Consider the following 56,010-nt stretch of genomic DNA (forward strand, 5'->3'; position numbering starts at 1 on the left):
TATCGCATCAATCTGCAAAAATAGTAAAAAAGCCAGCGTGCGCTGGCTTTTCATTATTATTTTCAGCCGAACGGTGCAAATAATTTAATGGCTACCTTATCAAATAAAAAATACGCTATCTGGTTAACGCACTGGCGGCGCAATTACCAGGCGAGTCCTGGCAGCATTATTTATTGCCGAACAGCTGTTTAATGGCGCTGATCCCATTGTCAACAATGCTGACGACGCCGTTGCCGATATCGGTAATCGCCCCGCCAATATTCAGGCCGAGAAGCTTGCCGATGCCCATTCCCAACAGTGTGCCTGCTTCTGTTGCATTCGTTACCAGGCCGCCCAGCGCGGTACCTTTATCGACAACGCTACCGATAGCGGCACCAATTTCCGCACCGATATTATCAAACAAGCCAAAAAAACCACCAGAAATTTGTTCCATTTCCTTATCATTTAGCTGACGCATAATAGTCCTTTTTTATGGGGGGTTGATTTAATGAGCCATACTATTAAAGCAATCAGAGTATAGTGAAAATCAATTTAATAACGCAACAGGCGGGCAATCAGAATAACGACACATATCAATAAGAAAAAATGAAAAAGAAAATTATTTATAACGAAAACTGTCGCCTGATAAAAAAGGGCAAGGCATTAATTCGCCCTGCCCGGTTATTATTTAAATAAAACGCTTAGATAATATCTAATAATTCTACTTCAAATACCAGCGTACTGAATGGCGGAATCGACGCGCCTGCGCCACGCTCGCCGTAGGCCAAATTATGCGGAATGGTCAGTTCCCATTTGGAACCTACCGGCATCAGCGTCAACGCTTCAATCCAACCGGCAATCACGCCGCTTACCGGGAATTCTGCCGGTTCACCACGCGCAACGGAACTGTCAAATACCGTGCCGTCGATCAGCTTACCGGTATAGTGAACGCGGACGTGATCCTGACGCGAAGGAATCGCACCGGTGCCCTGGTTAATGACGCGGAACTGTAGCCCTGATTCCGTGCTGTTCACCCCTTCACGCTGCGCGTTTTCCTGCAGGTAGGTCTGACCTTCCGCCGCCATCGCCTGCTGACGCTCACGACGCACCGCGTCGGCACGCTCATGCACTTCGCGCAGCGCGCGATGCACCACATCAACCGGCACCGCAGGCGCATTCCCTTCCAGCGCATCACGCAGGCCCGCTACCATCGCTTCCGGCAGTAATCCCTGCAGGCCAGAGTCCAGCAGCTGCTGCCCGACCTGCAAACCAATACCGTAACTCGCCTGCGCTTCAAGACTATCAAAAGAAGGGGTCGTCATATTTTATCCTTTCACCAATAAATCAAAAGAGGAGCAGCATAGCAGCCTGCGTTGCAGGGGTAAAATCTGCATTCTTCCCATGACTTTTTGTAATGAAAAGGAAACAATAACGCTATCGCAATTTTTATAATCCAGACAGGCACTTTGCGTCTTTTTTGCCCATACTGCATCCAGGAGAGCAACCGTGACGCGCACAAGGTGCCGGAGGTAACATTATGCAAAAGGATACTCATTCTGGCATCCGTTTATGGCTGAGCCGTCTTTGGCATCTGCCGGATGGTATTAGCTGGATGCAGCCGCTGCCGCCCGCGCACCGACGCGGCATTATTCTGGCGCTTATCGTGTTGCTGCTGGCGTTTCTCTGGCCCTCCCCGACGCCGCGCAACAGTGAGCCGCGCCCGGCTGGCGTTAATGAGGGTAAAGAGGTGCCGCTGCAGGCAGAGATTTACGATAACCCGCCAGCAACGCAGCCCGTGCAACCTTCATCCCCAACGCAGGATAAAGACCAGTGGCGCAGTTACCAGATCGCCTCTGGCCAAACGCTGGCTCAGCTGTTTCGTGATAACAATTTACAGGTGAACGATGTTTTCGCGATGGCGCGCGTGGAAGGTGATGATAAGCCGCTAAGCAACCTGGAGAGCGGACAACAGGTAAAAATTCGGCAGGATAATAATGGCGTGGTGACAGGGCTTACGGTAGAGGGCGAAAACGGCCCGGTGCTGTTTACCCGCCAGCCGGATGGCTCTTTTTTGCGTGCGCAATAAATAACGCCGCAGCAGAGCAGAAAATAAAAACAAAAATGCCGGCCCAGGGCCGGCATTTTCATGTTACTGAAAAAACTTACTCAGCAACTACGTTCACGTTCAGCTTAGCAAACACTTCGCTGTGAACCTGGAAGCTCACTTCGTGTTCACCAGTGGTACGCAGAACGCCGTTCGGCATGCGAACTTCGCTCTTAGCCACTTCAACGCCAGCTGCAGTTACAGCGTCAGCGATGTCGCGGGTACCGATAGAACCAAACAGTTTGCCTTCGTCACCCGCTTTAGAAGCGATGGTCACGGTGCCCAGTGCGTTGATGCTTTCAGCACGAGCGTTGGCTGCTGCCAGAACGTCAGCCAGTTTGGCTTCCAGTTCAGCACGGCGAGTTTCGAAGAACTCAACGTTTTTCTTGGTTGCCGGGACAGCTTTGCCCTGCGGAACCAGGAAGTTACGAGCATAGCCCGCTTTAACGTTAACCTGATCGCCCAGGCCGCCCAGGTTTGCTACTTTATCAAGCAGAATAACTTGCATTACCTTATCCTCTCAAAGTCGATAATTGGACAGTGGCCGATTACTGATGACGATCAGTATACGGCAGCAAAGACAGGTAGCGCGCGCGCTTGATAGCACGAGCCAGCTGACGCTGGTATTTAGCGCGAGTACCGGTGATACGGCTCGGTACAATCTTACCGCTTTCAGTGATGTAGTTTTTCAGCGTAGCGATATCTTTGTAGTCGATCTCTTGAACGCCTTCCGCGGTGAAACGGCAGAACTTGCGACGACGGAAATAACGTGCCATTTGGCTAGTCTCCAGAATCTATCAATTCAATCTGCTCGGCATGCAGCACAATTTTACTGAGGCCATTGCGCCCTTGATGGCTACAAATAAAGCCCTCAATAGTAAGCTGCGTGCCGACCGTTATATGTTGAGTAATCACCTGATGCGTCTGGCCGCTAATAATCACGGGCATACGGCACCAGGCCTGCCGGAAGAATCCGGCCTCTTCCTGCTGCGAGCGATGCTCAAGCACCAGCTGGCAGTGTGGAATCCCTGACGGACTTATTTTTTGCAACGGAGCCCGACACACAGTGCCAGACAAACGCAGCCGGTTCGCCGTCACGGTCGATTACTCTTCAGAATCCCCGGCATCTGCATCGTCAGAGGTTTCGTTAGCGAAATCTTCACGACGCTCACGGCGCTCGTCTTTCGCTTTAACCATCGGAGATGCTTCGGTTACGGCGTTTTTGGTACGCATAACCATGCTGCGGATAACGGCGTCGTTGAAGCGGAAGTTAGTTTCCAGCTCATCGATCACTTCCTGCGGCGCTTCAACGTTCAGCAGAACGTAATGCGCTTTGTGCAGTTTGTTGATCGGGTAAGCCAGCTGACGGCGACCCCAGTCTTCCAGACGGTGAATCTTACCTTCTGCACCAGTGATGGCACCAGTGTAGCGCTCGATCATGCCCGGAACCTGTTCGCTCTGGTCAGGATGAACCATAAAGACGATTTCGTAATGACGCATCGAATTTGCTCCTTACGGATTATTCAGCCTCCTGTCAGGGTCAGCCGTGGCCCATGGAAGCAAGGAACGTTTTAAGTGTACGGCTGAAAAATTGACGCGTAATCATACTGGCCTGGCGGGGGAAACTCAAGCGGGAATCACAGAAAAAACGCGCCGGGCCGGGGCGGCAATCCATCGCGGCCTCTGCCCTGCGCGCTTCACGTTTAGGATCAACAGGATGCGAAAAAATCCACCAGCGCGCCCACTGCCTGCGGCGTGATTTTATGTCCAACGCCTGGCTCGGTGAGCCAGGTTAGCTGCCGATCGCGCTGTGCGTTGGATAGCGCCTGAACCAAACGCTGCGTTTCAGCGGCCGGAACGACGTCATCCGCTTCGCCATGCCACAAGAGCAGCGGGCGATCCGCCAGTCGGGCCAACTGCTGACTGGGATCGTATGCAGCAAGAGGCGCCAACCGACGCGCCAGCTCCGCCTGCTCAGCGGGCGTTGTCGCCTGTAGCGGCGGAAACAGCGTCTGGCTTAGCGACATAAAGTAGCCCGATCCCATCAAACAGGCGACGCGATTGATCTGCGGATAGCGCGCCATCGCGCCCAGCGCGGTCATGCCGCCCATCGACGCGCCCGCCACGCCGAAGCGCCCTTCGGCAATCAGCCCCTGCGCGCGCAGCGCGGTTTCCAGCTGCGGCAGCTCATCAATATTGCGGCGCAAAATATCCCAGAAATGGGCCAGCCGGTGCGCGCTATCGCCACGATAGCGGGAGCCATGCTCATCGGCATCCGGCATGATCACGCGCCAGCCTGCCTGCGCCAGCGCCACGGCGGCCCAGGCGTAAACCTCTTTGGAAGAGAGATAACCGTGCCAGAACACCACCGTGGGCAAAGCAGCCTTGCGCAGCCCGGCGGGCGCCGCGTGCAGACATTCAATGTTGCTAAACGATTCGGTCACGATATCGATCATGTTGCCCGCAACTTTTTGTTCTGCCATCGCTTTCACCTTCTCCGTGTTTAAAAAATAGCCTTTGATTATAGGGTATTACGCCAGCGCTTTATTGGCTGTGAAAAAAAAGATCCTTTTCCTTGCGGTTTGTAGGGTAAAAATCCGCCGTTTTTGGCCGTTTAACGAGATCCCAGAATATTATCTAAAGGTAAAACTTTATGAAGCGTCTCTCACTCAGCCGCGCCAGTTTGGGCGTTAAGCTGTCTGTCATGACTTCTTTGAGCGTGGCCGTACTTTTTTTCATCCTCACGCTCGCTTTAAGCAATAACGCAGCAAAACAGCTCCAGGATCTCACGCTGGAAAATATGCAAAACCAGGTCGCAGGAATCGGCGATATGGCCGGTATGTTTAACGCTACGCTCAGCGAAGAAGTGGCAAACTATACCAACCTGTTTCAAAGCTTCCTGCCTAAAGCGTTCAGCCGTGATGAAAGCGCGCGCGTTGCCGTCGGCGCGTTTTCCACGCCAACCTTACGCGCTGGATTAAAAACGCTGAACCTGGATGAAAGCACGGTCGATGACTTTTTAACGCGTACCGGCGCTATTTCCACGATTTTCGTGCGCGACGGCGATAACTATGTGCGTATCGCGACTTCTCTGCTGAAAGAAGACGGCACGCGCGCCATGGGCACGCAGCTCGATCCGAAAAGCCCGGCTTTCGCTCAGGTGAGTAAAGGCGAAGCGTATCGCGGCCTCGCGGCGCTGTTTGGCAAACGCTACATCACCCAATACCAGCCGGTGAAAGATGCCAGCGGGACGGTGGTCGGCATTCTGTTTGTTGGCGTGGAGATCGGCAAGCAGGTGGCGCTGATGCGCGATAAAGTGCTGGATAAATCCTTTAGCGATACCGGCCGCTTTATGGTGATGAACGGCGCAGCAGGCAATGCATTCGGCAGCTGGCTGTTCCATCCGCAGGAAGAAGGCAAAAAGGCGAGCTGGTCGCCGGACGTGATGCAACAGCTCACTACAAAGCAAAGCGGCACGCTGGAAACGATCCAGCATGGCGAACCGCGTATTCTTGCCTGGCAGCGTCTGCCTGGCTGGGACTGGATCATTCTTGGCGATGTGGATAAAACCAGCCTGCTGGCACCGATCACCTCTGCGCGTAATACCTTCCTGCTGCTGGGTCTGGGTCTGGTGGTGCTGTTTGCCGTGGGCTTTGTCTGGGTTACCCGCCGCTGGGTCAGCGTACCGCTACAGCAGGTGATTCATCTGGCTGAGCAATATGCGGATGGCAACCTGCAGGCAACGCTGCAAACCGAGCGCAAAGATGAAGTGGGCCAGCTGATTACCGCCATTAACGGCATCGGCGACGGGCTGGAACGTATCGTTTCTCAGGTGCGCAGCGCCGCGCAGGATATCAGCCAGGGCACCGACGCGATTGCCGTCAGCAGTGAAAATATCAGCGAACAGATTACCCGTCAGGCCAGCAGCGTCGAAGAGACCTCCGCCAGTATGGAACAGCTGGGCGCAACCGTTGGACAGAATGCGGAAAACGTCGCGCAGGCGCTGCAATTAGTCGCCGAAGCCGCCAGCGCGGTGCAGCAAGGCGGTGAAACGGTCGCGCATTCGGTTAATACCATGTCGGCGATTAAAGTCTCCTCGCAGAGCATTGCGGATATTACCCATGTGATTGAATCGATCGCTTTCCAGACCAACATCCTGGCGCTTAACGCGGCGGTAGAAGCCGCACGCGCGGGCGAACATGGCAAAGGCTTTGCGGTGGTGGCGGCGGAAGTTCGTGCGCTGGCAAGCCGTAGCGCGCAGGCTGCGAAAGAGATCGATGGGCTGATTACCACCTCCATCGGTAATGTGAATCAGGGTCATACGCTCTCTGAGAAAACGCGCAGCGCGATGGAAAATATCGTCACCCGCATTGAGCAGGTGAAAGCGCTGATGGGTGAAATCAATATCGCGTCTCAGGAGCAGTCCGCCGGTATCGGTCAGGTTAATATTGCCATGACGCAGATTGGCCAGGCGACGCATCAGAATACCGAGCTGGTAGCGCAGTCAGAAGATACCGCCCATGAGCTGAGCAAAAAGGGGCATCACTTAACCGAGCTGGTGAGTGTTTTCACCCTGAAAGGCTAACGGAACAGTGGGGATCGCATACACTTTAGCGATCCCCCAACCGTAAGGAAGTTGCTATGCGTTATTGGCCTTTACTGCTGTTAACCCTGACGCTAAGCGCCTGCAGTATGCTGCGTTCAACGCCGGAAGCGCCACCGCCGCCGACACAGCAGGCGCAGGAAATTAGCCGGGCGCAAACCGCTAATTTGCCCAGACTGGGCAGCATTACCAGCACCACTCGCGGTTCCCCGGACGATGCTCAGCGCGACATCGCGCAAAAGGCTAATCGGTCTGGCGCGGCCTATTATCATATCGTTGCGCTGAGCGAAACGGTGATGCCGGGCATGTGGTATACCTCGGCGGTGCTGTATGGTCCGGCGGGTTCAACCGCCACTGGCACGCAGCAGTAGACGATCGCCGACCGCATCAGCCACAGGCAGCGCGCCGCGCGTATCTAACTGCTGCTGGCACCAGGCATCCGCCAGCGGCGGCTCCAGGGTAGTCAGAAGCTGCTGACCGCTCGCCAGCAGCAGGAGCTGGCTGGCGATGTCACGCGCCTGCGCCTCCTGCGGCTTACGCAGCCGCAGCCTGAGCTGACGCCAGCGGCTATCGAAATGGCGGTTAAGCCCTTTAACGCTATCAAACTGAGCGGCCAGCATCTCCATGATCGCTGGCTGCTTTCTCAGCACCCGCAATACATCCAGGCACATCACATTTCCCGCGCCCTCCCAGATGCTGTTTACCGGCGCTTCACGATACAGACGCGGCAGCTCGCTCTCTTCGCAGTAGCCGATGCCGCCCAGCGCCTCCATCGCCTGCGCGATAAAGGGCATCGCGTTGTGACAGATGACAAACTTCGCGCCGGGCGTAAACAGACGCGCATACATCCGCTGCGCTTCATCCGCCGGTTGCGACCAGGCGTGAGCGATACGCATCAGCAGCGCCGTCTGCCCCTCCAGCTGGAGCGCCTGCTGCACCAGCTGCTGACGCATCAGCGGCTGCTCGACCAGGGTTTTTCCCATCACCTGACGCTGATGCGTATGATAAAGCGCGACCGAAAAGGCGCGGCGCATCAGGCTATGGCTGCCCAGCGCGCAGTCGAAACGGGTATAGCCGCCCATTTTTAAAATCTGCCGCACGCCTTCGCCCTCTTCGCCCAGCAGCCAGCCGATCGCGCCGTCGAACTCGACTTCAACGCTGGCGTTAGAACGGTTACCCAGCTTCTCTTTCAGGCGCTCAATGCGTACCGCGTTACGCGTGCCGTCCGGCAGCAGGCGCGGCAGGAAAAAACAGCTGATGCCGCCCGACGTCTGCGCCAGCACCAGATGTGCGTCGCTCTGCGGCACGGAAAAAAACCATTTATGACCCGTCAGGCGATACGCCTCGCCGTTGCCGCGCGCCGCCAGCGGTTCAGCACGCGTGGTGTTACTCAGCACATCGGTTCCGCCCTGTTTTTCCGTCATGCCCATGCCGATCAGCAGGCCGCGCTTTTGCGGCGCAGGCTGCAGATGCGCATCGTAACGATCGCTCAACAGCGGCGGCAGCCAGTCGGCAAACAGGGACGGCAGGCTGGCCTGCAACAGCGGCGTCGCGCCAAAGGTCATGGTAATCGGGCAGAGCGTGCCCGATTCCACCTGCCCATGCAGCATAAAACGCGCGGCACGAGCAACGAACGCACCGGCGCGCGATTCGGCCTGCCAGGGCAAATTATGGACGCGATTCGCGCACAATCCCTGCATCAGCAGGTGCCAGGCGGGATGAAAGCGCAAATCGTCCAGCCGCTCGCCACGCGCGTCGTAGCGCAGCAGCTCCGGCGGAAAAGCGTTAGCCAGCCTGCCCAGCTCCAGCGACTCGCCGCTGCCGAGCTGCTGCCCTACCGACGCCAACAGATCGAGATCCCACTCCGCGCCAAAGCGCGTCACGGCTTCACGCAGAGGCGTATCGGAAAGGAACAGGTTGCTGTTGCTGAGCGGACGCGGTTGATTAAAAACGGTATGGGTAACGGACATAACCAGGAATCTCCACGCGGAAAGCCCGATTAACCAGCAGCCAGGGCTTGTGAAAGAGCAGTAGAGTAATTATGCAGAGCGCGGCGAAAGATGCCCGCATCAGAGAAGCGTTTCGGGGCGCTCATCACGCCCCGGGGAGATTAGCCGCGACGCTGACGCACCGCTTCGAACAAACAGATACCGGTTGCTACCGATACGTTCAGCGAAGAGACGCTGCCTGCCATCGGCAGTTTAATCAGATCATCGCAATGCTCACGCGTCAGACGGCGCATACCTTCGCCTTCCGCGCCCATCACCAGCGCCAGCGGGCCGGTCATTTTGCTTTCCCAGACTTCATGGGTCGCTTCACCGGCGGTGCCGATAATCCAGACGTGATATTCCTGTAGCAGACGCATGGTGCGCGCCAGGTTAGTCACGCGGATCAGCGGGACGTTTTCCGCCGCGCCGGAGGCGACTTTCTTCGCCGTCGCGTTCAGCTGCGCCGAGCGATCTTTCGGCACGATAACCGCATGAACACCCGCCGCATCCGCGCTGCGCAAACAGGCACCCAGGTTATGCGGATCGGTAACGCCATCCAGGATCAACAGCAGCGGTGACTCGATCGACGCCAGCAGATCCGGCAGATCGCCTTCCTGATAGTGCCTTCCTGGTTTAACCTGCGCCACAATGCCCTGATGCACGGCGCCTTCCACTTTACTGTCGAGCCACTGGCGCGTAGCAACCTGAACCACGATCCCCTGCGCTTCCAGCGCGGTAATCAGCGGCTGCAGACGGCGATCGTCACGGCCTTTCAGGATCCAGACCTGTTGGAAACGTTGCGGATCGCGCTCTAAAAGCGCCTGTACGGCATGAATGCCGAAAACTACTTCACTCATATTTTATCCGATGCTGGTTACGGGCGGCCCTGCCGCCCTTTGGCCTGCGGCGCGACAGGGTTCGCCTGTTACCGCTTATGCCTCTTTTTTCTTCGATGCACGTTTTGCTTTGGTTGCAGCGGCGATTTTACGCGTTTTTTCTGACGGTTTTTTCGCTTTTTTCTCGCCTTTTGGCTTCTCTGCTTTTTTTACGCCGCGGAACGCCGCATCCGGCTCGAAATTAGCGGTTTTACGCATTTCGCGACGGCGCTTGTTATGGCTGCCGGACGCGCCTTTCTTTGCCTTCTCGCGCGCGGTTTTGCCTTCGCCGCGCGGGCTGCGCTGGCTGGAAATCAACGCAAAGTCGATTTTACGCTCATCCATATGCACTGCTTCTACGCGTACTTCGACCGTATCGCCAAGGCGATAGGTACGCCCGCCCGATTCGCCAATCAACCGCTGCCCTACGGCGTCAAAACGGTAATAGTCGTTATCCAGCGTCGAAACATGTACCAGCCCGTCGATAAACAGATCGTTAAGACGCACAAAGAAACCAAAGCCGGTCACGCTGGCAATCACGCCGGTAAAGGTGTTGCCCACCTGATCCTGCATAAAGTCGCACTTCAGCCAGTCGGCAACATCACGCGTGGCTTCATCGGCGCGGCGTTCGGTTAACGAACAGTGCAGACCCAGCTGCAGCATCTGCTGCATTTCGTAGTGGTAGCCGCCGGTCGGCGTGCTGTTGCCCTGTAGCGTGCCCTGCTGTTGCGCCAGCAGATATTTAATCGCGCGGTGCAGCAGCAGATCGGGATAGCGGCGGATCGGCGAGGTAAAGTGCGCGTAGGAGGCGAGCGCCAGACCGAAGTGTCCGCGGTTTTCCGGGTCGTAAACCGCCTGCTTCATGGAGCGCAGCAGCATGGTTTGCAACATTTCGTGATCGGGACGATCGGCAATGGTCTCCAGCAGTTCGGCATAGTCCAGCGGCTGCGGCTTGTTGCCGCCCGGCAGCGACAGGCCGAGTTCCGACAGCACCGAGCGGAAACTTTTAATGCTTTCATCGCTTGGACGATCGTGATCGCGGAACAGCGCAGGCTCGTTATGTTTTTCCACAAAGCGCGCTGAGGCGATATTCGCGAGGATCATGCACTCTTCAATCAGCTTATGCGCTTCGTTGCGCACGGTGCGTTCCACGCGCTCAATGCGACGCTCGGCATTGAAAATAAACTTCGCCTCTTCCGTTTCAAACGAGATGCCGCCGCGCTGTTCACGCGCCTTTTCCAGCACCTGATACATGCGGTGCAGCTCTTCGATATGGCTAACCAGCGGCGCATACTGCTCGCGCAGTTCCGGGTTGCCCTGCAAAATCGACCAGACTTTAGTGTAAGTCAGGCGCGCATGGGAGTTCATTACCGCTTCATAATGCTTATAGCCGGTCAGCTTGCCGCTGGCGGAGATGGTCATTTCGCATACCATGCAAAGACGATCCACCTGCGGATTCAGCGAACAAAGGCCGTTAGACAGCACTTCCGGCAGCATCGGCACCACCTGCGACGGGAAGTAAACCGAGGTGCCGCGATTGTGCGCTTCGTTATCCAGCGGCATGCCGGGACGCACGTAATAGCTGACGTCAGCGATCGCCACCCATAAACGCCAGCCGCCGCCGCGTTTTTTCTCACAGTAAACCGCATCGTCAAAGTCGCGAGCGTCTTCGCCGTCAATGGTCATCAGCGGCAGGTGGCGTAGATCCACGCGGCCCTGCTTCGCTTCTTCCGGCACCTCTTCACGCAGCTTAGCAACCTGCTCTTCCACTTCAGCAGGCCAGACGTGAGGGATTTCGTGCGTGCGCAGCGCCATATCCACTGCCAGACCGGTGCCCATATTATCGCCCAGCACTTCGACAATTTTGCCGATGGCTTTGGTGCGACGCGTCGGGCGCTGAACCAGCTCCACCACCACCACGAAGCCCATACGCGCGTTCATGATCTCTTCCGGCGGGATCAGAATATCGAAGCTCAGGCGGCTGTCGTCCGGCACCACGAAGCCAACGCCCGCTTCGGTAAAGTAGCGACCGACAATCTGGTTATTGCGCGGCTCCAGCACGCGCACCACGCGCGCTTCACGGCGGCCTTTACGATCGGCGCCCAGCGGCTGCGCCAGAATGACGTCGCCGTGCATGCAGAACTTCATCTGCTCAGCGGAGAGGTAGAGATCGTCTTTTTGCCCTTCCACGCGCAGGAAGCCGTAGCCATCGCGGTGACCAATCACTTTACCGCGCAGCAGATCAAGGCGTTCAGGCAGCACATAACATTGACGGCGAGTAAACACCAACTGACCGTCACGCTCCATCGCGCGCAGGCGGCGGCGCAGCGCTTCCAGCTGCTCTTCACCGCTGATGTTCATTTCCGTGGCCAGCTCTTCACGGCTGGCGGGTTTTTCACGTTTTTCTAAATGGGCGAGAATAAACTCGCGACTCGGAATAGGGTTTTCGTATTTTTCAGCTTCTCTTTCCTGAAAAGGATCTTTTGACATAGCGGTTCCTCCGTTGTCAGTAGCCGGTCAGCGTGGGCATGCCAGGCTCCAGCATTAAAATTTTATAAAGCGGATGGTTATCCTTCACCAGATCGGCCAACGTATAGTTGTCCAGCTCGCGCAAGAATTGTTCCGTGGCGGCGTTCAGTGCCTGACGCAGGCGGCAGGCGGGCGTAATCGCGCAAACATCGCAGTTCACCAGCTGTAGCGGCTCCATCTGCCGCACCACTTGCCCAACAATGATTTCTGCTGCGGGTTTACCGAGGCGAATACCACCGTTTTTACCGCGTACGGCGGCCACATAACCCAGACGACTCAGTTGGTTAATGATTTTGACCATATGGTTACGTGATACGCCGTAAGTATCGGTAACCTGAGTAATATTAGTCATCTGTCCGGCCGGTAACGACGCCAGGTAGATCAGCGCCCGCAGGCCAAAATCGGTAAAACTCGTCAGTTGCACAATAACCTCGGTGAATTTCCGGTGAATTTCATCCGTTTAGCATAATTATTATCTAATGATGATAAACCAGCCCATCAGATTCAGGGCAATTTTTTAAGCAAGCCGGATTTCAGGAAAAAGCGGTAAGCAAAAAGGATGGGAATAAAGCGCGGTACATCTGCAAGTAAGCCAGAAGATAAAGGCCGGACAGTGCCGGCCTCTTGCATCATCAGGCGTCAAATGGATGACGCAGGATCATGGTTTCGCTGCGATCCGGACCGGTAGAGATAATATCAACCGGCACGCCCGTCAGCTCTTCAACACGTTTAATATAATCACGTGCCGCCTGCGGCAGCGCGTCGACAGATTTCGCGCCAAAGGTGCTTTCACTCCAGCCCGGCATGGATTCATAGATCGGCTCAATGCCTTCCCAGCCTTCAGCAGCCAGCGGCGTGGTGGTGACTTCACGGCCATCCGGCATACGGTAGCCGGTACAGATTTTAACTTCTTTCAGGCCATCCAGCACGTCCAGTTTGGTCATGCAGAAGCCCGACAGCGAGTTAATCTGCACCGCACGGCGCACGGCGACCACGTCCAGCCAGCCGGTACGACGACGACGACCGGTTGTTGCGCCGAATTCGTTGCCTTTTTCACACAGGAACTCGCCGGTTTCATCAAACAGCTCGGTCGGGAACGGGCCTGCGCCAACGCGAGTAGAATAAGCTTTGATGATACCCAGTACGTAGTCAACATAGCGCGGGCCAATGCCGGAACCTGTCGCTACGCCGCCTGCGGTGGTGTTGGAAGAGGTCACATACGGATAGGTGCCGTGATCGATATCCAGCAGCGTACCCTGTGCGCCTTCAAACATAATCAAGTCGCCACGCTGGCGCGCGTTATCCAGCAGATCGGAAACATCAACCACCATGCTGGTCAGGATATCAGCAACGTCCATCACATCTTTCAGCACGGTTTCATAGTCAACCGCGTCGGTTTTGTAGTAATGAACCAGCTGGAAGTTGTAGAAATCAACAATCTCTTTCAGCTTCGTGGCAAAGGTTTCTTTATTAAACAGATCGCCGACGCGCAGTCCGCGACGGGCGACTTTGTCTTCATAAGCAGGCCCGATACCACGGCCGGTGGTGCCAATCGCCTTCGCGCCGCGCGCTTTTTCACGCGCCAGATCCATGGCAACGTGATATTGCAGGATCAGCGGACAGGCTTCAGAAAGTAACAGACGTTCACGTACCGGGACGCCGCGTTCTTCCAGCCCTTTCATCTCTTTCATCAGCGCAGCCGGAGACAGCACCACACCGTTGCCGATGATGCTGGTGACGTTTTCACGCAGAATGCCAGAGGGGATTAAGTGGAGAACGGTTTTTTCACCGTTGATGACAAGCGTATGACCCGCATTATGGCCGCCTTGATAGCGCACAACGTATTTAGCGCGCTCTGTCAGAAGGTCAACAATCTTACCTTTGCCTTCGTCACCCCATTGGGTGCCCAGTACGACAACGTTCTTACCCATTTTATTGAAACCACCGATTGCTTAAAAAAGGATTCTACCACCATGATTTTCCACTTTCAGCACTTTTAGCACACGATTGCGCAGTTTTTTGCCGGTGATCAACTTAAGAATTCCCGGTGATTTTAACGCGCTGTGGCGCCTCGCCTGGATATGGGATCAACTGCCGCCGTGAACACTCAACATGTAGTAAACCACCGCACCGGCGACCACAATGCCGCCGCCAAAACGGTGCAGCAGACGATCCGGCAATTGCGCCATCGCCAGAATCATACGTCGCCAGAGACGCGGCCACAGCATTGGGCCAAGACCTTCTAATACCAGCACTAAAGCCAGCGCCATCCATATGGTTGTATTCATTATTTCTCAGTAGCAAACGGGCTGAAGCAGGCGATTATGCACACTGGCACAGAATCAGTAAATACAGCGGCGGGCTGAAGCGGAGGTAAAAAGCGTGACGGGATATATCACGCCTTTCGCATAGCGATTTCAGGCGATTATCCAGCGACAAGAACGGGAGAAACAGCGGCGGGAAGCGAAAAAAAGAGCCGACATGATGTCGGCTCTGGTTCAGGCTTAGCGGGTTGTGGTGCCAGCAGGCGATTTCATATAGCGGAAGAAATCGCTGTCCGGGCTTAACACCATCACATCCTGATTGTTGTCAAAGCTCTTCTCGTAGGCGCGCAGGCTACGGATAAAGGCATAGAAGTTCGGATCCTGACTAAACGCATCGGCATACAGCTTAGCCGTTTCGGCATCGCCTTCACCGCGCGTGATCAGCGCTTCACGCTGCGCTTCCGCCAGGGTGCGGGTTACCTGGTAATCCGCCTGAGCGCGCAGTTTTTCTGCCTCTTCCTGACCTTGTGAACGCTGGCTACGCGCTACCGCTTCACGCTCGGCGCGCATACGGTTATAGATAGCGTCAGAAACCTCTGTCGGCAGGTTGATCTGCTTGATACGCACATCAACCACCTCGATACCCAACGCCGCCATGCTGTTCGGGTTAATCGCTGGCTCGCTGCTGTTGGTTTCACGCTCTACGCGCGCTGCGGCATGCGCGATGGCATCATCCGCCGCTGGCGTCTGCACTTCATCGTCACGTCCGGAACTGCCGGTGTTCAGCGCGTCGCGCACATCCGTAGTCAGGCGTCCACGCGAATCGGTCACGATGTCTTTTACATCAAGACGACCCATTTCCGAACGCAGACGGTCGCTGAACTTACGTTTCAGCAGCACTTCGGCCTGCGAAACGTCGCCGCCGCCGGTGGCCAGGTAGTAACGGCTGAAATCGCTGATGCGCCATTTGATATAAGAATCGACGATCAGATCCTTTTTCTCTTTGGTCACAAAGCGGTCGGCCTGGTTTTCCATGGTCTGGATACGTGCGTCGAGCGATTTAACCGATTCCAGGAACGGAATTTTAAAATGCAGGCCCGGCACAAAAATCAACGGCTTGTTGTCGTCATCGCGCAACACTTTACCAAAGCGCAGCACAATACCGCGCTGGCCTTCCTGTACCACAAACAATGACGCGTAAAGCACCACCAGCACAACGATAATTAATACGATTAATGGCTTACGCATCGCTTACTCTCTCCCTTCGCGCTGGGTGTCATTGCGCTGTGCGTTAGCACGGCGGCTTTGCATAATATCGTCCTGCGAAAACGACGAACCGCTACTGGCGCGATCGTTGCTGCCCGCAGCTGGCGGCAGACGCAGCAGGCTGCTGCCTTCCTGACTACTGCGCGCTGAATTGCTCGCCCCTTCGCCGCGCATGAGCTGATCCAGCGGCAACACCATCAGGTTGTTGTTGTTGCTGTTTACCAGAACCTTGCGCGTACCGCTCAGGACACGTTCCATGGTTTCGATATACAAACGTTCTTTGGTGATTTCCGGCGCGGCTTTATATTCCGGCAGAATCTTAGCGAAACGGGCAACTTCACCCTGCGCTTCTAACACGGTACGCGACTTATAGGCGCGCGCCTCTTCCAGAATACGCTGCGCCTGACCGTTAGCGCGCGGCTGAACTTCGTTCGCATAGGCTTCCGCCTCGCGTACGTACTGCTCGCGGTTTTCACGCGCGGCAATCGCATCATCAAACGCGGCTTTCACCTCTTCTGGCGGACGCGCCGCCTGGAAGTTGACGTCCAGTACGGAGATGCCCATGTTGTAAGGCTGAATCGTCTCATCGATTTCGCGCTGCGTTTCACTACGCACCACGGTACGCCCTTCGGTCAGAATACGGTCCATGCTGGAACGGCCAATAACGCCGCGCAGCGCGCTGTCCGTCGCCTGACGCAGGCTGTCATCCGGGCTGGTTACCGCAAACAGATAGCGTTCCGGATCGGTCACGCGATACTGCACGTTCATCTCAACGCGTACGACGTTTTCGTCTGAGGTCAGCATCACGCCGGAGGCCGCCAGTTCACGTACCGCTTCAACGTTAACGGCGCGCACCTGATCGATAAAGGTCGGTTTCCAGTTCAGGCCCGGTTCCACCAGATGGCTGAACTGACCAAAACGCGTCACCACGCCGCGTTCCGCTTCTTTAATGGTATAGAAGCCGCTGGCGGCCCAGATAACCACCGCCGCCACGGCGACGATGCCAAGCAGCTTGCCGCCGTTACCTGAGCTGCGCGCGTTGTCGCCGCCCTTATTACCGCCGCCCAGACCGCCAAGCTTTTTGCTCAGCTTACGGAAGATATCGTCGAGATCGGGAGGTCCCTGATCGCGTCCTCCTTTATTACCCCCAGAGTTGCCGCCTTGATTATTGCTGCTCCCCCACGGGTCGCGGTCTTGTCCGTTATTCCCGGGCTGATTCCACGCCATGTTTATACTCCATTTATTGTGTGTGCGGTGGTATCCCAGTCCGGGATACGCCTCTCAGGCAACATCAGTCAAACAATATAATCCACTAGCGTCGGTTCCTGCTTGCACAGGCGGCGCCAGTCAACAATTGGCATACGTATCAACATACTTACGCTGCCGTCTTCTTCATTCCATTCTCTTTCGATCGCCTGTAGCTGATAAAAACGGCTACGCAGACGACCCAGTTCCGGCGGCAAACGCAGCTGCTGCTGCACGATTTCACCGGAAAGCCGTTCGGTCAGCGCCTGAAACAGCAGCGGCAGCCCTGCGCCCGTTTGCGCCGAGAGCCAAACCCGCACCGGCTGGTTTTCATCGTTGCGATCGATGCGCGGCTCAAAGTCGTCCAGCATATCGATCTTGTTCATCACCTGTAGCATTGGAATGTCGTCGGCGTCGATCTCTTCCAGCACGCTTTCTACTGCTTCGATATTTTCATCAAGGCGCACATCGGCGGCATCAATGACATGCAGCAGCAGCGTGGCTTCGCGCGTTTCCTGTAACGTCGCTTTAAACGCGGCGACCAGGTCATGCGGCAGATGACGAATAAAACCTACCGTATCGGCCAGCACCACCTCGCCCACATCGGCAACGTCAATCCGGCGTAGCGTGGGATCCAGGGTGGCGAAAAGCTGGTCGGCGGCATAGACATTCGCCGAGGTCACGCTGTTAAACAGCGTTGATTTCCCGGCGTTGGTATACCCCACCAACGAAACCGTTGGAATATCGGCTTTGGCTCGCGCCTGACGCCCCTGTTCGCGCTGTTTCTCTACGCGTTCAAGGCGCGACAAAATCTGGCTGATGCGATTACGCAGCAACCGACGGTCAGTTTCTAACTGGGTTTCACCCGGTCCACGCAGGCCTATCCCCCCTTTCTGACGTTCAAGGTGGGTCCAGCCGCGAACCAGACGCGTGGCGAGATGGCGAAGCTGAGCCAGCTCTACCTGTAATTTACCTTCGTGAGTGCGGGCGCGCTGGGCAAAAATATCCAGAATCAATCCCGTGCGGTCTATCACACGGCATTCGCATAGACGCTCAAGGTTACGTTCCTGAGCGGGTGACAAAGCATGATCGAACAGCACCACTGATGCACCAACGGCTTTCACCGCCTCGGCGATCTCGACAGCTTTACCTTCACCGACAAAATATTTGGGATGTGGCGCTTTGCGGCTACCGGTGATCACGCGCAGCGCTTCGACGCCTGAGGAAGAGACCAGCGTTTCAAATTCTTGCAGGTCTTCCGTCTCTTTGTCTTGCGAGAACCAGATGTGTACCAGTACGGCCTGCTCACCGGCATCATAACGGTCAAACAAGCTTAAACCTCTCTAATAGATTGACCAAAACGGGGAAGGTCATTAATGCTCTCCCCGTTTTGGCAGAACGATGACAGGGCTTATTCAGCGCTGTCACCGTCTTGCTGTTGTGGCTGCGATTGTGCTGCCTGATTATTGCCGCCGTGATGATAGTTGCTGCTGCTGCCACCCGCATTGTTGCTATGGTGGGAAACTGCACGGGACGGGACAACGGTGGAGATAGCGTGCTTATACACCATCTGACTTACCGTGTTCTTCAACAAAATAACAAACTGATCGAAAGACTCAATTTGACCTTGCAGTTTGATACCATTCACCAAATAAATTGAAACCGGAACACGCTCGCGACGCAGTGCGTTCAGGAACGGGTCTTGTAATGATTGCCCCTTAGCCATTCTATCTTTTCCTTATATGCTTGTTGTTTATTACTGAGAACCCTACGGCTCTAAATACTGCGTAAAAAAATTTGCGCACGATAACGGTTCAATTGTACACATTCACCCAAGGTTCGCACCAAGAACCTGTAATACCTTGCTGAGAGCCAGCTCTGGATGTTCGCTGTCAAGCCAGTGAACATTCTGCCAGCCTCGAAGCCAGGTAATCTGGCGCTTGGCAAGTTGCCGGGTGGCGCAAATTCCCCGATAAACCATTTCGTCGTAATTAATTTCGCCTTCAAGGTAGGACCACATCTGGCGATAACCAACACAGCGAATGGAAGGCAAATCCGTATGCAAATCTCCTCGTGCAAACAGCGCACGCGCTTCCGCTTCAAAACCTGAAGCCAGCATTTGCTCAAAACGTAACGCAATACGCTGATGCAATAATTCACGGCTCGCCGGAGCGATAGCAAACTGAACTACATCATAAGGCAAGGCCTCACCCGCAGTTTTCGTCAGTTCCGTTAAAGTTTTACCCGAAATGAAAAAAACTTCCAGTGCTCGCGAGAGTCTCTGGGGATCATTCGGATGAATACGAGCACCAGCAACGGGATCGATCTCACATAACTGACGGTGCAGTGTGTCCCAACCCTGTTCACGCGCCGTTTGCTCTATGCGTTCACGCACCAGTGGATCGGCCGAGGGCAGCGGCGACAATCCTTCCAGCAGCGCTTTGAAATAGAGCATGGTTCCACCAACAAGCAACGGAATACGTCCTTTGGCGACGATATCCGCCATTTCTGCCAGCGCATCGCGCCGAAAGTCGGCAGCCGAGTAGGCTTCCAACGGATCGCGAATGTCCAGCAGACGATGAGGCGCCAGCGCCAGCTCTTCCGCGGTCGGCTTGGCGGTGCCAATATCCATACCGCGATAAATCAGAGCCGAATCCACGCTAATCAGCTCAACCGGCAGATGTTGACGTAGCGCGATCGCTAATGCCGTCTTACCGGAAGCCGTTGGCCCCATCAAAAAAATTGCCTTAGGCCGGCCAGCCATTTCACTTTCACTCATGCTTCAGAGCGCTTAACGCCGTTTCTGTGTCGATCGGTTGTAATAAACCTGGAGGCGGCGATTTTAATAACGCCGGACAGAGCCGTTCGACTTCCGCCAGCAGCGCAATCGCCTGCGAGTGATTCCAGGGAGTAAGCGCTACCTCAGCCTGCCGCGCCAGCCATTGTGCGAGCTGGCCTGAAGAAATTTCCTGCTGACGGGCGAGATAGCCTAACAGTTCTGGAATCAAGTTTTGTAAATTTTGTTGGCGCAATGGTAAAGGCACCGCGCGCAGAGTCACATGCTGTCCATCACTTTGCAAATCAATCCCGAACTGCAGCAATAATTGGCTGTGCTGTTGCATCGCCTGGCGCTCCGGCGGCGCCAGTTTTAGCCGTACCGGAATCAGCAGCGGCTGCGGTTTCAGGCCGTCGGTTCCCGGTTCCAGCTGCGCCTGTCGTAGCCAGCGCGCCGCGACCGGCAACGCTACCAGCGCCAGTCCGTTCTGGCGCTCAACCACCGCATAGCAATCATGCAGCACGGTTAACAGCCGTCCCAGGCTTTGGCTATGTCCGGGCAACGGCGGTTGCGTTGCAACGGGCGGTGCGACAGGCGGCGCTTCTTGCGCCTGAGGCGCTGGCGTTTGCATAAGCTGCTGGTAAAGCGCCCCTTCGCGCTTTTGATAACCTGGCTGCTGCTGCGACCACGCGCTACCGCCTGCGGCACGTCCTGTGCCGCCGCTGGCACGATCGGCGGCGTCGGTCGACGGCCTGGAGGCGTGAGACGTGGAGGAATCCGCGTGACGCGACGCTCTGGCCTGGGGCGGCGGGGATATCGCCTCCGGCGCGGCGGGCGGCGGGCTGGAAAAGTGGTTGCCGCCTGCCGCCACGCGGTTTTCCGGCTGCCAGCGCGGCGAGGTTTCCGCTTCTGCCGTTAACGGCAGGCTTTCCGCCCCGCTCTCCTGCAAGGCGCAGATCACGCCCTGATAGATAAAATCATGTACCAGCCGCGACTGATGAAAACGTACCTCGTGCTTCGCGGGATGCACATTCACATCCACCTGATGCGGATCGATATGCAGATAGAGCACATAGGCGGGCTGATGTTCTCCGCTGATCTTTTCCTGATAGGCCTGACGAATCGCATGATTAATCAGCTTATCGCGCATCATGCGGCCGTTAACATAGCAGTATTGCAGTTCGCTGATCTGACGCGCGCCAGCCGGATCGGCTACCCAGCCGCGCAGCAGTAAGTCGCCATGCTGCCACTCGATCTTTAGCGCATGTTCCATAAAGGTTGCGCCGCAAATCGCGCCCAGACGCCGCAATTGCTGGTTCTCTTGCGCTGCCGCGCGATACTGGCGCACCAGCTTGCCGTTATGGGTTAAAGAGATAGCGATATCGAAGCGTGCCAGCGCGATGCGGCGCACCACTTCATCAATATGGGTAAATTCTGTTTTCTCGGTGCGCAGAAACTTGCGGCGAGCGGGCGTATTGTAGAAGAGATCCAGCACTTCCAGCGTGGTGCCGACCGGATGCGCGGCGGGCTTAACCGTGACCGTCATATCCCGCCCTTCCGCATACGCCTGCCAGGCTTCGTTTTGTGCGGCGGTACGCGAGGTTAATGTCAGGCGTGAAACAGAGCTAATACTGGCGAGCGCTTCGCCGCGAAAGCCAAGACTCACGATGGCTTCCAGATCGTCCAGCGAGGTAATTTTACTGGTGGCATGACGCGCCAGCGCCATCGCCAGTTCGTCTTTATCAATGCCGCAGCCGTTATCACGGATGCGGATCAGCTTTGCGCCGCCTTTTTCGATATCGATATCAATGCGCGTGGCACCCGCATCAAGGCTGTTCTCCACCAGTTCCTTAACCACCGATGCCGGGCGCTCGACCACTTCACCGGCGGCGATCTGGTTAGCCAACTGAGGCGGCAGGATCTGAATGGGCATAGCGCACTATCCTTAATCTGGCGGGTTGGCGCCAGCCTCGGTAAAGGCTGGCGAGAAACAAACGTGTAGAGCGTGGCTGGCGTTATCAGGAGGCAGGAATTTTTAACGTTTGCCCCAGCATAACGTTAGTCGACTTCATATTATTGGCCTGCATAATAGCCTGAGCGCTGACGCCATAATGTACCGCGATGGCGGTGAGTGAGTCACCGCGCACCACTTTATGCCGCTGCGGGCCACGATTCGACGCGGCGCTTACCGTGCCGTTGGCGGGTACTTTAAGCCGCTGTCCAACCCAAACGCCCGGCTTCTTCAGGTGATTCAGCTGCGTCAGCGTGCGCATTGTAACCCCATAATGCGCCGCAATACCGGAGAGCGTTTCGCCGCGTTTGACCACATGGCGGGCTACCGGGCCGGTATAGCTGACCGTTGAGCTGGCGCTGTTAGCTTCGACTTCAACCGCCGTTGCGGACGCCAACGGACGGTTTTCCTGCTTTGGGACAGATTGTAGCGGATGCGTCAGGAAATAATTACGCAGGCCGCGGTATATCGAGCTGGCAATCTTCTCCTGATACGCGCTGCTGCCCAGCAGGCGCTCCTCCGAAGGGTTACTGATAAAGCCGGTTTCCACCAGCAGCGAAGGAATATCGGGCGAACGCAGCACGCCAAGGCTGGCGTGTTCAGGGCGGCGCTTATGCAGCGAGCCTACCTGCTGTAGCTGTTGAATCACTTTGGTCGCCACATCATAACCCACGCGCTGCGAATGGCCGAACTGCAGATCCAGCACCGCCTGACTCAGATAGGGATCGGCCTGGCTGTTCGCCAGCAAATCGCCCGCCCCGCCCAGCAGCTCCGACTGCTTCTCATGCTGCTCCAGCCAGTTAGCCATTTCACTGTTGGCACGCCGGTTCGACAGCACCCAGACCGAGGCGCCGCGTGCGCTGCGGTTCGGCGCGGCATCGGCATGGATGGAAACCAGCAGGTTGGCGTTTTGCTTACGCGCCACCTCAGAACGGCCCATCACTGAGATAAAGTAGTCGCCATCACGCGTTAACACGGCCTTAAACATCGGGTCATCGTTAAGCATCGCTTTCAGCTTGCGGGCGATAGCGATAGTGACGTTTTTCTCTTTCAGGCCTTTCAGGCCCATCGCGCCCGGATCCTGGCCGCCGTGCCCGGCATCAATAGCAACAATCACCGTATCGCTGGAGACGCTGTTGCTCTGCCCTGGCGCAACGCGGCTGTTGGTGTTGGAGACGGCGGTGACTTTATTACCGTCAAACGGATTATGCGCCGGTTGCACCGGCTGCGAAGGCGCACGTGAGGCTGTGCTGATCGGCGTCTGCGTAACGGCGGCCCGCTTACCGGCAATGGTGAAAACCACTTTATAATCATTGCCGTTGCGCTGCGTTGCGGCACGGGTTTTGCCCGGCTGCGTTAATTCAAACACCAGCCGAATGCTCTGGTTATCTTTCGGCTGGCTGGTACGGATACGCCTGACCAGGTTATCGCCGCTAAAATTCAGCGGCAGCCCTTTGATCACGCCGGTCTGACGAATATCCAGAACCACGCGTTCCGGGTTATGCAACGGGAAAAAGCCGTAAACCGGCTGTCCGTTAAAACTCAGCGTTATCGTTGCCTGACTGTCGCCGTTCGCAACCTGGATATCGGACAAATTCGCTGCCAGCACGGTGCCGGGTAACAGGCTCAGCAGCAGCAACAGCATAACCTTGAGGCGTGCCATTATGCGCGATCCTTATGATTCAGCACCTGTGAGACCAACTGCGCGCCCAGCGGTGAATGCGCCGCCAGCTCCGCCTCGCGCGCCTGGTTGACATAGCTTAAGGTCAGCGACAGATCGGGTTCAGGCAACACGCCCGCGCCCTGCTGTGGCCACTCCACCAGACAGATGGCGTCGCCCGCGAAATAGTCGCGAATGCCCATAAACTCCAGCTCTTCCGGGTCGGCCAGACGGTACAGGTCAAAATGGTAAACCGGTCGCGCCAGCTGCTGATAGGGTTCCACCAGCGTATAGGTGGGGCTTTTGACATTGCCCTGATGGCCTAATGCCTGCAAAAAGCCGCGACTGAAGGTGGTTTTTCCGGCCCCCAAATCGCCATAAAGATAGATAACCGCCGCGCTGTCGCAGGCGCGGGCCAGATGAGCGCCCAAAGCGAGGGTTGCCGCCTCGTCAGGCAATGCGATAACACAGGTATTCATGCTTTATTGTTTAACATCTCAGGATTAACAAATTGATACAGCTCGGAAAACAGATCGGTGGCCAGCATACCGCGCGTGCCAACGCGCGCCGCCACTGCATCTGCCGCTGCTCCATGTACGACACAGCCTGCACAGGCAGCATCATACAGCGTCAAATGCTGGCCGCACAGTGCGCCAATGATCCCCGACAGCACATCGCCCATACCGCCCGACGCCATGCCCGCGTTGCCCACATCGGCAAAGGCCATTTCCCCGCTTTCGCTGGCGATAATGGTGCCCGCGCCTTTCAGCACCACTACGCCACCGTAGCGTTTTACCAGACGCTGAGCGGCAAGTAAGCGATCACTTTCAATTTCCGTGGTTTTCAGGTTTAACAGCCGTGCCGCTTCACCGGGATGGGGCGTAATGATGCGATTCTGACGTTTATCGGGATTGAATGCCAGCAGGTTGAGCGCGTCCGCATCCCACAGCATCGGTTTCTGAGAATTCTCTACCCGACGCAGCGCGTTTTTCCCCCACGCCTGCTGACCCAGCCCTGGCCCGATAATAATGACGTCAGCCCATTCCAGCTGTTGTGACAGCGCGTCATCCGTTAACTCATCAACCATAATTTCCGGGCGTGCGCTGAGGATGGGAACAATATTATCTTTGTGTGTAAGTACTCGCACTAAACCTGCGCCGGTGCGTAAGGCCGCCTCGGCGGTCATGCGAATCGCGCCTGCGGTTCCGCGATCGCCGCCTACCACTAACAGGCGTCCCTGGTCGCCTTTATGCGATGTCGGACGGCGCGGCTTTAACCAGCGGGTTAAGGCGTGCGCATCATAGCGCGCCAGCGGCGCCTGCTGACCATTCAGCCAATCCTCCAACCCCAGCGCATCATAGTGCAGTTGACCCACGTAATCGCGTGCTTTGCCGGTTACCAGCCCAGGTTTAAGCGCTACCAGCGCCAGTGTAACGGCGGCCTCCATCACCACGCCCGGCGCGCTGCCATTCGCCGCGACTAAACCAGAAGGGATATCGACCGCAAATACCGGCGCCGCGTGCTGGTTCGCTTTCTCAATCAGCCGATCGTAAGGTGCCGCAGGCGCGCGATTGATGCCGGTTCCGAGCAGTGCATCAACAATCACGTCCACCGTTTCCGGCCAAATGGCGTCCGCCGCATGAATTTCACCGCCCGCCTCCAGCCAGCCGTCACGCGCGCGCTGCGCCTCTTCCGGCAGTGGACGGTTACTGTCACAGGCCACCAGCGTGACCGCATATCCTGCCGCCTGCGCCAGGCGTGCGATGACATAGCCATCGCCGCCGTTATTGCCCTGACCGCACAAAATTAACCAGCATCTGGCGTGCGGCCAGCGCTGGCGGATCAGGTCAAAAGCGGCGTTACCGGCACGCAGCATCAGTTCATAAAGCGTGATGCCAAGAATATCAGCACCGTCAGTTTCCAGCTGACGCAGTGCCTGCGCAGGCCAGACGGAGTGTGGTAAACTGGTGGCGTTTTCTTTCTCTGTATGGTCAGTCATGTCACACCCTCTCGATCTTCAACAGCTTGCTCAGGATATAAAACAGTGGGGATTATCGCTCGGCTTTCAGCAGGTCGGCATTTGCGATACCGATCTCAGCCCGGAAGAGCCGCGTCTGCAGGCCTGGCTGGATAAGCAGTATCATGGCGAAATGGAATGGATGGCGCGGCATGGCATGATGCGCGCCCGCCCGCATGAACTGCTGCCTGGTACCCTGCGCGTCATTAGCGTGCGCATGAATTATTTGCCAGCGAAAGCGGCCTTTGCCAGCACGCTAAAAAATCCCCGCCTGGGTTATGTCAGCCGCTACGCTTTAGGTCGCGACTACCACAAAGTATTGCGCAATCGACTGAAAAAGCTCGGCGATTTGATCCGTGAGCGCTGCGAAGCGGTCAATTTTCGCCCGTTTGTTGATTCTGCGCCGCTGCTGGAGCGGCCTTTGGCGGCCAAAGCGGGCCTCGGCTGGACAGGTAAGCACTCACTTATTCTTAATCGCGAAGCGGGCTCCTGGTTTTTCCTTGGCGAACTGCTGATCGATCTCCCGTTGCCGGTGGATCAACCACAGCAAGAGCAGTGCGGGCGTTGTGTCGCCTGTATCACCACCTGCCCGACCGGCGCGATTGTTGAGCCTTATGTGGTTGATGCGCGCCGCTGTATCTCTTACCTGACGATTGAACTGGAAGGGGCGATCCCGGAAGCGTTTCGTCCGCTGATTGGTAACCGCATTTATGGCTGCGACGATTGTCAGCTAATTTGCCCGTGGAACCGCTTTAGTCAGTTAACCGATGAGGGCGATTTCAGTCCGCGCGCGGCGCTGCATGCGCCGCCGTTAGTCGAACTGTTTGCCTGGGATGAAGCGAAATTTCTGCGTATTACCGAAGGCTCGGCGATTCGGCGTATCGGCCATTTGCGCTGGCTGCGTAACGTTGCGGTTGCGCTGGGGAATGCGCCATGGGAGGCGGAAAATATGACCGCGCTTGCCAGCCGCCTCGGTGAGAATGCCATGCTGGATGAGCATATTAACTGGGCGCTGGAGCAGCAACAGCGTAAGCGGGCAGAAAACGCAATCGAAGTGCAACGGCCGCAGCAAAAGCGTCTGGTGCGCGCGATTGAAAAAGGCCTGCCGCGTGATGCATAGCTGTCTATATAATCACCCACGGTAAGCTCCGCGACTTTTCCACACGCTGTGCATAAAAATAAAAAGTCGTTGTCATTCAACCGAAACAAGAAGCGCAAGCGACCTTAATAACAAATTGAAATATTATCATATTCATATATTTCAATTAGTTATCTGACTAATGTAAGTAAACAATACCAGTTTTCTTCAGACGCAGAGAAACCTATCCTGTGGATAAGTCTGTTTAAACACATTTAATTAAATGCGCTGATTGCGTGGCTGACGCCATTTCCCGCTGTGGATAACATTTGTCTCTCAGGCAAGAGAGGTGATGTCTTTTATCGTAAGGATAGTGATTAGCCTGCTGTGGTTTAACGAGTGATAAATGCCCGCTAAGCCTGCGTACAAAGCTATTAAAAATTAACCCGCACCCTCCACCGGTGGTGAAGAGGGCACGGATTATGGACGTATTGCCAGGCAAATACAAGCCAATTTTCAGGGCAAAGAGTTAACCCACAATTCTTGTGCTTTATGCGGCTGGAAAGATCCCTGTTGGCAAGAGATCTTTCTGATTACAATCCGGTCTGTAGCAAGCCTTAAAGCTTAAATATCCGTGCTGGCCTGTGCAGGAACAGCCGATATCCCCGCATAAACCGAGGATCTCATCACGCTTAGGCCGTTGTAGCGTCCCGATAGCGTGATGATGCCAGGCTTACTAGCGAAGAGGCGTTCGTTTGCACCGTCGGCCAGGCCATTTCCGCAGCATAGGTATTGTTTGTCGGGGGTAAATTAAACTTGCCCGCCACCCCAGGCGTTGTTCCTAATGCTGGTGCATTAACCCTCGCCTGATGCGCGTCCGCAGCCGTAACATCCGAACGCGTGCCGCCGCCCGGCGCATCAGATACGGGCTTCACAGAGCCCTGACCGCCAAAACCGCCTACGGCGCTTGATGATCCTGGGCTGGTGGTGATCGGTTTAGGTGGCTTAACGGTCGGCCATTTTATCGCCGGTGCCGCAGATCCGCCGCCCGCCCTGCCCGGTTGAGCGCTTTGGGTAACGTCTGAGTGCGTGCCGCCGCCCGGCGCATTGGTTGCTGGCTTAACGGAACCCTGACCGCCAAACCCGCCCGGCGCTGAAGAGCCGCCTGGGCTGCTAATAATCGGTTTGTTCGGTGTTACCGGTGGCCATTTTACCGCAGGCTTTTTAGGATCGGCTGGCGTCGGTTTAGACGGTGCTGGCGCTGGTTTCGCAGGCCCGTCAACGGCATCACCTGACGGCTTCGAAGGTTTCGCTGGCGCTGGTTTAGGCGGCATCGGCTGTGTATGTGACGGCTTAGTTACCGGCACCGATTCCGCAATCGCATGGTCTGTCGCAGGCTTGGTTTTTTCCACCGTAGAGGGCGCAGGCTTAGACGGCGTTGGCTGTGTATGTGACGGCTTAGTTACCGGCACCGATTCCACAATCGCATGGTCGGTCGCAGGCTTGGTTTTTTCCACCGTAGAGGGCGCAGGCTTAGACGGCGTTGGCGTTGGCTTCGCAGGGCCATCAACCACATCCCCTGATGGTTTCGATGGTTTCGCTGGTTTTGATGGCTTCGCTGGCGCAGGCGCTGGTTTCACCGGGCCATCAACCCCATCTCCTGACGGTTTTGAGGGTTTCGCTGGTTTTGAGGGTTTCGCTGGTTTTGACGGCTGCGTTAGAGACGGCAGATCCGGCGTATCGAGTGTAGCTTGTCCTTTTTTCTTAGCGCCAGGCACCTTAACCGGACCGACCGTAAAGGAGATATTATTCCCTGCCGTTTTTTCATCTACCGTTACGGTAGAAAGGTTATCGGCATCGGTATTCAGTTTGCCCTTCACCTCGCCATTCTTAATTCCGACATTAATCGTGCTGTGTTGATCTTCTTCATGGTGAATAGTGTCCAGTTTATCAACATAACCGTTCACCATTGGCGTGCCTTTATAGCTTATGCCGCCGCCACCGCCGCCGTAAAGCCCGCGGGAATCAACCTCATCCGTTATATCTTTAACGTTGATTGCGCCACCGGCATCAACGCTGCCCTCTTTGCTGTCAGAAATAAGATGGCTACCCGCAAGATTAATATCGCCGCCGGTTTTAACTGTCAGTTCCCCGCCAGTATGAATACCACTTTGCTGGGCCGTGGTGTTATTTGTATGTTTTTCACTGCCGCCGCCGCCATGAGCAGATACGGTCGGTAATACTCCGGATGTTGATATAGCAATACCCACCGAGCCGCCCCAGTTTTCGCTGCTGGCGGTTGATGTGCTTTGATCCTGAACGGAGGTTATCGAAAGATCGCCTGCCACATCCAGATCAGCCGTGCCCGCAATAATATTCGCCCCGTTTAAATTGACATCGTTACCGCTTTTGAGCGTAACGTTGCCTGCGTTAATGGTGGAATTTTTATAACTGGTCGAATCATCATTCGATCGGCTGTTTGATCCTGAATAATCAACGGATGCCCCTGCCCCTGCGCCTGTCAGCCCGGCGCCCATGCCAATAGAGACGCCAGCATTATGTTTGGAGCCAGAGGTACTTTCGCTGGTTGTTGATTCAGCGGCGCTTAAAGAAAAGTCTCCGCCAGTCGCCACATTAACTTCACTGGCGGCGATCTCAACGCCTTTCAGCGTTGTATCTTTATTAGAGGAAATATTAATTTTTCCACCGCTGATATTATTAATATTCTCTTTCGTGGTAATCGATTTCTTATCTTCCGTGGTCTTCGACCAGCCGATACTGACCGATCCGCCAGCGGCATCGTTCAATACAAGGTTAGAGACATCACCCGCCACCTGGGCCGTGGTCATCCCTGCATCAACGCTCATACCTTCCTGTTCCGCTTTTTTACCCAGCGTTGCATATTTACTGGCGGCGTCTACCACCGAACTATGCGCTTCGCCTTTAATACCGACAAAGGTTTCCTCGAAGCTTTCATCATGCATCTCAACGTCTTTATATTTGGTTGAAATAATATTATCAGCCGAAATATTAGCGGTACCCTTTTCACCTACACTGAGATCCATGCCACCGATATCAAGCGTATTTCCCGCGCTGATCTCAGCATCGTTAATGAAGTTAAAGTTAGCGTTTTTATTGGTTGTTAAGCTGTCTTTTGTCGTAGTGGTAGTGGTTTTAAGACCAGCGTGAAAACCGCCCATGCCAGCGGTTGGCGCTGCACCGGGGCGCTTACCATTGGTATTGCTGAGGCTGGAGTTCGAACCGGCGCTTTCATAATCCATGTTATGACTTTCACTGGCACCGTCCAGAGAGTTAATTTTTACCTCGGTTTTATCCATGCCGGGAACGTTGGAAGAAAAACCGATCTCAAATGATGATTCGGTCACCCTGGTTTGCTTCATATGGTGATCCTGGGAAGTGGTGGTAATAATATCATTACCCGCCTTAATGCTGCCGCTTCCGCTGTTATAGTCGCCACCGTGGAACACTGCATCTTCTTTAGCATCGACAATAAATTTCCCGCTGGTATTGACTCCTGCGGTTTTTGCTACCGCATCTACCGTAATGGTTTCCGTGGATCGGCTGGACAAAAAACCGGTTTCTTCAGATGTGCTGTCATAGGAGGAAGAAACTTCATGGACATCATTAAAGTTAACGTTGCCTTCCGTAGATTTCAGTTTGATTTCACTGTCTGCCGATCCGGTTGAGGTTAAATCAACTGCGGTGACATTAATCTCTTTACCCACAATTTCGATATTGTTTCCAGCGGTAACCCCATCGGTGTAGGTGCCGATTTGCTGTTTACCTTCGCCATCCCTGCCTACGCTGGCAATAAGGTCAACATTGCCTTCATCGGCAATAACAGAAACATTATTTCCAGCCGCGATCTGGCTACCGCTGTTAGTAATATCGCCATTTTTACTGTGAAGCTTAACATCGTTGCCTGCGACGATGCCGCCGTCCATCCCGCTGCTAATGGAATTAATATTGTTTTCAGCCGTCAGGTTGGCATTATTACCTGCGCTAATTACGGCATTATTATTATTTATCTCACTGGCCGCAACGTTAACGTCACCGCCAGCATGTATATTGGCGGCCCCGGTGACGCTATCCTGTTCAATATCATGCAATGAAGATTTGGCCAGATAAACATGCGGTATTAAAACATCAACACCATCTACCTGTTCCGTAACAAACCAGACAATGTCTTTATCCAGCTTATTGATTCGCTCTTTGGTGAGTTTTTTACCTACTTCCAGACCAGCAATATTACCGTTTTCTATCACGTCACCAGCGTTATCCACCAGCATTTTCACCATGTCCGCCCCTTCAACATTATGTTTCACCTGATAATAGTTACCAACAGACTCGGTGACCTGGCGACGGATAAGTTCTGAAATAAAGTAGTTATCACCAATAACGATAACGGGCTGCTCTGGCTTGTAACCTATTTCTTTAAAGAAATAATCGGAGCCATAAAAATTATCCTGATTGATCATTTCAGGACGTGTTTCGTACATAGGAATAACTTTATTTCCCGGTGTCCCGCCTACATCAGGCGTTTTTTTCTGGCTATCATAGAATGCCTGCGACTTTTCGAATAAGCCTTGGATATTTTTTAATTCACTTAGCGCAGGCAGCGAGCTGATACCCATCGCAATTTCTTCAACATTCTTTTTATTGAATGAAATATCATAGCCTTGCTCAATGGTTTTAATATCTTTTCCATCAACCTTAACGTTTACCGTGGTGTTTTTACGAATACTTTCACCAACTTCACTGGCAATACCATTGTTCAACGTACCGCCAGTGTGAGTAAAGTTCCCTCCGGCAGAGATAGTCGCTTTTTCTGAAGGCAGGAAATAGAATTTGCTTTCTTTCAGCTTGTCAGAAGAGACAATTTTTTTCCAGGATTTTTTCAGATCTTTAAATGAGTCAGCCTTCCATGTCTCACCAAATATCTTATTCATGATCAGATCAAATTGTTTATTTTCCTTTGCCGCCTTTTTAAAAGATTTCAGGCTCATTTCACGAAAATATTCCTGCTCACCTGACCAATCGTGTAAATGGCCCGAATGGTCAGTAGCATTGCCGCCATTGAAAAGGAATTCCAGCAGTGCATAAGTGCTATTAAAAGTAAAATATTCCCAAGTGGAAGCTGCTTTGGTTATTTTGATCTTAATACGAAAAGAGTTTGTTAATTTATGTTTAAGATAATCCTCTAACGTATTAGAAACATATTTTGGCGCATTGATAATATCTCCGCGGACATTCATATCACCATTGGACTGAATTATCCCGCCCTGATTAACCAGACTGGCTGCACCCTTGCTCCGCTGGTTAATCTGCATATTTCCACCAGAAGAAATTTCTGCCAATTGATTAAGTTGAATGTCTGAGGCCAGCCCGGGCAGTTTGGTTTCGGTATAAAAAGTTTCCCAATAAAGGAAGCCATTGTGCTCTTCCACACCGCTTCCTTCTTGTAACGCAGAATAATCCCAGTCCATCCCGGTATAGGTACTTTCATTTTTCACCACTTCTGCATCCAGCCACATATCGCCTTCAGAGCGGATAGTGCCAGCATGGTTATGGATCGTTTTTCCACTAAGATGGATCTGGTCCTGACTCAGAATATTACCGTTAAGACTATTAGTGATTTTATTATCTGCATTCAGGATAATATCCTTCATGGCGAAGATCGTTGCGTTGACATCATTAATGATATTGATCGCTATCCAGTGGATCTCCTGCGCGCTGAAAGCGGCCGTTTTATTAATGATGTTTTTCGCCTTCAGGTAAAGTTGGCCTAATGTCTCGATTCTTTGATCAATCGTAATGTCGCCGGTTGTGGTAACGGCCAATTTACCATTGGAAATAAGCGTACCATAGTCAGCATTGTTAACATCCCCCTGCAAATTGAGGTCAAGTAATTTCGAGCCTGCAATATAGCCACCGTTTTTATTGTTGAGTACATCGGCATCAATTTTTAAGCTGCCTTTACTTATAATCTTACCCACTGAGTTATCCAGCGCACCAACATTCATTAAGCTGGTTGCGTTGTTCGCATCAGCCTGAATAATGGCATTGTTGATAAAATTGTCGGCAGTTACATCAAGGCTACCCGCATTAATTACGGCGTAATTACCATTTTCCACATTATTAATATCGACTAAAAGCTTGTCACCCACATTAATACTGGCTTGATCGTCGTTTTTTAACTTATCACCTTTAATTTCCAGCGTTTTACCTGCATAAATCCAGCTGTTTTCGCCGCTATTAATGATTTCGTCGGCGTTAATATTTGCTCGTTCGCTCTGAATCCAGCCTGCGCTTTGATTTATTAACGTAGTAATTTTAAGCAGGCTGAGTTTATCCTCAGCAAGGATCCCTGCTTGCTGCTGGTTAATAATATCCTTAATGCCGTTAAAGAGGATACTTACCCCCTGAAGCAGCGCACCTTCACCCTCATTAACCAGTTTGTCTACATTGTTAATAATTAATGAAAGGCCTGATAAAATTTGTCCCTGATTATCGAGTCGCGCCCCCTGATTTATCTCTACATTACCCACTGAACTTATTACGCCACCGTCAACATTTTTAATATTATTAACGTTATTCAGAGCAAGGCCTTGCTGCGCTGAAATCGAAGATCCTAATAGATTATTTAGATTAGTAATACTTTTCAGCAACAAATTATCATAATAAGAGATAATGCCAGCGCCGTTTTGGTTATCCAGAGTGGTAATCTCATTTAAGGCAACGCGACCGTTAGCTTCCAGCTTTCCTGCGTTATTAATCAATTGTTTAACATTATCAAACGTCAGCTGGCCTTCAGAAGAAACAGAACTACGGTCATTACTAATTTTACCTATGTTTTTTATCTGCAAAGCTTTTTGGGCGAAAAGCGTACCGCCCTTTTCATTGGTGATCTGTTCGAGATTACTCAACAGCAGATTACCCGCCTGAATCAGGCCGTGCTGATTATTAAGCTGATGGGTTCGATCAAGCGTAATGTTATCGCGCGCCAGAATAGAGCCGCTATTATTTACCTGATGCGCATCATGAACCGCAATGCTTCCTTCAGAAACCTGTATCAGCGCCCCATCCTGGTTATTAATAAGTAGTGTTTTCTCCCCCGCCACACCCTGTATTTCAACATTTTTTTGCGCAACGATCAGCGTCTCTTTGCCGAGGTTATCAATTTTTTTAGCTACATTCAGCTTGATATCCTGCTGCGACTTAATTTCTTTATGGTTAACCAGTTTTTCACTGTTAATGCCTAACGTTTTTTCCGCCGCGATTGTCCCCTGATTAGTCAGCGTACCTGCAGCCGTTATCTGATTATTACGCCCCTGTAACACACCGCTATTTACAGCCTCGTTAGCGCCTTTCACCTCCAGCTGCAGATCGCCATTTTCCGCCAGCACGATGCCTTTATTGTTCAGTTCCTGCGTATCAACGTTAATCGACTGGCCATACAAGGCGCCGCTGTTTTCCAGCTTTCCAAGCGTAAGCAACAGCTTATCATTGGTATTGAATACGCCCTGGTTTTTAAATTGCTTACTACGTAAAGAGAGCGTGCCCTGCGCCTGAACCAGGCCATTGTTGATTAACGTGCGGCTCAGGTTAAAGTCCAGTTGACCCTTTTTCGCTGAGATAAGACCGCTCTGGTTATCCAGCGTACCAGCGTTGATGCGGATATTGCCTGCAACCGTTTCCAGGCTGGCATCAGAAACCACCTGTGCGTTGGGAACCACGCGGTTATTCACCAGGACTTCATATTTTCCATTACGTAGCCGGATAACCGCATTAGCTAACTTTTTATCGCTACCGGGCTGTGTTGCATAAAGCTGACCACGTAGCGTATAGCTATCAGTCACCTTGATGTTTATCGCATCAATATTTGCCGCCTGGCGATTACCGTTTTTAGCCATCAGCGCAGCGGCGCTTTGCAGCAGCGTAGAAGCATTGATACGAATAGTGCCTTGCTCAGTAACGGTATCTGCCGCCAGCATCATATGCTGTAACGCGGTAAGTACCACATCGCCATGCGCATTGATGCCACCAATCCCTGTGTCCGCGTTTTTCGTCAGAGCAATATTCTTACCGCTGATGTGAATATCACCCTGTTTGGCCATGACGCCAGCAAGCTGAATATCACCGTTCGCTGAAATATTGATTCCTTTACCGCCAATAAGGCTGCCCGCGTGCGTGACGCCCGCACCGCTTTCCGTACTGATCAGTTCGATGCGGTTGCCATACATTGAGCCCAGCGCCGACCCGGCGATGGCGACCCGCGGGGTATTCTTAGCCGTTAAGCTGCGCACTTTATGCTGTCGGCTTTGAGTATCGTAGTCGTTCAGACCCGTAACGATTTTTACATCTGCAGTTCCGGCAATTTGCCCTTTTAGCTGGGCGCTGCGGCTAATCAGATCAAAATAGGAGAGACCATCAGTGTTGATACCCTTTCCTTCAACATTAATAGCGCCACGTTCTACCGCCAGTTTCACCTGCCCAGCATTATCGACATTTACCCGTCCGGTGCTTAAGGTCAGCGCTCGCGTGTTGACGGTTGAAACACCGTTTACCGTAATGCCGTTCTCATTCGCAATAATGACATCTGCTTTACGGCCAAATACTTCAATCGCACCGTTAAGATGGCTACCTTTTGCGCCGGTGACCTCATTCAGAATAGCGGTGCTTTCTTGCTTAAGGCGGTCATTTTTTATCACAAACCCACCGATTTTAGAGGCGCCGTCGCGGGTACTGTTATTAAATATGATGCCCTTATCGCTTACATCGAAATCTTTATATTTATTATGTGACAGCCCATTCTTGTCTGGATTATTAATGTTAATAACCGGCGTCCCATTAGCCGATGTGTTTAAGCCTGGACTCTTGTTGTCACCGTTATTTAATACAACCCCGGCAGTTGCTGGTGCGGAAAAATAACCCGTCATAGCCAGCACAAGCGGTGAAAGCTTGAATATAGAGGTTGCAGTTTTCGCTTTCTTTTCCCTTTTCATAAATTATTCCTTTAAAATTAAAAACCAATGTTGGCACTAAAATAAAGCGTATAGTTATCGATATTAGCGTTTTGCAATGAAGCTGGCTTTTTCATCGGCCAGCCTGCGGTAAAAGAAGTGGAGACAGTTTTGGCTGCCAACTTAATGCCTGCCGCAGCACCGCTCATATAATCATGTGTGCACGTTTTTACCGACGGAGGACAGTTATTGCGTGCCATTCCTATATCAAAACCGACAAACGGCGTAATACTGTATAACCCGGCAAAATTAATAATAATGGGTAATTTAACCGTATTGGCAACCCAGGCTGTTCGCTCCGCAGAGACAGCACTTTCTTTATAGCCTCTAACCGTGTATTCATCACCGATACTGGATTTTGCATCGCTGACCATGACATCATTTGAAAACTGGAATCCACCATTGAAATCGTAATCCAGTCCCACGCGGCCATTAAAGAAATCAGACATCCTTTTGGACCAGCTTATCGAACCATTATATTTTTTATAATCCAAATCGAAACCGGTTAAATCGTCATCATCTTTCCATGGTACGCTAAACCACGGAATTCCTGCTGTCATGCCTAGATCAATATATCCCCATCCCCCCGCAAGGCTGCCAACCCAACTCATACCTGAAGTAAAATGCGTGTAATCTTTACTGGATATCGCGATGGGATAATCAAAGATAAAGTTTCTGTTTTTGCGGTTTTCTACTTTAAAGTAAGCGCTGGTTTTCCCGATGGCATTACGAAAAAGCATACGGCTGGTTTTAAACGAGAAGCGTTTGGAATGACCATAGCTCCGGTAGCCGCCATATTGTCCGCCGACCAGCTTTTCATACTGCGACTGATAAAAGGAAGCATCAAATTTCCAGTAGCCCAGTGGAAAATTAACGGAAAAACTTTTCACCGATTGACTATCACTTTTTGCCTTTAGATCGTTATAGGCGTAGTAATAAGAAAGCGTGTCATTGAGGCCAATAATATTTTTCAGGCTGGTATTAACAGAATACTGATACCATCCCGCATTACGATACCCTGAATTGTTTGCGCCCAAATAGACAGAAAGCGGGAAGACACCATCTGACTGGTGATTAATAAAAGAGTAGCCGCTTGCTTCGGCAGGCTGAATACTGAGCTTATCATTCGATGACATAAGCAGCAGATTGTCCAGCGCCTGATCAATATCTATCATCGCGAGCCGTTTTTCTTCAGAAAACGGCATAGCGCTAAATTGACGCATTTTATCGCGCCAGCTGGGATTTTCATTATTGTAAAGAAAACCGGCGATCTTCCCCCACAACACCTTTAATACCAGCGTACCATCGCTCAATGAACCGGGCACAATCGTAACCTGGCTGGTAACATAGCCTTTGCTGATATAAAAATTAGTGAGATCGCGAGTAAGACTGAGTATTTCGGCCTCACCCATAAGCGTATCAAGGTAGCGGGCAATGATGGCGTTCCGCTGCGGAGAGTCATCATATATTTTATCATCCGTAATGATGATTTTTTTTATCTTAAAGCGATGTCCCGCAGAGATAAATTTTTCCGTATCATCAATTTTTCTGGCTGCCTCATTAGCTTGATAAACTTTTTCACGCTGTTTTTCTTGCTCAATAAATTCCTTTTGCTCATTTTTTTGTAAACGATCAAGACTCCGCTGTGCGTCTGAAATAACAGGCAAGCTATCTATAGCTCTGACAGGAAAAGCAGCGGCTACTGCCGCCATAACTAACCATTTTTTTTTGATTTCCATATCTTACTTCACATTTAGTTTATTGTAAGCGTAAAGACCATGCTGGCTTCCACTCTGCCCGCAGTTATTTTGTCCCGGTTAGCATCGTCAAAATACATCTCTGCGGCATAATTAACTTTACGCGTCCCCTGAAAAGGTGCTGCGCTACCAAAATCTGTTAACTCATTCAATCTGAGATCGCGGTAACACTTAGCACATGCAGCGTATTTATTATGGAGTTTTACGTAAACGTATTTAGCATCACCCTGATTTTTTAACAGCGAGGGGTCTTGCCCCCATGCCGTAATACCATCAAATTGAATTTGTGCGGTACTGGGGTTGGGGCAGTCAAGGGTAATGCTAAATTCTCTTTTAGGGGCGGTGAAGCCAGTTTTTTTGACGTCGGGTAAAAAGTAGTCGCCCAGTTCGATATGATTAGAAGTTGCGATGATGGAGCAGGAGCGTATCTGAACCCTTATATTATTATTATGCAGGCGTAATAACGTTACTCCCTGTGTGGGATCGCTGTCAGGCGAAACCTTTACTTCCATTAGTAACCCTGGAGTAATTATTCCGCTTTGGCTGTTTCCTGTTTGCACAAATTCAATTAACAGTGTATCACTCGGTTCGGTACAGGTTCCCTGACATTGATACGAACCAGGTACCCATGCATTTGTGCCACGTGACTCGGGCCATTTAATACGAACGCCAACGCCAGCAATGCCGGTGCTGTATACATTATTGATACTGGTTTTAATAAACCCTGATCGCACATAACTTGAGCGCCAGGTGGAATAAACATTTGTACCGCAGGAGTAACTGATGCCAGGAAGAGACGTTCTGTAACTATAAAGTATTGTTCCGGGCGTTCCTTTTTGTGAAGGAGTGAGGACAATATCAGGCAGATAGAATTCTAAAGGCTGCGCCAGACTGCAGGCTGCCTGGCTTATACCAGGCATTATCATAAGCCACATAAAAAATGCCATAGCTAACCGACACATCACCTTAATAACAACCATTATCCCACCTCCTTATGATCTGCATAACAGATAAGTGTTTCTATCCGATCGGTGTCATCTTTTTTCTCTGATATATTTTCGGCATTTATTTCACAGAAAAACTCTTCATTGCTTTTTTTTCCATGTACTTTGAATACGCCCTTTTCTTTCGGTAGGGAAAGCAAAGTGATACCGCCTTGCCCAACAATGCCTGCTACATTATTCGCCGCATCATAAATATGCATGCCGAACGGTAAATAACCGCCACCTTCCCATTTAGCGCGACTTAAAATGCTTTTATTTACGTGATAGGGGAAAACAACCTTAACCAGCGCGCCAGCCGTTGGAACGGTCACTTTACCGTTTTCATTTATATCAAAACTGGCGGAGGTGCCTTTTAAGTCCAACGTCATCACATTTTCTTCATAAGGCGTAACAGTACTGACCAAAGCATATCCGCGGCTATCAACTTTCGCGAGCCGGTTACTGGTTAATCTTGCACCTTCAGCACCGGGAGCTTCTATCAGAGCAATAGTGTCACTAAGCCATGGCGAAAAATTAACGCCATCAGGATGAACTACTGCCCCGCCGCTCAGGGAGATAGCGCCAGAGTAGTAGTTCATGCCCTGACTATAACTTATGCTTTTTTGCAATGCGTTACCGGAGTGCCCTATATTAAGATCGAAATTAGAGAGCGTTTTGTTTGATTGTTTAAAATAAGCGTTAAAATTTGAGATTGAATCTTCACCAGTATGACTCCCGCTGACACCAGTACGTAATCTCGCCTCTTCACTGCTATAGCTAACCATGGTATTAAATTTAGGTCGCTTACGATCTACCGACCCAAAAGGCATTGAGAAATTCAGATAAAAAATGGTATTCGCCTGATTATTTCGGGTAAAAATACGGTTTACAGAAAAGCTGTAATTTACCCTTTCGTAACTATTGCGATATCCCAGAAAATAACTGGAGGCGAAGGATTTTTTTTTGTTATCTCCTCGATAGCTTTCCCACCATCCGGAGAAGTCGAGCTCACCCCATCCTTCAGAAAGCGGCTGCGAAATATTTGCCTCAAGACGATGATTAGATCGCCCGGCAGAATAGTAATCATTGCGCCTGTTATCACGATATCCGGCGTATAGCGCATCACTAAGCGAGTGATAGTTGCGGCCAGAAAAAGCATAAGCCACTATATTAATTGCTGTATTGGTCGCCATCAGCCGCCGGGCATACCCCATTTTCAGTCGGGCATTATTCGTGATACTGTTGTGCTGTTGGCTGTCACGCTCGCCGTTAAACAATGATTCCGTTAGTTCTATGTTGAAAGCGCCCAGCTCCGTGTTCAGCGCAAGACCATTATCCACCGCCATATAGCTTTTTTCTGGTGCGGTTTGTACTCCCCCATATAGCGTAACCGTATTATTCAGCCCATAAGCCAGAGTGGACTCCAGCAGCAGCGGTTTTTCCCGACGGATATGATCGCGTATGCGCCCTGCCGCTAAAGAATAACGGTAATATCCTTCACGAATAAGCTGCGGCAGGCTGCTGTAAGGCACGGTAAAGCTTTGCGTTTCACCATTGCTTTCCATAACCGTGACATCCAGATTGCCGCCGTAACCCAGTGCAGAAATATCTGAGATGTTAAATTCGCCGGGCGGCACATTCTTTTCCAGCAAAATGCTGCCGTTTTGCTTTACCGTTACAATGGCATTGCTGTTAGCTACACCACGAATAATCGGCGCATAGCCTTTGACGGTCCATGGATACATCCTGTCGTCGCTGCGTAGCATTACACCTTGCAACGACGTATTTTCAAACGTCTCGCCGGAGGTGGTAATGTCGCCAAGTGATAGCTCAGAAAGCAGAGAAGCGATGGCGCGTTCTGCATACCCCAACTGATGCTGGAAACCTTCATGGTACTCACTGCCGCCACGCCAGATATCATAAGTATGAAAACGCCAGTGCCCCAGACGGAACGTACTTGCCAGGCTGCCATACAATGAATATTGATTACTTTTCCCGTTGGTGACCTTACGATAGTGAACATCAGAAGCGTTGAGGCTGTAGTTCATGCTTAGCGCATTGATTCCTTGCTCCCAGCGTTCTGGATCGATAAATCCTTCCGGGCGATCGATGAGATAAGCCTGGGGTATGGTGACGTATAGCGCCTCATCGTCATAATTATAATTAACAACCGCGCCAGGAATCAGATCTGCCAGTTGAATACATTCTGAGGATGCCCAATTAACAGGCAGCTTTGTTTTATCGACGGCGGTTTGTAGCAGAGCATTAACCGGGAAACAGGGTACGACATTCCCGTTCAGATGAATAAAAACCACCTGAAACGTGTTTAAACGCTGCTGATTCACTATAATATCAACACGATACTTTCCTGGCGGCATGCTATCCTCTTGTTCAAAATAAGAGAGGTCAATGGTGTTATTAAAATCAGCCAGAAAGCGCGCGTTGAATTTAGTAATGTTCTTTTTTTGCGGCTCTGGCCTGGCTGGCTGATCGCTAGAAGCATCACTTGCATTAACTACACCAATATTGGCTGAAGCTAACGCGCTTAATACAAAAATCAGGGCAGCTTTTTTACCCTTTGCCGCCTTCTCTTTTTTCATTTTCATAATTGACGTTTGATATTAACAAATGCACCTAAATCAGAAATGTAATCATACTCAAGTGCATTTACATTCGCTGTTTCCATTCCTTTAAACGTAACTATTTGGGAGGCATAGGGTGAGATCATTTCTCCAGAATGCATGGCGATGATATTATCACCTTGCTTTAACTTTATATTTACCAGCGTAATATGAAACGGAGAATTATTAGTTGCGACAAATTCATAACCCTTGCCTGACCTGCGTTTTTTCCAGGTTAGCTGTTCAGCGGCTGAGATTAAGGTGCCTTCCATATTCACAGGACGGTAAAAAAGCTTAATTCTGGTACGAAAAGCCATGTTAAGCTTATTTTTTTCTTTATTTTTAGTGTCGATTTCAGGCACATCCAGCGCATTTATCCAGAACATGCTTTCACGATCCTGAGGTAAAGTGCTCGAAGCCTTCTCCGTAGAAAATATGCGAAAAACCTTACGCTTACTGACATTAATTCGGCCTACTGGTGGCGTGATAAACAACGGTAAGTCATCCTGAATTTTCATTTCGTTGTTGTCTTTACCTGATAGCCATAGTTGGACCAGCGAAGGACTTTCGCCTACATTCCTGATTACAAAAGATTGTTCCTTTTCAGCAGCATTTAATATCACACGCGTTGCCAAAATCTGGATAGATGCTAATGAGAAGGATGAATAAGTTAACAGAAAAGAAGAGAACAGAACCGTTACTAAGCGCATAATACTACTCTGATGTAATGTTCATTAAGGTAAATATGGGGACATGCGCCCCATATAATTAACGGGTTAGGGTTAACGATACGTGATTGAATAAATCACATCAGTTGATACCGTACCGGCTTTTGCAGCACCATTAACCGAAGCGTACTGGCCCCAATATTCAAACCTGGCGGTATTTTGATTAATGGTAACGGCCTGATGATCGGCGTTCAGCTCATTAAGTTTTAAAGGCTTTTTATCATTGTTCAAAATACGAACCTGCACATTTTCTGCCGCGCCGGATATCGTATGATTTTTCAGATAGCCCGTTGTATTATCGATATTCGTGCTTTGCGCCCTTTCAAATACAACGTTTGCGACTTTATTATTTGGGCAGTTCTGCCCGGAAAGATTGATAAAAAAACGCGTGTCGCCAGCATACTTTCCGGCACTGGAAAGTGCCGTCACGCTAACGGGTGGTAGGTTTACGGTGAAATCTGCCCCCTGATTAGGCTGGTTTTCATCACCGCCAGTAATATCACAGGTGGCGTCAGATATTGTACCGACAAAGCTAATTGTTCCGTCATTAGCTGTTACGCCCGTTGAAACCACAGACATTAAGCTTACTACTGTAGCAAACATCAGCGTCCAATTTTTATTACTTAACTTTCCCACATCGTATCCTTAATGCGTTAAAAACAAGAAATTCCCAACCGTTTGTTAAAGAATGTAGTGCTACTGCAAACTTAGCGCACGATGAAATAGCGTAAGTCCGGCCATTCTATTTACCCCTTATTTTTGCAGTATAAGTTTCGTCTCAATATTTCATTACATTAAAAAGAGAGAGTCGAAATAAAGACCTCTGCAACCTGGCAAATTAACGTTATGTTTTCTGGCTGTAAAGTTATAAAGGATGTAGTTATATCGCTTAATCCACGGCTTATATTAATTAATAAGTAAGACTTTTCGCTTAACCAACAAGCAACAGTCAAAAAAAGAAGACTTTAATAGGATAAGCAAAGGCATTGCGATGTTTATGTGGCAGGGTTCCCGGCGCATAGTTAAAGCACACCGTGAATTTACATGGAGGGAGACTTAGTTAAGAAGAGGGTTGGGTAATGCGATAGCCGGGCACTACTTTGCGGTAACCCCGTCCCGACGCCCCAACCTTAAATTATCAAGCAGATGCTTTTGTTAAGGCCTCTGCATTAGTGGCATCACATAGCTTTTGAAAAACGCACATTGTTCAGATAATGGCGTAGTATCATTGACCAGGGCCAGGTAGAGTTTTTCACTTTGATTTGCCAACGTTTGATAAGCGTTATGGCGCGTATCCCAGCCCCGCTGCTGCGCCAGCGAAGTAACCTGCGAAAAAAGCGCTGCGCGCTCTGGTATCTCAAGCGCCTGGCAGCGTTCCCTGAGATAAATGCCGCCTGCGACGATAGCCGCAAGCTGGCTCACTTGCGCCTCCGAGGATACTGGAACCACAATTGCCGACGGTTCTGCTTTTTCAGCTGCATGCTGACAGCCGGTAAGCAGCAGAATTAACGCTGCGGTGGCACAAAACTTTTTGATTAGCATAACTTCCCTTACTTTTTGATTTTTATCCACATCCGGCACCGAACGTTACCGGTGTTGCTTTGTCAGCCGAAAGGGCTACCCAGCTGATTCATAACCATCAATACCGCGGCGCTGAACGCTAATGCAGGCCCAAAAGGCAGCGCGCTACTCAGGCTTTTCTTGGCCAGTAAATTGAGCAGAATGATCATCAACACCCCTAACGAAGAGGCCAGGAAAAGTAACAAAGGTAACGCCTGCCATCCCAGCCATGCGCCCAACGCAGCGGTTAACTTTAAATCGCCATAGCCCATACACTGTTTTCCGGTGGCATGATTAACTACCATCACAATTAGCCACAGCGTTACGTAGCCCGCCGCCGCCCCTATTACCGCAGCCGATAAAGGCGCAAAGCGATCCTGCAGGTTAAAGAGCAGGCCGCACCAAAGCAGGCTATAAGTCAGCTCATCAGGTAACAGACCACAGTCAATATCGATCAGGGTTAACGCCAGTAACTGCCAGCTAAACAGCAATACGCCACACAGCGTCATGTCGGGTGGCAAACAATATCCTGCAGTCAGCGTCAGAACCAGCGATGCTGTTTCAACCGCCGGGTATCTTGCGCTTATTCCCTGGCGACAATGGCGGCATTTCGCGCCTAATAGCAGCCAGCTGATTAATGGAATATTATCGCGCCATGCCACCGTTTGCTGGCAGCATGGACAGTGGGATGCGGGTAACCATAAATTGAAGCAGCCGCTATCCCGTGAACAGCTTATATCTATCGGGGAGCGGCAGTCAGCCGCTGCCATCATCAAGGGTAAACGATAAATAATAACGTTGAGCAAGCTGCCGACACACAAACCAATAATGGCGAGGCTGCTCCACCATAACCACGGCGGCAGGCTCGCTGGTGAAATGTCAAAAAGGTCACTTACCACCCGCTATTTTTCCCCGCATGTAGAATATTTTCCCCATCACGACTTAGTATCAGCTTATTAATGTATACCAGGTCACTGTTATCTTTTATCGCTGTTAAATCTATCTTGCTGACAATAATGTTATGGCTGGCCTGTACATATATTAACAGGCGCATCAGCGGGAGAAACTCCACTGGCCCATTGGGAGTAATGAGTTCTAACTGCTGCTCATTAGCCACGCCGATAGTTAAACCTAATTTATATTCTTCTAATGCCTGGGTAACCTGTTGCGTTAAGCTGCCTGCGGTTTCAGACGCAGTGAAATCAAATTGCGCAACGTTATCCGCTATCCATACATAATCCGTCGCCGCCTTATTCATTTTTTCTTTCCCTTTTTGTTGATATTCCATTAATGGAGACAGTAATCCAAACCAGATGAGAATAAGAATGCCAGCAATAGCCAGCAGAACCAGCAGCGCTTTCTCCCGTGTCGAATATTCACCCCAGCGCTGATATAAACGTTGTTTCATCATTAGTTACTCATGCAATAAAGGAGAATGCTCAACGCTGACAACAGGTTGTCGGTTAAGGGGCTGGGCATTCAGAAAAGTCACAAACGCTTCCCATTCTTTGCCCTCAGCGGTTAATTGCAGCAGATTGTCAGCGGCGGAATAGCGCAGCTGGCTAATGGTGACCTGCGGATACTGTTTTTTAGCTTGCGCCATTTTCAATATCACCTGCCGAAAATTAGCCGGTGGGCTATGCTCCGCTTTGCTTTTCAGGCGTTGCATCAGGTGAAACCGCGGATTGCTTACCTTTTGCTGGCTATGCGTTAACGCCTGATATAGGGCGCTATTTTTCGCTTCCAGTTGTGCCGCCTGCTGCCAGTAATGGTGACCGCTTAACAACAATCCGGCGCAGAGAGTCACCAGCCCCGCGGCAGCAATAGCGGGAACGATGCGCCATCCCGGCCACTTTTTCTCCCCCCCGATACGCAACGGTTTTTCCAGCAAATTAATGGATGAGCAGGTTGAATAAGATGCCAAAATGGTCAGCGTCTCACCGCGTACTTTATGGCGCCAGTGCGCTGGCTGCGTAGCGGGCTCCCGATCGCCGTAAACTTCAACCGGCAGCGGTTCTTCATCCTCCAGCTGCGCCAGCCACTCTTTTTTTAACACCACGCCGCTGTATTCATGCTGGCGAATAATACAACGCTGATGATCGTATAACAGGCTCCAGCCTTTATCTGGCGCAACGGGCAGGCAAAAGCTATCAGGCACAATGCGATGTAAAGGCAACAAGGCTTCCATAAACGCTGTTTGCCATTGCTGCATCTGTTGTCGGCTGATACCTGCCAGATAATAAGGGGATTGAAACGAGATCGCCGTCCAGTGCAGATCCTCTACCGGTCCGATAATCTGCTCTTCAATCTGATAAGGTAGCGCTGCCAGCATCTTTTTATTCAGTTTGACCTTATCCATTACCGGCAGCGTAACAGGCAAGCAGATAACCATTTCGCCAGGCGCCAGCAGTATGACTTCAGCACCAGCGGCATAAGTTTGTAATGTATGCAGCTGTGACATATCTGTCAGCTCGCCGCTAACCGGCACCTTTTCCTCTGCCTGATACAGCCATTCAACCCGCTCATCAGCCGACAGCGAAGGCCGGATAAATAATCGACAAGGCATCCAAAATTCCCTTTTGCGGTTGCTTTTAATTTATTTCGCTTATGCCATATTTACGCTGTTTAATATGAATCGTTTTTTCGTCATACCTGATTAATGAATGCAACGCGTAATGTTGTTCATCGCGCGCTGCCCATTGGCTGAGTAAAAAATAGTTACCGCTTAATGTCAGCAGCGATTTAATATCCTGCGCTGATGGCTGCTGATTATCCGTCAGCCAGGCGATAATCGCGTCAGGATTATCCCATCCTTGCGGCGGACGACGTTGAATTAATGCTTTTGCTTCACTGACCGGTAACTCGCCTTTGGTTAGTGCCGAGAGCAGCGGAGCGCTGGCTTCATCCAAAGCATTAATATTAATTTTCAGCGTGGTTTCCGGCAGTACGCAGATCCAGGGTTTTAATTGTTGGTAATGCACCCGCTCTAACCCAGGAATAATGCGTAACTCGCTGCTATCCGTCATCAGGTTTAGTTTGTTTTTCGCGTCTGCCTTTCCGTCGCCGTCAGCGGTTGAAGGAACAGGATTAATCCACTCAACGACCTTGCGCGTTATCCGTTCTGCCGCGTTATTATCCAGCCCGGTGGCATGCTTCACCAGGTGGGTAAAGATGGCAGCGGAGCGAGGCGCTTTCGCCTGTTGCACGTTAGCTGACTTAGTTTTATTTTTCGCTTCCGGCGGCAACGCAACTTTTTGCTTTACGGTGGCCTCGCCATCAACACCGGCGTCATCCGGCGGTGAATCCTGCTGTTTTGCGCCGTAATGCAGCGAATTGAGATTAAAACAGCTGTTTAAATCGCGCAGGCGATATTCAATGGTCATATCGTTAATCTTACCCGGCCGATAGACTGCATAACTCAATGGCATTTGTCCGTTCATCTTGCTCATAATAATGGCTTCATTGCCTAACAGCGCCCACTTCGCTTCGGTTTGCCATGCCAGCGTTTGATTCCTTAGTAATGAACGCTGTAAGTAGTCACCGCTCACCACTACGATGCTGGTGATCAACGCCATAATTAATAATGCCAGCAGTAAAGCGCTTCCCTTTTGGCGCGACATATTCATCCCTTATTCATGGGTGACAATAATACGACGATGAATTTCGCCAATGCCGGTTAACCGCAGCGTAATGTTTACGCTATCCGGCAAGGCATTAAACATATTCCAGCGTTCTGTTACTTTCCCCTCGTGGTAATAAGAAACGTGAAAGGATTCGACGTCGGTTAATAAAGTGGTCATCGTCGGCGATCGGCTTTTCTCCTGCGGCGGATAGGGGAAACTTAACCTTTCCAGTCGGCCGTCATTGAGTTGATATGCCACTTCTTCAAGCTCGGTACGTGGCAACAGCGCGCCAGGATTCAGCCAGTTATGACGCAGAAAATGCGCCTGCGTTTTGTTGGTCGTGTCGGGCGTGCTTTGTTGGCTTCCTGATGTTGCAGGCTGCAACGCGTGACTGAAATCCCTTTCTATCAGCGTGACGGCGAACTGTAGCTGCGTAAAACGCGTCGACTGCTGCTTGATTGCCGCGCCGTTTAACAATACGCCATGCAACACCTGCCAACACATCAGGCTCAGACCGGCAGTAAGCGCCAGAGCGATCAATATTTCTAACAACGTAAAACCGCACTGCTTGTGCTTAGCGTTTTCCATGATCGCTGCTCACATAGGTTTGTAGCGTCACCAGCGGTTTACTGCGCTTTTTATCGCTACGCACTTCCACAACCAGCGCATTTATCAGCGGATCGGTAGTAGAAATGCTGCGCCAGCGAACAAACCAGCGGCGGTCGGCCATGAAAGGCTCTTCATGTCGCCAGTTAGCGCTGATGTCGGCACGGCTATCTTTTAACGCCGCCAGCTGATTATCCGCCAGCCAAAGCCCCAACTGCTTCTGCTGTAAATAGTCCAGCGAGGTTGTCTGCTGGCTGGCGACGTTTACCACTGCGCTGGCGGAAATGGCAATAATGAAAATCGCGACCAGCACCTCTAATAGTGTCATTCCCTTTTCTTTCATATTTATCCCGCTGTATCAGCAGCCTGGCTTTCCGGCTCAGCCATTACGCCCCGATCGTTAATATGAATAACCCGCGGCGTTTGAATGCTATCGTTCTTCCGTAGATAAAAACGAAATGGCGTGACCTCTCCTCCCGGCAAAAATAATACCTGCGGCGCCGCGTCAGGATCTGCCGAGGCAGCGGAGTCGGAACGCTGCGTCTCCGTCAGCAGCGTAAGCTGGAAACCTGTGGGTAGCTGATAGCGGATGACATGTCTGCCACGGTTGGCGGGTTGCCAGTGATAGCCGTCAACCGGTTTTTTAGCCGCGGATTGAGAGAGTATTTTCGGCGGGTTGCGCCGCAGCACGACGATTTCCCAGCCCGCGGGCAGCAGACGAAAACCGTAAACGTCGCCCGTAAGCTGTGCCTGTTGTGCTGTCTGCGTCACCACGGTTTGAATTTTTTGGTATTCGTCCTGCAACCGATACGCGTTACGCGGAATAGCAAGCATCACCATCATGCTTGCCATCCCCACCAGCGCGATGACGCACAATATTTCCAGCAGCGTAAAGCCGCTGGCACGCGACCAATCAGTCCTGTTTCTCATCAGGCCAGTTACCGATGAACTGTTCCGGCTCCATTTCGCCGCCGGGACCGAATGAGAAAAGATCAATCACGCCGTGCTCACCTGGATTCAGCAACTGATAATCGTTTCCCCAGGGATCCTGCGGCAGGCGACGGATATAGCCTTCGGCACGATAATTTTTAGGCAACGGCTCGATGGTCGGCTCTTTTACCAGTGCCTTAAGCCCTTGCTCCGTTGAGGGATAGCGATGATTGTCCAGCTTGTACATATCCAGGGCGTTTTCCAGCGTGGCGATATCGCTTCTGGCTTTTTGTATATCCGCCTTCTGTTTACTTCCCATCAGGCGTGGAACAGTCAGGCTGGCCAGCAAGCCCAAAATCACAATCACCACCATGATTTCCAGCAACGTAAAGCCGCGCTGCGCGTTGCGGTTTTGCTCCCTACGGCATTTCATGATTATTTCCTTATCCAATCATTTCATTCATTTGTAAGATCGGCTGTAAAATCGCCAGAATAATAAACAGTACGACGCTGGCCATGGTCACCACCAGTGCTGGCTCAAACAGGCCAAGCGCCAGCGCAATTTGTTGTGATAGCTGCTCTTCCTGCAAATCCGCCGAACGCTCGAGCATTTCGTCAAGCCTGCCGCTTTGCTCCCCTGCGGCAATCATTTGCAGCATCATGGGCGAGAAAAAATGGGTTTTTTGCAATGCCAGATAAAAGCTTTCTCCTTCTCTGACTTTCTCTTCAGCCTGGCTTAGCAGCTGACGCGCATATTCATTGCCGACCACCGAAGCGCTTATGCGCATTGCATCCAACAGCGGAACGGCGCTGCTGTTTAAAATGCTTAACGTACGCGCATAGCGCGCCGTATTAACCACACGGATTAACCGTCCTGCCAACGGCCAGCGCAGGTGCTGCTGGTGCCGTTTCAGCAAGCGCTCCGGCGCCTTTAACCAGTAGCGATTTGCCAGCGCCAGCAAGCCGAGAGTTAACGCTATCCATGTACCCCAGGCGCGGAGAAAATCGCTAATCAGCAGCAGGATCTGCGTGGTCATGGGCAGCGCCTGCTGCATGGTAATAAACTGTTCAACGACCTTCGGCACCACGGCGACCAGCAGAATAGTGACCACGCTACAGGCAACCAGCGTTAGCACCAGCGGATAGATTGTCGCCTGCATCAGCTGTCCTTTTAGCTTTTGCCGCTGCTCTTCGTAAACCGCCAGCCGTTGTAATACCAGCGGTAAATGGCCAGATAGCTCGCCTGCGGCGATCATCGCGCAATACATGCGATTAAATACCGTCGGAAAGGCGCCAAAAGCGCTCGCCAAAGAATGACCTTCGGTAATACTGTTTTTGAGTTGCTGAAAAAGGTGCCTGACCTCTTCTTTTTCACTTTGCTGCGCCACAGCCTGTAGCGCCTGATCAAGCGGCAAGCTTGCCGCTACCAGTGTCGCCAGCTGCCGTGTCGCAAGGGCAATATCGCGACTTGAAAGCCGTTTGCTGCGCTGAAAACGTTCCGCGTCACGCTCTTTCAGCATTAGCACCACCAGACCTTTTTCACGCAGCTGCTGACGTGCATCGCGGATATTATCTGCGGCAAGGCTGCCCTGCTGCTGTTTACCTGTCGCCGTTAGCGCCTGATACTGGTACGTTGCCACGCTAATTCTCCCTGGTTACGCGGGAAATTTCTTCCAGCGTGGTAATACCGGACAAGACCTTAGCAAAGCCATCCTGACGCAGGCTGCTACCGTTATGACGCAGGTAGGTTTCCATCTCCTGTTCGCTTTTTCCCTGAATCACCAGATCACGTAGGGTGCCGTCAATGATAATCAGCTCATGAATGCCGGTACGTCCCCGATAGCCGGTGTTTTTACAGTGCCCGCACCCCACGGCGCGATAGAGCATCAGTTGAGCGTCCGGCTGCGCCAGAAGCGCGCGTTCCTGTTGTGTTGCGGGCGTTTGCTGGCGGCATTCCGGGCACAGCGTGCGCACCAGACGCTGCGCTAAAACGCCCAGCAGCGAACTGGCTAATAAAAAAGGCTCGATGCCCATATCCTGCAGACGCGTTAGTGCGCCGACGGCGGTATTGGTATGTAGCGTGGAGAGCACAAGGTGCCCGGTCATTGAGGCCTGAATGGCCACCTGCGCCGTTTCGCTATCACGAATTTCGCCGACCAGCACCACATCGGGATCCTGACGTAACAGCGCACGCAGGCCACGTGCAAAGGACATATCCACTTTGCTGTTTACCTGGGTTTGCGCGATGCCATCCAGTTCATATTCCACCGGGTCTTCAACCGTCATGATATTGCGATCGGTACGATCAATAGCGTTCAACGCAGCATAAAGCGTGGTGCTTTTACCGGATCCGGTGGGCCCGGTTACCAGCACCAAACCATGCGGCTGGGTAACCAGATGATGAACGCCTGCCAGGCAAGCGGGTAGCATCCCGCAATAGCGCAAATCAAGTTTCACGCTCTGCTTATCCAGCAGGCGCATCACCACCCGCTCGCCGTATTGCGTGGGCAAAGTGGAGATACGCACATCTATCGCGCGTCCGCCGATACGCAGCGGGATACGACCATCCTGAGGAATACGCTTCTCGGCAATATCCAGCTTCGCCATCACTTTGATACGCGATACCAACAACGCCGCAAGCTGACGCTGAGGCTCCAGCACATTGTGCAGGATGCCATCAATGCGGAACCGAATAAGCAGGCGCTTCTCAAACGGCTCGATATGCACGTCCGATGCGCCCTCTTTAACCGCCTCGCTTAACATCGCATTGATCAAACGAATAATCGGCGCGTCGTCTTCGCTTTCCAGCAGGTCGCCATTAACCGGCAGCTCTTCGGCCAGCGTATAAAAGTCGAGTTCGCTGCCCATACTGGCCATCACCTGGCTCGTCTGACCGGTTTGTTGATAGCATTCGGCCAGGCGGGTTTCAAACGTCTCGGCGGATACCGGCAGCAGGCGCTGCACCGTGGGAAAATGACGTTGCACTTCGATGAGCGTGCTCATAGCGCTATCTTCACGACAAATAATCACCGCTTCGCTATCTTGCCAGCTCACCAGCACGCCGTGTTGCCTGGCCCAGCCAAAGGGCACCAGAGGTTCATTGCTGTTCATCAGTATGCTTTCCATACTGGTTAAACTGTGTAATGTGCTCCGCTACCAGCCTGAAGCCAGAAGAGGTATCACGTACCTGCGTTAAATCGGTCAAATTTTCTGGCAAGGCGAGCGGCTTTTTGCGCTCAGGCTGGAGCGCTTCGAACTGGGTAAACTTATACGAGGTTTGCTCACCGTAATTTTCACCGCTGCGAATAATCGTCGGGCGAATAAACAGCAGCAGATTGCGCTTCATTTGTTTGGTGGTCGTACTGCGGAAAAGCCCGCCAATAAGAGGAATATCACCAAGCAACGGTACTTTCGACTGCACATCGGATTGGGTGGTATCCAACAGCCCTCCAACCACCACGGTTTCACCGCTGCCAACCAATACCGTATTGTTGACGGTGCGCGTATTAAACGTGGCGCCCAGGCTTTCCGTCGCACTGTTGGAGGAATCTGCCACGCTGGAAACTTCCTGTTCTATTTTCAGCACCACCGTATCGCCCTGATTGATTTGCGGCTTAACTTTAAGTTTGATGCCGACGTTTTTTCGCTCAACCGTGTTGAAAATATTATCGCTGTTGGTGGTTTGCGATCCGGTTAATACCGGCACTTCCTGACCGACGCTGAATTCAGCTTCCATATTATCCAGCGTCACAATGCTGGGCGTAGCTAGTATATCGTTGTTGCTATTGGTCTTAAGAGCATTCAATAATCCTGCCCAGTTATTGTCATGAAAACCCAGCACCAGCCCGGTCATGCCTTTCACCACCTCTGCCAGCGCATCATTTTTAGTCATATTGACCGCAGAGTTATTGTTATCAGGAAAATTCGTGCCGCCCGCCTGTTTATTAAACCACTGCACGCCCAGGTTCAGGCCTTCCGCATCCTGTAACTCAACGATGATCGCTTCAACTAACACCTGCGCTCGCCGGATATCTAGCTGCTCAATAACCTTTTTAAGCTCCGCCATCAGCGTGGGCGTGGTGGTGATAATCAAGGCATTGTTTTGTTCATCCGCTTTTATCACCGTTTCTTTCATCAACGCCGGTTCGGCGGACCTTCCGGCATGTTTTCCACTATCCTCAAGGCTGGCGCTGACGCCGGAAAGGATCTCGGCTAACAATTTAGCCTGCGCATATTTAAGGTAAATAACCTGTGTGTTGCCCTGCTGATCCTGATATTTATCGAGCTGGCGAATAATATTCGCCATAAAATTGCGCGAGGTTTTATTGCCCGCGATCAACAGACTATTAGTACGTTCATCAATGATAATCCGGGGCTTATTCGCTGACGATGATTCACCACCGGGCCCTTCGCTAATTAACTTTTGCGCCATCTGGCCGACAGCGGTAGCAGAGGCATTGCTCAGCGGAAACAGGGAGACATCGTTATCTTCTTTGATATCGATTTGGGTAACAATTTCGATCAATCGATGGGTTACTGTCATTTTACCGGTAAATAACAGCGTGTTGGATTTCTCAAAGCTGCTGATTAAAACCTCATTATTGAGGTTAAGCTTGTTTAATGTTGGCACTAAATCGCGCACTGCCAGATGCTTTACCTGCAGCACGCGCGTGACCAAAGCATCACCCATGCTGCTGTTTTCAGGCGTGAAAAAGGCCGTGCTTTTTGCCAGCTGTGCAGGTACAACCTTGATAATATCGTTACCTGCATCAATAACGCTGTAACCATGCACATCCAGTACATTAAGGAAAAATTGATAATACTGCTCAGGGTCAAGCGATTCGTAACTACGTACTGTTACGGTGCCTGTTACATTAGGCTGAATAATAATCGTTTTATTCAGAACTTTGCTGACAGTATTAATAAACTCTTTTATTTCAACGCTTTGAAAATTAACGTTATAGGCTTCTGCATAGGCCATCCGGCATCCCGCCATTGATAACCATAAATAAGCGATAACTTTCAGACATCTGTAAATTTTCAATTGCAATCCCTGCATTTTGATTTATTTTCCCGATGCGATATCTGATGGAATTCAGTCTTTTACATTGACACGTTACATGGCCGTTATGCAAGGCTGACTAATTCATCAATAAAGCAGCACAATAACCGTGCTCATCAACTATAACCCGATCCCGGAAAATTCTTACAATGTTAACCTCTTTATCTAAAGCGTCAGATACGCTGTAGCTCGCTTCCTTCCCCCCATAGGTGATAACGGCGATATCCTTACTATTATTATTACCGCTTACCAGACCAACTACGCTCGCGCTAACCTTTGCTACTGGGCAAGAAAGATAGAAGTCATCGGTTAGCTTATTATTTTTCATTACATAAGGGTCACTGCTGGCTGGTTTTGCCGTGATTGCTGGTTGCTGAGGTTTAAACATACCAGAAACGCTTTTTTCTAAGTAAAGCAGATCATTATCCACTCGTGTCAGCACAGCTAATTTTTTTTCGCCCAATGTTGCATTATTGTCCGCATTATTAAGCTGATAACGATAATCGTTATAGCCATCCCACATCATTAACAGTATTAAAGTAGCTAATAGTGCGCTGATAAAAGAGGGAAGTAACTCAGCACCAGCTGGGCGGCTTAAAAGATAGCGTTTTTGCATTAATTGTTTACGCACGCATCGAACCTCCTGTTTCTTTACTTCTCCAAAGGAAAGCCCCGTCAGCAGGCACTGACAGGGGCACGATTATAAATCAAATTAATTAATTACGGAACAACAGTCATATTAATCACGCTGAATGCGTACTCTTCTTTCAGTAATTAAGCCACTTCGCCATGGTGCGATAAGCGGCCTGGCTCAATACAGGAACACGGCGCCATTACTGATGGATTTGCGCAGTTTGCTGAATCGGCACCGACCATCGTTACTCCTCCTGAGTTTTATTAGTTCCTGTAATGATTAACGCAACATGTCGATATCATATAAGAGTAAAAAATGATAAGAGTATTCAATTGCGGTTCGCATTCTGAAAACGGAAAGCGGGCGTTGTATGCTCCGGCTTTGTCATGCCCGTTCAGAAACGCCTGTAGCGCAGCATGTTGCCCGTAAAATAACGCATACGCCCTATCTGCTCCACTCAAAAAAACTTAAACTACAATCAATTAAGACGTCCCAGATCTTTACTTATCCCTCATATGCACCTTAACCCTTCTGCAGAGCCGAAATATGACATTCAGGTAATTTACTTTCTGGGCATAATATTCGCTTTCATTAATCCTACAGCAAAACCTTAATTAAGATGGATAAGCGAATTTACTCCCTCTACTCTTACTAATATGAGCGGATTCTTCTGCTGTCAGTGCTTTATTGATGTTTATCTAACACTAAGCAGAAAGCCTGACGGCACAATGCAGTTAATGACATCGTCCTTCCGCAAAAAATTTTGCAAACATAATGGCGTGCTCAGAACTTACTTTATCGTCGAAAATTAAAACCTAAGATCAACACATAGTATGTGATAGCGATTAAAAAAAGACAAATCCCTATAGTTACTTTTAAAAAAGCTGCCAATATAAATAGCGTATGCTGATCTGGATTAGCAGGGCCCGGACATAATTACAGGGTGCTGATAAAATCCTGCCGATAACCTTAAGCATGATTTTATGATCTCTCTCAGAAGGTCTGTTGGTCGGCCTATTATAAACAGAGAATGCTCAAGCAAATTATTGAAATTATTTGGAAGGAATACTTAAATCATGGGAATTGATGCAGATAAAACGTTTATTATAGAGGAAGCAGCGATCTTTCTGCCTGAACAAAGGATGATTACCACACTTAATAAAGAAAAAAAGCTTATCCTTTATAATACCGCATCACGCTGTTTATTAACGCTTATTGAAAATTCGGGTCAGCTGGTTACTCATCAACAGCTTTATCATGCCGGATGGGAATACCATGGTAGAAACGCTTCTCCGAATACGCTTTACCAGACAATCTCAGAAATACGTAAAAGCCTTCAGCAGGTCGGGCTGGAAAACATTATTACCACTCAGCCCCGTAGCGGCTGGATAATAAATAAAAACATCACAATCGTGGAAACGAATGAAAAGGATGCGGCTGCGTTATTCACGTCCGCAAAAAAGCCGACGCAGCCGTTTTGGAAAGGAATCACGCGTAAAATATTTTCCCGCTAGTGTCACGCTATTTTTCTCAGGATTTAACAACAGCAGTACCGTTTGCCAACCGCATCATTGCGCAAACGGTACTTTTCGCGTGAACAGCAGGGTAAGGTCATCAAGGCGCGAAGGTCGACAGGGAAAATGCATATCGGATAAGCCAACGCAAGCAGGTATTGCTCAGGAAGATTCAGGAAAGAAACGTAACGATAAGAGATAAGGATATTTAACAACAGAGGGAAGAATGGAGGTGAAACCTTTAACGAAACTGGAGCGGGAAACGAGACTCGAACTCGCGACCCCGACCTTGGCAAGGTCGTGCTCTACCAACTGAGCTATTCCCGCATAATCTGCGTCTTTCAAGCTGCCACTGCGTTGCCTGTCCTCACTCGCCTAAGTCACTTACTTCAGTAAGCTCCTCAGGATTCGCTCGGTTGCCGCCTTGTTGCAACTCGAAATCCTTGATTAGGATACTTTGTGTTTGTTCAACACCTGTCAAATTTTGGAGCGGGAAACGAGACTCGAACTCGCGACCCCGACCTTGGCAAGGTCGTGCTCTACCAACTGAGCT

47 protein-coding genes and 1 tRNA gene (1 of these 48 cut by a window edge) are annotated in these 56,010 nt (G+C 51.4%); 6 read left to right on the forward strand and 42 right to left on the reverse strand.

The features are described 5' to 3' along the window. Positions 1–24: the end of a bifunctional 2',3'-cyclic-nucleotide 2'-phosphodiesterase/3'-nucleotidase gene (locus J2X14_RS18515; RefSeq protein ID WP_352412645.1), read on the forward strand. It extends 1,917 nt beyond the left edge of the window; only the last 24 of its 1,941 coding nucleotides appear in the window; the start codon falls outside the window, past its left edge; the stop codon is at positions 22–24. A gap of 142 nt (positions 25–166) precedes the next feature. Here the strand turns inward: J2X14_RS18515 and J2X14_RS18520 are convergent, their stop codons facing one another. Both J2X14_RS18520 and bamJ read right to left on the reverse strand, forming a co-directional pair. Continuing rightward, the gene (locus tag J2X14_RS18520; RefSeq protein WP_352412646.1) at positions 167–433 is read right to left on the reverse strand and encodes a hypothetical protein; all 267 of its coding nucleotides are present in this window, start codon (positions 431–433) and stop codon (positions 167–169) included. A gap of 247 nt (positions 434–680) precedes the next feature. Beyond that, positions 681–1,301 (reverse strand): BamJ family beta-barrel-assembly machinery protein, encoded by a 621-nt coding sequence (gene bamJ / locus J2X14_RS18525; RefSeq protein WP_352412647.1) that lies wholly within the window; start codon positions 1,299–1,301, stop codon positions 681–683. A gap of 215 nt (positions 1,302–1,516) precedes the next feature. On the opposite strand from bamJ, the gene J2X14_RS18530 reads away from it, so the two are divergent. Further along, complete coding sequence (locus J2X14_RS18530; protein WP_352412648.1) at positions 1,517–2,065, forward strand: LysM-like peptidoglycan-binding domain-containing protein; 549 nt, start codon at positions 1,517–1,519, stop codon at positions 2,063–2,065. 76 nt (positions 2,066–2,141) lie between these two features. Here J2X14_RS18530 and rplI read toward each other — a convergent pair whose 3' ends face one another. The 5 genes from rplI to yjfP all read right to left on the reverse strand — a co-directional run bounded on the left by rplI (position 2,142) and on the right by yjfP (position 4,539). Next, complete coding sequence (rplI, locus tag J2X14_RS18535; RefSeq protein WP_352412649.1) at positions 2,142–2,591, reverse strand: 50S ribosomal protein L9; 450 nt, start codon at positions 2,589–2,591, stop codon at positions 2,142–2,144. 40 nt (positions 2,592–2,631) lie between these two features. Next, on the reverse strand, positions 2,632–2,859 hold the full coding sequence (gene rpsR, locus J2X14_RS18540; protein ID WP_000135199.1) for a 30S ribosomal protein S18: 228 nt from the start codon (positions 2,857–2,859) through the stop codon (positions 2,632–2,634). A 4-nt stretch (positions 2,860–2,863) separates the two neighbouring features. Further along, positions 2,864–3,181 carry a primosomal replication protein N gene (priB, locus tag J2X14_RS18545; protein ID WP_352412650.1) on the reverse strand — a complete coding sequence of 106 codons (318 nt, stop codon included), beginning with the start codon at positions 3,179–3,181 and terminating at the stop codon, positions 2,864–2,866. Between the two features lie 6 nt (positions 3,182–3,187). Next, positions 3,188–3,583, reverse strand: coding sequence for a 30S ribosomal protein S6 (gene rpsF, locus J2X14_RS18550; protein WP_104958681.1), 396 nt, complete (start codon positions 3,581–3,583; stop codon positions 3,188–3,190). 209 nt (positions 3,584–3,792) lie between these two features. Next, the gene (yjfP, locus tag J2X14_RS18555; protein WP_352412687.1) at positions 3,793–4,539 is read right to left on the reverse strand and encodes an esterase; all 747 of its coding nucleotides are present in this window, start codon (positions 4,537–4,539) and stop codon (positions 3,793–3,795) included. Positions 4,540–4,736: 197 nt separating this feature from the next. Between yjfP and J2X14_RS18560 the strand changes: the two genes are divergently transcribed. Both J2X14_RS18560 and bsmA read left to right on the forward strand, forming a co-directional pair. Further along, the gene (locus J2X14_RS18560) at positions 4,737–6,668 is read left to right on the forward strand and encodes a methyl-accepting chemotaxis protein (protein WP_352412651.1); all 1,932 of its coding nucleotides are present in this window, start codon (positions 4,737–4,739) and stop codon (positions 6,666–6,668) included. Positions 6,669–6,724: 56 nt separating this feature from the next. After that, entirely contained in the window at positions 6,725–7,057 is a 333-nt protein-coding gene (bsmA, locus tag J2X14_RS18565; RefSeq protein ID WP_352412652.1) for a biofilm peroxide resistance protein BsmA, read from the forward strand. On the opposite strand, the gene J2X14_RS18570 is transcribed toward bsmA, so the two are convergent. From J2X14_RS18570 to nnr, 15 genes are all read right to left on the reverse strand, one after another. Next, positions 7,031–8,656, reverse strand: coding sequence for an isovaleryl-CoA dehydrogenase (locus J2X14_RS18570; RefSeq protein ID WP_352412653.1), 1,626 nt, complete (start codon positions 8,654–8,656; stop codon positions 7,031–7,033). The genes bsmA and J2X14_RS18570 overlap by 27 nt on opposite strands. Before the next feature lie 140 nt (positions 8,657–8,796). Continuing rightward, positions 8,797–9,531, reverse strand: coding sequence for a 23S rRNA (guanosine(2251)-2'-O)-methyltransferase RlmB (rlmB, locus tag J2X14_RS18575; RefSeq protein WP_352412654.1), 735 nt, complete (start codon positions 9,529–9,531; stop codon positions 8,797–8,799). Positions 9,532–9,606: 75 nt separating this feature from the next. Continuing rightward, a complete protein-coding gene (gene rnr / locus J2X14_RS18580; RefSeq protein ID WP_352412655.1) occupies positions 9,607–12,039 on the reverse strand; it encodes a ribonuclease R in 2,433 nt (810 codons plus the stop codon). Between the two features lie 16 nt (positions 12,040–12,055). After that, on the reverse strand, positions 12,056–12,502 hold the full coding sequence (gene nsrR, locus J2X14_RS18585) for a nitric oxide-sensing transcriptional repressor NsrR (RefSeq protein ID WP_352412656.1): 447 nt from the start codon (positions 12,500–12,502) through the stop codon (positions 12,056–12,058). 208 nt (positions 12,503–12,710) lie between these two features. Beyond that, on the reverse strand, positions 12,711–14,009 hold the full coding sequence (locus tag J2X14_RS18590) for an adenylosuccinate synthase (protein ID WP_352412657.1): 1,299 nt from the start codon (positions 14,007–14,009) through the stop codon (positions 12,711–12,713). Between the two features lie 156 nt (positions 14,010–14,165). Further along, entirely contained in the window at positions 14,166–14,366 is a 201-nt protein-coding gene (locus tag J2X14_RS18595) for a DUF2065 domain-containing protein (RefSeq protein ID WP_352412658.1), read from the reverse strand. A 216-nt stretch (positions 14,367–14,582) separates the two neighbouring features. After that, entirely contained in the window at positions 14,583–15,590 is a 1,008-nt protein-coding gene (hflC, locus tag J2X14_RS18600) for a protease modulator HflC (protein ID WP_352412659.1), read from the reverse strand. A 3-nt stretch (positions 15,591–15,593) separates the two neighbouring features. Then, positions 15,594–16,835, reverse strand: a complete 1,242-nt coding sequence (gene hflK / locus J2X14_RS18605; protein ID WP_352412660.1) for an FtsH protease activity modulator HflK — start codon at positions 16,833–16,835, stop codon at positions 15,594–15,596. Positions 16,836–16,903: 68 nt separating this feature from the next. After that, the gene (hflX, locus tag J2X14_RS18610; protein WP_352412661.1) at positions 16,904–18,184 is read right to left on the reverse strand and encodes a ribosome rescue GTPase HflX; all 1,281 of its coding nucleotides are present in this window, start codon (positions 18,182–18,184) and stop codon (positions 16,904–16,906) included. An 80-nt stretch (positions 18,185–18,264) separates the two neighbouring features. Further along, on the reverse strand, positions 18,265–18,579 hold the full coding sequence (gene hfq, locus J2X14_RS18615; RefSeq protein ID WP_250650966.1) for an RNA chaperone Hfq: 315 nt from the start codon (positions 18,577–18,579) through the stop codon (positions 18,265–18,267). Positions 18,580–18,681: 102 nt separating this feature from the next. Then, entirely contained in the window at positions 18,682–19,632 is a 951-nt protein-coding gene (miaA, locus tag J2X14_RS18620; RefSeq protein ID WP_352412662.1) for a tRNA (adenosine(37)-N6)-dimethylallyltransferase MiaA, read from the reverse strand. Beyond that, positions 19,625–21,562, reverse strand: coding sequence for a DNA mismatch repair endonuclease MutL (mutL, locus tag J2X14_RS18625; protein ID WP_352412663.1), 1,938 nt, complete (start codon positions 21,560–21,562; stop codon positions 19,625–19,627). The genes miaA and mutL overlap by 8 nt, the downstream gene beginning before the upstream one ends. 85 nt (positions 21,563–21,647) lie before the next feature. After that, on the reverse strand, positions 21,648–23,303 hold the full coding sequence (amiB, locus tag J2X14_RS18630; protein ID WP_502890032.1) for an N-acetylmuramoyl-L-alanine amidase AmiB: 1,656 nt from the start codon (positions 23,301–23,303) through the stop codon (positions 21,648–21,650). Beyond that, the gene (gene tsaE / locus J2X14_RS18635; RefSeq protein ID WP_352412664.1) at positions 23,303–23,779 is read right to left on the reverse strand and encodes a tRNA (adenosine(37)-N6)-threonylcarbamoyltransferase complex ATPase subunit type 1 TsaE; all 477 of its coding nucleotides are present in this window, start codon (positions 23,777–23,779) and stop codon (positions 23,303–23,305) included. Before tsaE ends, amiB begins: the two co-directional genes overlap by 1 nt. Then, positions 23,776–25,299, reverse strand: a complete 1,524-nt coding sequence (gene nnr / locus J2X14_RS18640) for a bifunctional ADP-dependent NAD(P)H-hydrate dehydratase/NAD(P)H-hydrate epimerase (RefSeq protein WP_352412665.1) — start codon at positions 25,297–25,299, stop codon at positions 23,776–23,778. The genes tsaE and nnr overlap by 4 nt, the downstream gene beginning before the upstream one ends. On the opposite strand from nnr, the gene queG reads away from it, so the two are divergent. Beyond that, entirely contained in the window at positions 25,298–26,437 is a 1,140-nt protein-coding gene (gene queG, locus J2X14_RS18645; RefSeq protein WP_352412666.1) for a tRNA epoxyqueuosine(34) reductase QueG, read from the forward strand. The genes nnr and queG overlap by 2 nt on opposite strands. A 650-nt stretch (positions 26,438–27,087) precedes the next feature. Here queG and J2X14_RS18650 read toward each other — a convergent pair. The 19 genes from J2X14_RS18650 to J2X14_RS18740 all read right to left on the reverse strand — a co-directional run bounded on the left by J2X14_RS18650 (position 27,088) and on the right by J2X14_RS18740 (position 53,940). Then, positions 27,088–35,421 (reverse strand): two-partner secretion domain-containing protein, encoded by an 8,334-nt coding sequence (locus J2X14_RS18650; RefSeq protein ID WP_352412667.1) that lies wholly within the window; start codon positions 35,419–35,421, stop codon positions 27,088–27,090. 17 nt (positions 35,422–35,438) lie between these two features. Then, positions 35,439–37,178, reverse strand: coding sequence for a ShlB/FhaC/HecB family hemolysin secretion/activation protein (locus tag J2X14_RS18655; RefSeq protein WP_352412668.1), 1,740 nt, complete (start codon positions 37,176–37,178; stop codon positions 35,439–35,441). Between the two features lie 14 nt (positions 37,179–37,192). Next, the gene (locus J2X14_RS18660; protein WP_352412669.1) at positions 37,193–38,176 is read right to left on the reverse strand and encodes a fimbrial protein; all 984 of its coding nucleotides are present in this window, start codon (positions 38,174–38,176) and stop codon (positions 37,193–37,195) included. Beyond that, on the reverse strand, positions 38,176–40,785 hold the full coding sequence (locus J2X14_RS18665; RefSeq protein WP_352412670.1) for a fimbria/pilus outer membrane usher protein: 2,610 nt from the start codon (positions 40,783–40,785) through the stop codon (positions 38,176–38,178). The genes J2X14_RS18660 and J2X14_RS18665 overlap by 1 nt, the downstream gene beginning before the upstream one ends. After that, the gene (locus J2X14_RS18670) at positions 40,782–41,510 is read right to left on the reverse strand and encodes a fimbrial biogenesis chaperone (RefSeq protein ID WP_352412671.1); all 729 of its coding nucleotides are present in this window, start codon (positions 41,508–41,510) and stop codon (positions 40,782–40,784) included. The genes J2X14_RS18665 and J2X14_RS18670 overlap by 4 nt, the downstream gene beginning before the upstream one ends. A 72-nt stretch (positions 41,511–41,582) precedes the next feature. Next, a complete protein-coding gene (locus J2X14_RS18675; protein ID WP_502890033.1) occupies positions 41,583–42,131 on the reverse strand; it encodes a fimbrial protein in 549 nt (182 codons plus the stop codon). A 552-nt stretch (positions 42,132–42,683) separates the two neighbouring features. Continuing rightward, entirely contained in the window at positions 42,684–43,100 is a 417-nt protein-coding gene (gene gspS / locus J2X14_RS18680) for a type II secretion system pilot lipoprotein GspS (RefSeq protein WP_352412673.1), read from the reverse strand. Positions 43,101–43,132: 32 nt separating this feature from the next. Continuing rightward, positions 43,133–43,951 (reverse strand): prepilin peptidase, encoded by an 819-nt coding sequence (locus J2X14_RS18685; RefSeq protein ID WP_352412689.1) that lies wholly within the window; start codon positions 43,949–43,951, stop codon positions 43,133–43,135. Between the two features lie 29 nt (positions 43,952–43,980). Beyond that, positions 43,981–44,499, reverse strand: coding sequence for a type II secretion system protein M (locus tag J2X14_RS18690; RefSeq protein ID WP_352412674.1), 519 nt, complete (start codon positions 44,497–44,499; stop codon positions 43,981–43,983). A 3-nt stretch (positions 44,500–44,502) separates the two neighbouring features. After that, the gene (gspL, locus tag J2X14_RS18695) at positions 44,503–45,654 is read right to left on the reverse strand and encodes a type II secretion system protein GspL (RefSeq protein WP_352412675.1); all 1,152 of its coding nucleotides are present in this window, start codon (positions 45,652–45,654) and stop codon (positions 44,503–44,505) included. A gap of 25 nt (positions 45,655–45,679) precedes the next feature. Further along, on the reverse strand, positions 45,680–46,708 hold the full coding sequence (gene gspK, locus J2X14_RS18700) for a type II secretion system minor pseudopilin GspK (protein WP_352412676.1): 1,029 nt from the start codon (positions 46,706–46,708) through the stop codon (positions 45,680–45,682). 9 nt (positions 46,709–46,717) lie between these two features. Then, positions 46,718–47,299: a type II secretion system minor pseudopilin GspJ gene (gene gspJ / locus J2X14_RS18705; RefSeq protein WP_352412677.1), complete on the reverse strand. Its 582-nt coding sequence runs from the start codon at positions 47,297–47,299 to the stop codon at positions 46,718–46,720. Beyond that, positions 47,286–47,660 (reverse strand): type II secretion system minor pseudopilin GspI, encoded by a 375-nt coding sequence (gene gspI, locus J2X14_RS18710; RefSeq protein WP_352412678.1) that lies wholly within the window; start codon positions 47,658–47,660, stop codon positions 47,286–47,288. Before gspI ends, gspJ begins: the two co-directional genes overlap by 14 nt. 2 nt (positions 47,661–47,662) lie before the next feature. Beyond that, positions 47,663–48,247, reverse strand: coding sequence for a type II secretion system minor pseudopilin GspH (gene gspH / locus J2X14_RS18715; RefSeq protein WP_352412679.1), 585 nt, complete (start codon positions 48,245–48,247; stop codon positions 47,663–47,665). Further along, positions 48,231–48,680, reverse strand: coding sequence for a type II secretion system major pseudopilin GspG (gene gspG, locus J2X14_RS18720; protein ID WP_352412680.1), 450 nt, complete (start codon positions 48,678–48,680; stop codon positions 48,231–48,233). Before gspG ends, gspH begins: the two co-directional genes overlap by 17 nt. A gap of 10 nt (positions 48,681–48,690) precedes the next feature. Next, positions 48,691–49,887, reverse strand: a complete 1,197-nt coding sequence (gene gspF / locus J2X14_RS18725) for a type II secretion system inner membrane protein GspF (RefSeq protein WP_352412681.1) — start codon at positions 49,885–49,887, stop codon at positions 48,691–48,693. Between the two features lies 1 nt (position 49,888). Then, the gene (gene gspE / locus J2X14_RS18730; protein WP_352412682.1) at positions 49,889–51,358 is read right to left on the reverse strand and encodes a type II secretion system ATPase GspE; all 1,470 of its coding nucleotides are present in this window, start codon (positions 51,356–51,358) and stop codon (positions 49,889–49,891) included. Beyond that, entirely contained in the window at positions 51,345–53,228 is a 1,884-nt protein-coding gene (gspD, locus tag J2X14_RS18735; RefSeq protein WP_352412683.1) for a type II secretion system secretin GspD, read from the reverse strand. Before gspD ends, gspE begins: the two co-directional genes overlap by 14 nt. A 160-nt stretch (positions 53,229–53,388) precedes the next feature. Then, positions 53,389–53,940 (reverse strand): type II secretion system protein N, encoded by a 552-nt coding sequence (locus tag J2X14_RS18740; RefSeq protein WP_352412684.1) that lies wholly within the window; start codon positions 53,938–53,940, stop codon positions 53,389–53,391. Positions 53,941–55,019: 1,079 nt separating this feature from the next. On the opposite strand from J2X14_RS18740, the gene J2X14_RS18745 reads away from it, so the two are divergent. Beyond that, entirely contained in the window at positions 55,020–55,457 is a 438-nt protein-coding gene (locus J2X14_RS18745; RefSeq protein WP_352412685.1) for a winged helix-turn-helix domain-containing protein, read from the forward strand. 251 nt (positions 55,458–55,708) lie between these two features. On the opposite strand, the gene J2X14_RS18750 is transcribed toward J2X14_RS18745, so the two are convergent. Next, positions 55,709–55,784: transfer RNA gene (locus J2X14_RS18750), tRNA-Gly, on the reverse strand. Between the last annotated feature and the right edge of the window lie 226 nt (positions 55,785–56,010).

It is taken from the genome of Mixta sp. BE291 (genome assembly GCF_031457955.1).
Classification (GTDB): Bacteria; Pseudomonadota; Gammaproteobacteria; order Enterobacterales; family Enterobacteriaceae; genus Mixta.

Bases quoted from the DNA above. Each gene is read 5' to 3' on its own strand.
- J2X14_RS18520 (WP_352412646.1), bottom strand. From the start codon at position 433: ATGGAACAAATTTCTGGTGGTTTTTTTGGCTTGTTTGATAATATCGGT.
- bamJ (WP_352412647.1), bottom strand. From the start codon at position 1,301: ATGACGACCCCTTCTTTTGATAGTCTTGAAGCGCAGGCGAGTTACGGT.
- J2X14_RS18530 (WP_352412648.1), top strand. From the start codon at position 1,517: ATGCAAAAGGATACTCATTCTGGCATCCGTTTATGGCTGAGCCGTCTT.
- rplI (WP_352412649.1), bottom strand. From the start codon at position 2,591: ATGCAAGTTATTCTGCTTGATAAAGTAGCAAACCTGGGCGGCCTGGGC.
- rpsR (WP_000135199.1), bottom strand. From the start codon at position 2,859: ATGGCACGTTATTTCCGTCGTCGCAAGTTCTGCCGTTTCACCGCGGAA.
- rpsF (WP_104958681.1), bottom strand. From the start codon at position 3,583: ATGCGTCATTACGAAATCGTCTTTATGGTTCATCCTGACCAGAGCGAA.
- yjfP (WP_352412687.1), bottom strand. From the start codon at position 4,539: ATGATCGATATCGTGACCGAATCGTTTAGCAACATTGAATGTCTGCAC.
- J2X14_RS18560 (WP_352412651.1), top strand. From the start codon at position 4,737: ATGAAGCGTCTCTCACTCAGCCGCGCCAGTTTGGGCGTTAAGCTGTCT.
- bsmA (WP_352412652.1), top strand. From the start codon at position 6,725: ATGCGTTATTGGCCTTTACTGCTGTTAACCCTGACGCTAAGCGCCTGC.
- J2X14_RS18570 (WP_352412653.1), bottom strand. From the start codon at position 8,656: ATGTCCGTTACCCATACCGTTTTTAATCAACCGCGTCCGCTCAGCAAC.
- rlmB (WP_352412654.1), bottom strand. From the start codon at position 9,531: ATGAGTGAAGTAGTTTTCGGCATTCATGCCGTACAGGCGCTTTTAGAG.
- rnr (WP_352412655.1), bottom strand. From the start codon at position 12,039: ATGTCAAAAGATCCTTTTCAGGAAAGAGAAGCTGAAAAATACGAAAAC.
- J2X14_RS18590 (WP_352412657.1), bottom strand. From the start codon at position 14,009: ATGGGTAAGAACGTTGTCGTACTGGGCACCCAATGGGGTGACGAAGGC.
- J2X14_RS18595 (WP_352412658.1), bottom strand. From the start codon at position 14,366: ATGAATACAACCATATGGATGGCGCTGGCTTTAGTGCTGGTATTAGAA.
- hflC (WP_352412659.1), bottom strand. From the start codon at position 15,590: ATGCGTAAGCCATTAATCGTATTAATTATCGTTGTGCTGGTGGTGCTT.
- hflK (WP_352412660.1), bottom strand. From the start codon at position 16,835: ATGGCGTGGAATCAGCCCGGGAATAACGGACAAGACCGCGACCCGTGG.
- hfq (WP_250650966.1), bottom strand. From the start codon at position 18,579: ATGGCTAAGGGGCAATCATTACAAGACCCGTTCCTGAACGCACTGCGT.
- miaA (WP_352412662.1), bottom strand. From the start codon at position 19,632: ATGAGTGAAAGTGAAATGGCTGGCCGGCCTAAGGCAATTTTTTTGATG.
- mutL (WP_352412663.1), bottom strand. From the start codon at position 21,562: ATGCCCATTCAGATCCTGCCGCCTCAGTTGGCTAACCAGATCGCCGCC.
- amiB (WP_502890032.1), bottom strand. From the start codon at position 23,303: ATGGCACGCCTCAAGGTTATGCTGTTGCTGCTGCTGAGCCTGTTACCC.
- tsaE (WP_352412664.1), bottom strand. From the start codon at position 23,779: ATGAATACCTGTGTTATCGCATTGCCTGACGAGGCGGCAACCCTCGCT.
- queG (WP_352412666.1), top strand. From the start codon at position 25,298: ATGTCACACCCTCTCGATCTTCAACAGCTTGCTCAGGATATAAAACAG.
- nnr (WP_352412665.1), bottom strand. From the start codon at position 25,299: ATGACTGACCATACAGAGAAAGAAAACGCCACCAGTTTACCACACTCC.
- J2X14_RS18650 (WP_352412667.1), bottom strand. From the start codon at position 35,421: ATGAAAAGGGAAAAGAAAGCGAAAACTGCAACCTCTATATTCAAGCTT.
- J2X14_RS18655 (WP_352412668.1), bottom strand. From the start codon at position 37,178: ATGGAAATCAAAAAAAAATGGTTAGTTATGGCGGCAGTAGCCGCTGCT.
- J2X14_RS18660 (WP_352412669.1), bottom strand. From the start codon at position 38,176: ATGGTTGTTATTAAGGTGATGTGTCGGTTAGCTATGGCATTTTTTATG.
- J2X14_RS18665 (WP_352412670.1), bottom strand. From the start codon at position 40,785: ATGAAAATGAAAAAAGAGAAGGCGGCAAAGGGTAAAAAAGCTGCCCTG.
- J2X14_RS18670 (WP_352412671.1), bottom strand. From the start codon at position 41,510: ATGCGCTTAGTAACGGTTCTGTTCTCTTCTTTTCTGTTAACTTATTCA.
- J2X14_RS18675 (WP_502890033.1), bottom strand. From the start codon at position 42,131: ATGTTTGCTACAGTAGTAAGCTTAATGTCTGTGGTTTCAACGGGCGTA.
- J2X14_RS18690 (WP_352412674.1), bottom strand. From the start codon at position 44,499: ATGATGAAACAACGTTTATATCAGCGCTGGGGTGAATATTCGACACGG.
- gspL (WP_352412675.1), bottom strand. From the start codon at position 45,654: ATGCCTTGTCGATTATTTATCCGGCCTTCGCTGTCGGCTGATGAGCGG.
- gspK (WP_352412676.1), bottom strand. From the start codon at position 46,708: ATGTCGCGCCAAAAGGGAAGCGCTTTACTGCTGGCATTATTAATTATG.
- gspJ (WP_352412677.1), bottom strand. From the start codon at position 47,299: ATGGAAAACGCTAAGCACAAGCAGTGCGGTTTTACGTTGTTAGAAATA.
- gspI (WP_352412678.1), bottom strand. From the start codon at position 47,660: ATGAAAGAAAAGGGAATGACACTATTAGAGGTGCTGGTCGCGATTTTC.
- gspH (WP_352412679.1), bottom strand. From the start codon at position 48,247: ATGAGAAACAGGACTGATTGGTCGCGTGCCAGCGGCTTTACGCTGCTG.
- gspG (WP_352412680.1), bottom strand. From the start codon at position 48,680: ATGAAATGCCGTAGGGAGCAAAACCGCAACGCGCAGCGCGGCTTTACG.
- gspE (WP_352412682.1), bottom strand. From the start codon at position 51,358: ATGAACAGCAATGAACCTCTGGTGCCCTTTGGCTGGGCCAGGCAACAC.
- gspD (WP_352412683.1), bottom strand. From the start codon at position 53,228: ATGGCCTATGCAGAAGCCTATAACGTTAATTTTCAAAGCGTTGAAATA.
- J2X14_RS18745 (WP_352412685.1), top strand. From the start codon at position 55,020: ATGGGAATTGATGCAGATAAAACGTTTATTATAGAGGAAGCAGCGATC.